At 73.0% G+C, this 45737-nt stretch carries 35 protein-coding genes and 5 pseudogenes; 24 read left to right on the plus strand and 16 right to left on the minus strand.

The window, feature by feature from the left end; translation table 11 throughout:
- Positions 1 to 139: 139 nt before the first annotated feature.
- Positions 140 to 535: pseudogene (locus tag PUR61_RS19220) on the plus strand (ChbG/HpnK family deacetylase); the annotation flags it as partial.
- A 233-nt stretch (positions 536 to 768) separates the two neighbouring features.
- On the opposite strand, the gene PUR61_RS19225 reads toward PUR61_RS19220, so the two are convergent.
- Positions 769 to 1872, minus strand: coding sequence for an NADH:flavin oxidoreductase/NADH oxidase (locus tag PUR61_RS19225; RefSeq protein ID WP_329880185.1), 1104 nt, complete (start codon positions 1870 to 1872; stop codon positions 769 to 771).
- A gap of 394 nt (positions 1873 to 2266) precedes the next feature.
- Between PUR61_RS19225 and PUR61_RS19230 the strand changes: the two genes are divergently transcribed.
- The 4 genes from PUR61_RS19230 to PUR61_RS19245 all read left to right on the plus strand — a co-directional run bounded on the left by PUR61_RS19230 (position 2267) and on the right by PUR61_RS19245 (position 7345).
- Positions 2267 to 2773, plus strand: a complete 507-nt coding sequence (locus PUR61_RS19230; RefSeq protein WP_329880186.1) for a DinB family protein — start codon at positions 2267 to 2269, stop codon at positions 2771 to 2773.
- A gap of 84 nt (positions 2774 to 2857) precedes the next feature.
- Positions 2858 to 3235 carry a nuclear transport factor 2 family protein gene (locus PUR61_RS19235; protein WP_329880188.1) on the plus strand — a complete coding sequence of 126 codons (378 nt, stop codon included), beginning with the start codon at positions 2858 to 2860 and terminating at the stop codon, positions 3233 to 3235.
- Positions 3236 to 3655: 420 nt separating this feature from the next.
- The gene (locus tag PUR61_RS19240) at positions 3656 to 6436 is read left to right on the plus strand and encodes an ATP-binding protein (protein WP_329880190.1); all 2781 of its coding nucleotides are present in this window, start codon (positions 3656 to 3658) and stop codon (positions 6434 to 6436) included.
- A gap of 201 nt (positions 6437 to 6637) precedes the next feature.
- On the plus strand, positions 6638 to 7345 hold the full coding sequence (locus PUR61_RS19245) for a sigma-70 family RNA polymerase sigma factor (RefSeq protein ID WP_380361348.1): 708 nt from the start codon (positions 6638 to 6640) through the stop codon (positions 7343 to 7345).
- Here PUR61_RS19245 and PUR61_RS19250 read toward each other — a convergent pair.
- The gene (locus PUR61_RS19250; protein ID WP_329880192.1) at positions 7270 to 8457 is read right to left on the minus strand and encodes a glycoside hydrolase family 88 protein; all 1188 of its coding nucleotides are present in this window, start codon (positions 8455 to 8457) and stop codon (positions 7270 to 7272) included. The genes PUR61_RS19245 and PUR61_RS19250 overlap by 76 nt on opposite strands.
- A 293-nt stretch (positions 8458 to 8750) precedes the next feature.
- Between PUR61_RS19250 and PUR61_RS19255 the strand changes: the two genes are divergently transcribed.
- A complete protein-coding gene (locus tag PUR61_RS19255) occupies positions 8751 to 9707 on the plus strand; it encodes a ribosome-inactivating family protein (RefSeq protein WP_329880193.1) in 957 nt (318 codons plus the stop codon).
- A 200-nt stretch (positions 9708 to 9907) separates the two neighbouring features.
- On the opposite strand, the gene PUR61_RS19260 is transcribed toward PUR61_RS19255, so the two are convergent.
- Together PUR61_RS19260 and PUR61_RS19265 are read right to left on the minus strand one after the other, a co-directional pair.
- Positions 9908 to 10861 carry a hypothetical protein gene (locus tag PUR61_RS19260; protein ID WP_329880194.1) on the minus strand — a complete coding sequence of 318 codons (954 nt, stop codon included), beginning with the start codon at positions 10859 to 10861 and terminating at the stop codon, positions 9908 to 9910.
- 121 nt (positions 10862 to 10982) lie between these two features.
- Positions 10983 to 11558, minus strand: coding sequence for a TetR/AcrR family transcriptional regulator (locus PUR61_RS19265; RefSeq protein WP_329880195.1), 576 nt, complete (start codon positions 11556 to 11558; stop codon positions 10983 to 10985).
- A 70-nt stretch (positions 11559 to 11628) separates the two neighbouring features.
- Here PUR61_RS19265 and PUR61_RS19270 point away from each other — a divergent pair, with 70 nt between their 5' ends.
- Positions 11629 to 12522: an NADP-dependent oxidoreductase gene (locus PUR61_RS19270; protein WP_329880197.1), complete on the plus strand. Its 894-nt coding sequence runs from the start codon at positions 11629 to 11631 to the stop codon at positions 12520 to 12522.
- A 253-nt stretch (positions 12523 to 12775) separates the two neighbouring features.
- On the opposite strand, the gene PUR61_RS19275 is transcribed toward PUR61_RS19270, so the two are convergent.
- Complete coding sequence (locus tag PUR61_RS19275; RefSeq protein ID WP_329880199.1) at positions 12776 to 14044, minus strand: FAD-dependent monooxygenase; 1269 nt, start codon at positions 14042 to 14044, stop codon at positions 12776 to 12778.
- A 207-nt stretch (positions 14045 to 14251) separates the two neighbouring features.
- Between PUR61_RS19275 and PUR61_RS19280 the strand changes: the two genes are divergently transcribed.
- Positions 14252 to 15178 carry a LysR family transcriptional regulator gene (locus tag PUR61_RS19280; protein ID WP_329880201.1) on the plus strand — a complete coding sequence of 309 codons (927 nt, stop codon included), beginning with the start codon at positions 14252 to 14254 and terminating at the stop codon, positions 15176 to 15178.
- A gap of 129 nt (positions 15179 to 15307) precedes the next feature.
- On the opposite strand, the gene PUR61_RS19285 is transcribed toward PUR61_RS19280, so the two are convergent.
- Positions 15308 to 15913 (minus strand): flavodoxin family protein, encoded by a 606-nt coding sequence (locus PUR61_RS19285; protein ID WP_329880203.1) that lies wholly within the window; start codon positions 15911 to 15913, stop codon positions 15308 to 15310.
- Between the two features lie 13 nt (positions 15914 to 15926).
- Between PUR61_RS19285 and PUR61_RS19290 the strand changes: the two are divergent.
- Positions 15927 to 16210, plus strand: a pseudogene (locus tag PUR61_RS19290) (winged helix-turn-helix transcriptional regulator); the annotation flags it as partial.
- Between the two features lie 39 nt (positions 16211 to 16249).
- Here the strand turns inward: PUR61_RS19290 and PUR61_RS19295 are convergent.
- A complete protein-coding gene (locus PUR61_RS19295) occupies positions 16250 to 17353 on the minus strand; it encodes a carboxylate-amine ligase (protein ID WP_329880205.1) in 1104 nt (367 codons plus the stop codon).
- 9 nt (positions 17354 to 17362) lie between these two features.
- Positions 17363 to 18376, minus strand: a complete 1014-nt coding sequence (locus PUR61_RS19300; protein WP_329880207.1) for a DUF5937 family protein — start codon at positions 18374 to 18376, stop codon at positions 17363 to 17365.
- A gap of 78 nt (positions 18377 to 18454) precedes the next feature.
- On the opposite strand from PUR61_RS19300, the gene PUR61_RS19305 reads away from it, so the two are divergent.
- The 3 genes from PUR61_RS19305 to PUR61_RS19315 all read left to right on the plus strand — a co-directional run bounded on the left by PUR61_RS19305 (position 18455) and on the right by PUR61_RS19315 (position 20646).
- Complete coding sequence (locus PUR61_RS19305) at positions 18455 to 19309, plus strand: alpha/beta fold hydrolase (RefSeq protein WP_329880208.1); 855 nt, start codon at positions 18455 to 18457, stop codon at positions 19307 to 19309.
- Between the two features lie 308 nt (positions 19310 to 19617).
- Positions 19618 to 19977 carry an STAS domain-containing protein gene (locus PUR61_RS19310; protein WP_329880210.1) on the plus strand — a complete coding sequence of 120 codons (360 nt, stop codon included), beginning with the start codon at positions 19618 to 19620 and terminating at the stop codon, positions 19975 to 19977.
- A gap of 195 nt (positions 19978 to 20172) precedes the next feature.
- Positions 20173 to 20646, plus strand: coding sequence for a hemerythrin domain-containing protein (locus tag PUR61_RS19315; protein ID WP_329880212.1), 474 nt, complete (start codon positions 20173 to 20175; stop codon positions 20644 to 20646).
- A gap of 97 nt (positions 20647 to 20743) precedes the next feature.
- On the opposite strand, the gene PUR61_RS19320 is transcribed toward PUR61_RS19315, so the two are convergent.
- Positions 20744 to 20980 (minus strand): DUF6296 family protein, encoded by a 237-nt coding sequence (locus tag PUR61_RS19320; RefSeq protein WP_329880214.1) that lies wholly within the window; start codon positions 20978 to 20980, stop codon positions 20744 to 20746.
- Positions 20981 to 21460: 480 nt separating this feature from the next.
- Here PUR61_RS19320 and PUR61_RS19325 point away from each other — a divergent pair, with 480 nt between their 5' ends.
- A complete protein-coding gene (locus tag PUR61_RS19325) occupies positions 21461 to 22963 on the plus strand; it encodes an FAD-dependent monooxygenase (RefSeq protein ID WP_329880215.1) in 1503 nt (500 codons plus the stop codon).
- 262 nt (positions 22964 to 23225) lie between these two features.
- Positions 23226 to 23474: pseudogene (locus tag PUR61_RS45455) on the plus strand (amidohydrolase family protein); the annotation flags it as partial.
- A 189-nt stretch (positions 23475 to 23663) separates the two neighbouring features.
- Here the strand turns inward: PUR61_RS45455 and PUR61_RS19330 are convergent.
- The 3 genes from PUR61_RS19330 to PUR61_RS19340 form a co-directional block, all read right to left on the minus strand.
- Positions 23664 to 24365: a TetR/AcrR family transcriptional regulator gene (locus tag PUR61_RS19330; RefSeq protein WP_329880217.1), complete on the minus strand. Its 702-nt coding sequence runs from the start codon at positions 24363 to 24365 to the stop codon at positions 23664 to 23666.
- Positions 24366 to 24594: 229 nt separating this feature from the next.
- Positions 24595 to 25152 (minus strand): type 1 glutamine amidotransferase domain-containing protein, encoded by a 558-nt coding sequence (locus PUR61_RS19335; RefSeq protein WP_329880218.1) that lies wholly within the window; start codon positions 25150 to 25152, stop codon positions 24595 to 24597.
- Between the two features lie 43 nt (positions 25153 to 25195).
- A complete protein-coding gene (locus PUR61_RS19340) occupies positions 25196 to 25417 on the minus strand; it encodes a DUF6479 family protein (protein ID WP_329880219.1) in 222 nt (73 codons plus the stop codon).
- 312 nt (positions 25418 to 25729) lie between these two features.
- On the opposite strand from PUR61_RS19340, the gene PUR61_RS19345 reads away from it, so the two are divergent.
- Positions 25730 to 25990, plus strand: a complete 261-nt coding sequence (locus tag PUR61_RS19345) for a DUF4235 domain-containing protein (RefSeq protein ID WP_329880220.1) — start codon at positions 25730 to 25732, stop codon at positions 25988 to 25990.
- A 284-nt stretch (positions 25991 to 26274) separates the two neighbouring features.
- Positions 26275 to 26712 (plus strand): hypothetical protein, encoded by a 438-nt coding sequence (locus PUR61_RS19350; protein ID WP_329880221.1) that lies wholly within the window; start codon positions 26275 to 26277, stop codon positions 26710 to 26712.
- 327 nt (positions 26713 to 27039) lie between these two features.
- Here the strand turns inward: PUR61_RS19350 and PUR61_RS19355 are convergent, their stop codons facing one another.
- Positions 27040 to 28281: a hypothetical protein gene (locus PUR61_RS19355; RefSeq protein ID WP_443034522.1), complete on the minus strand. Its 1242-nt coding sequence runs from the start codon at positions 28279 to 28281 to the stop codon at positions 27040 to 27042.
- Positions 28282 to 28717: 436 nt separating this feature from the next.
- Positions 28718 to 29125: pseudogene (locus PUR61_RS19360) on the minus strand (phosphotransferase); the annotation flags it as partial.
- A gap of 78 nt (positions 29126 to 29203) precedes the next feature.
- Here PUR61_RS19360 and PUR61_RS19365 point away from each other — a divergent pair.
- Positions 29204 to 31048 carry an amidohydrolase gene (locus tag PUR61_RS19365; RefSeq protein WP_443035198.1) on the plus strand — a complete coding sequence of 615 codons (1845 nt, stop codon included), beginning with the start codon at positions 29204 to 29206 and terminating at the stop codon, positions 31046 to 31048.
- Positions 31049 to 31134: 86 nt separating this feature from the next.
- Here PUR61_RS19365 and PUR61_RS19375 read toward each other — a convergent pair whose 3' ends face one another.
- Entirely contained in the window at positions 31135 to 33174 is a 2040-nt protein-coding gene (locus PUR61_RS19375; protein WP_329880227.1) for a phosphocholine-specific phospholipase C, read from the minus strand.
- A gap of 622 nt (positions 33175 to 33796) precedes the next feature.
- Here PUR61_RS19375 and PUR61_RS19380 point away from each other — a divergent pair.
- Positions 33797 to 36697, plus strand: a complete 2901-nt coding sequence (locus PUR61_RS19380) for a glycosyl hydrolase family 95 catalytic domain-containing protein (RefSeq protein WP_329880228.1) — start codon at positions 33797 to 33799, stop codon at positions 36695 to 36697.
- Positions 36698 to 37299: 602 nt separating this feature from the next.
- Here the strand turns inward: PUR61_RS19380 and PUR61_RS19385 are convergent.
- Positions 37300 to 38280, minus strand: coding sequence for a LacI family DNA-binding transcriptional regulator (locus tag PUR61_RS19385; RefSeq protein ID WP_443035199.1), 981 nt, complete (start codon positions 38278 to 38280; stop codon positions 37300 to 37302).
- Positions 38281 to 38808: 528 nt separating this feature from the next.
- On the opposite strand from PUR61_RS19385, the gene PUR61_RS19390 reads away from it, so the two are divergent.
- The 6 genes and pseudogenes from PUR61_RS19390 to PUR61_RS19415 all read left to right on the plus strand — a co-directional run.
- Positions 38809 to 40149: an ABC transporter substrate-binding protein gene (locus PUR61_RS19390; RefSeq protein WP_329880232.1), complete on the plus strand. Its 1341-nt coding sequence runs from the start codon at positions 38809 to 38811 to the stop codon at positions 40147 to 40149.
- Positions 40146 to 41144, plus strand: coding sequence for a carbohydrate ABC transporter permease (locus tag PUR61_RS19395; RefSeq protein ID WP_329880233.1), 999 nt, complete (start codon positions 40146 to 40148; stop codon positions 41142 to 41144). The genes PUR61_RS19390 and PUR61_RS19395 overlap by 4 nt, the downstream gene beginning before the upstream one ends.
- Before the next feature lie 4 nt (positions 41145 to 41148).
- Positions 41149 to 42045, plus strand: a complete 897-nt coding sequence (locus PUR61_RS19400) for a carbohydrate ABC transporter permease (RefSeq protein ID WP_329880235.1) — start codon at positions 41149 to 41151, stop codon at positions 42043 to 42045.
- A gap of 98 nt (positions 42046 to 42143) precedes the next feature.
- On the plus strand, positions 42144 to 44684 hold the full coding sequence (locus PUR61_RS19405; protein WP_329880237.1) for an RICIN domain-containing protein: 2541 nt from the start codon (positions 42144 to 42146) through the stop codon (positions 44682 to 44684).
- Positions 44685 to 44963: 279 nt separating this feature from the next.
- A complete protein-coding gene (locus PUR61_RS19410; RefSeq protein WP_329880239.1) occupies positions 44964 to 45383 on the plus strand; it encodes a hypothetical protein in 420 nt (139 codons plus the stop codon).
- Between the two features lie 149 nt (positions 45384 to 45532).
- Positions 45533 to 45649 (plus strand): annotated as a pseudogene (locus tag PUR61_RS19415) (RICIN domain-containing protein); the annotation flags it as partial.
- Positions 45650 to 45737 lie beyond the last annotated feature (88 nt).

Raw genomic sequence — 45737 nt, forward strand, 5'->3', positions numbered from 1 at the left:
ATCAGACTGCCCAGATGCCGCCGGGAGACACCGGTAAACAGCCGATGCGCCAGAACCGCCCGATTGACCATGATCCGCACGCCGCGATCATGCCACCCGCAGCACAAAGGCCCCACTCGCTATCACGCACCAACTCGTAAGCGACATCCTCGACCTGACCGCCGTGCCGGCGGCGGAGTACTCCCTCGCAGTCCGGGTCTGGCCCGAACCCGGGCGCCGGGTGACGCGGGGACGCGGGCTGCCGGTCGCCGACAACGACTTCCTGGACGGCTTCTCCCTCGGCATCGCAGGAAAAGCGGCTCGATACGCTCAGGTGCTGCGTGACCTGCCGGCCGGGCTCAACGAGTGGGCGGTACATCCCAGCCTGGGAGACAGGGAGTCGCAGGCCGTCGACTGCGGCTGGCTCGTGCGGCGGACGGACTACGAGTTCCTGACATCCCCGCAGGCCCGTGAGGTCCTTCAGCAGGAGGGCCTAGCCGTGATCGACTGTCGAACGATTCAGCGAGCCTGGTCCCAGGGCGTGAGCCTTCGATGACCGAAGCGGCCTGTCGTCTCTGCGGACGACAGGCCGTCCGCTGCCCGCGAGGTCGGCCCGCGACGGCCGGTTGTTCGGCCTGCGCGCTGGTGGTTGGCCGGAGACCGTTCCGTCGTGGTGCTGACTGACGGAGACGGAGCAAGGCTGACACCCGCGTTTTGCGGGGAGGACGGCAAGCACGCCGCCAGGGTAGGGCTGCGCGACGGCTGACCCCGTGCGCGGGTGCCACCCGCTCAGGCGCGGTGGTACTGGGCGGGGGTGGGTACCTCGCCGTCGAGTTCGGCGGCTGCGCGGCGGGCCCAGTAGGGGTTGCGCAGCAGCTCGCGGCCGAGCAGGACGGCGTCGGCACGGCCTTCGGCGACGACGGCCTGGGCCTGGGCGGGGTCGGTGATCAGGCCGACGGCCGCCACGGGGAGGCCGGTCTCGTTGCGCACGGCCTCGGCGAAGGGCACCTGGAAGCCGGGTGCGGCTTCGATCCTGGCGTCGGGGACGATGCCGCCGGTGGAGACGTCCAGCAGGTCGACGCCGTGTGCCTGGAGCTCCTTGGCGAGGCGGACGGTGTCCTCGGAGGTCCAGCCCTCGCGGCCGTCCTCCGGGTCCTCGGTGAGCCAGTCCGTCGCGGAGACGCGGAAGAAGACAGGCAGTTCCTCGGGCCACACCGCGCGCACCGCGTCGACGACCTCCAGCGCGAAGCGGGTACGGCCCTCGAAGGAGCCGCCGTAGCCGTCGGCGCGGCGGTTGGTGTGGGGGGAGAGGAACTCGTGGATCAGGTAGCCGTGAGCGCCGTGGATCTCGGCGACCTGGAAGCCGGCGTCGAGCGCGCGCCGTGCGGCGTCGGCGAACTGCTGCACGATCCGGCCGATCTGCTCCTCGGTGAGTTCCTCCGGCGTGGTGTGCGTGGGGGAGAAGGGCACGCTGCTGGGGCCGACCGGCGCCCAGCCGTGGGCCTCGTCCGCGGCGAGGGCGCGCCCGCGGTCGACCCAGGTCCGCTCGGTGGACGCCTTTCGACCGGCGTGGGCGAGCTGGATCGCGGGGACGGTGCCCTGCGACTTCAGGAAGGCGGTGATCCGCCGGAAGGCCGCGGCCTGCTCGTCGTTCCAGATCCCGAGGTCGTACGGGCTGATGCGGCCCTCGGGGCTGACCGCGGTGGCTTCCGTGATGATCAGCCCGGTGCCGCCGACGGCGCGCGCCGCGAGGTGGGTGAAGTGCCAGTCCGTCGGAACACCGGCCGCGTCCCCGTCCGGCGTGGCGCTGTACTGGCACATCGCCGGCATCCAGATCCGGTTGGGGATGGTCAGCGCCCGCAGGGTGTACGGGGTGAAGAGGGTGGTGCTCATGTCGGACTCCCGGTGGGTCGGCGGCGCCAGGGGACGGGGGCGCTCTCGCAACTGGTTGCAGCTGCAATTTATGTCACCGAAGATAGTTGCACGCGCGGGCATCTTGCAAGGGCCTGCCGCGCGACCTCGCCGCACACCCGGGCGCCGCCGCCGAGACGGGCAGACCGCCGACCAGGATCCGTCGCCGGACGACTCGATGCCGGAGCGGGCTGCGATCTGGAACCTACGGCCGAGGGTGCGCCCGGTGCTGGTCGGTGGCGGCGTTCCGTTCCTTCCCGGCACGGGTGACGGGTGGATCTCGAACTCGTCGAGACCCGCACCTTCGGTGGCAACAGGTCGGGCCCGTCGAAAAAATATGTCGACATCGGTCGCGTGATCGGGGACGCTTCGCGCGATGACCAGAATCGACGACACACCGCCCGCGTGGGACGAGCGCACCCAGCTCGCCACGTTTCTCGACTACACACGTGACACCGCCCGCGCCAAGTGCGACGGCGTCTCCGCGGAGAACGCCCGCAAGGCGCTCCTGCCGGGCTCACCGCTGATGACCATGAGCGGATTGGTCAACCACCTCCGCTGGGTCGAGTACTACTGGTTCCAGGTGGTCTTCCTCGGCGAGGAGGACCGGGGCCCCTGGACCGAGGAGGACCCCGACCGCGAGATGCGTGTCGCCGTTGACTTCCCGCTCACGCAGTTGCTCGACGAATACGCCGAACAGAGCGCCCGCTACCGCGAACTGGTCGCCGGGAACAGCCTGGACACCCGTGCCGAGGGAGTCGTCCGCGACGGTCTCCATGTCGACCTCCGCTGGATCCTCCTTCACCTCACCGAGGAGACGGCCCGCCACAACGGCCACCTGGACATCCTGCGCGAGATGCTCGACGGCCAGACCGGCGGCTAGTGCTGTGGCCGGGACGGTTCACCGCGGTCGGGAGACGGCTCGCGGGACGAGCGCGGTCCGCGAGGGGACTGGTATTACTGGTGTATGCAGGAAGAAACCGCGCGGTCCGCGATCGACACGTTCATCTCCGCGTTCAACGCCTCGGACGACAGCTACGTGATTGCGCTGCTCTCCCAGGCCCTGACCTCGGACGTGGTCTTCTGGGGACCGTTGGGCCGCAGTGAGGGGATCGAGGCGGTCGAGCGGTTCGTGCTGGACATCCGGCGCCACCCCGCGGGGACCGGCACGATGGTGCGCTGTTCGGCGGTGGACATGCCGGACGAGTGGGCCCGGTACAAGTGGATCTTCACGACGCCGGACGGAGGTCCCCGCCTGGCGGGAACGGACGTCGTCCATCTGCGGCGGAGCCTCATCGACCAGGTCATCGTCTTCGCGGGGGAGATCGAGCCGTCCGCCCCCTGAGCCATCTTCCTCCGGCGCCGCCCTTCTCCTGAACCGGCCCCGTTCGGGGCTCCGGGGCTGCCCGGCCGAGATCGTCCTCACAGCACCTCGGTCGTCCGGGCCTGGCCACGAGCGGACCGATGATGCGCTGTGGCTGTGCAGGTTCGGGGTTGGTCGGGCTGCGGTGTTGTGGGGGTGTCTGCCCCGACGAACGCCCGAACGCCCGAACGCTTCAAGGCTCGCGGCACCCGAGAGCGTGTGTCCCGTCCCCCCTCCGGTCGTTCGCGCGTGAGGGCGGATCCGGCTCCACCGCCCCGGTACGGACCCCGCGCCGCGCGGCGCCGAGGAGTCCACTGTTTGTTCGTCCCCGGCGAACTGATGCATGATGAGGACGACCCGAGCCGATCAGGGTCCGAACCTTGAACTGCGTGGTGGTGGTGGATGGCGGGCGGCACCCCTCGGCGGGGGCTGCGCGGGCTGGTCGGCCGGCGGGGCGAATGCGGAGCGCTGGACCAGGTGATCGCCGGCGCCCACGGGGGCCGGGGCCAGGTGCTGGTGCTGCGGGGCGAGCCGGGAGTCGGCAAGTCCGCCCTGGTGGAGTACCTGGCGGGCCGTGCGACAGGGTGTCAGGTCCTGCGGGCCGTCGGCGTCGAGTCCGAGATGGAGCTCGCGTTCGCAGGGCTGCACCAGCTGTGCGTGCCCCTGACGGGGAACCTCGACCGCATTCCCGGCCCCCAGCGCGACGCCCTGTCCGTAGCGTTCGGCCTGAGTGTGGGGAGCGCGCCGGACCGCTTCCTGGTCGGCCTGGCGGTGCTCAGCCTGCTGGCCGAGGCGGCGGAGGAGCAGCCGCTCGTCTGCCTCGTCGACGACGCCCAGTGGCTCGACCAGGTCTCCGCCCAGACGCTGGCGTTCGTCGCGCGACGGCTGCTGGCGGAGCGGGTGGCGCTGGTGTTCGCGGTGCGCGGGTCGGCGCCCGCCGCAGGTGGTGACCCCTTCCGGGGGCTGCGCGAGGTCGAGGTCCGGGGGCTGCGTGACGACGACGCGCGGGTGCTGCTGGACTCGGTGGTGCCCGGACGGCTGGACGAACGGGTCAGGGACCGCATCGTCGCCGAGACCCGCGGCAACCCGCTGGCTCTGCTGGAACTGACCCGGGGGCTGACCGCGGCGGAGCTGGCCGGCGGGTTCGGGCGTCCGGACGTCCGCCCGCTGGCGAGCCAGATCGAGCAGGCGTACCTGCGGCGCATCGGATCGCTGCCGGCCGCGGCGCAGCGGTTGTTGCTGGCGGCGGCGGCGGAGCCGGTGGGTGACGTGCCGCTGCTGAGGCGGGTCGCCGAGCGGCTCGACATCGACGCGCACGCGGCGGGAGCGGTCGAGGCGGCGGGACTGGTCGAGTTCGGGACGAGGGTGCGTTTCCGCCACCCGCTGGTGCGCTCGGCGGCCTACCGCGCCGCCGACCCCACCGTGCGCCGGGACGTGCACCGCGCGCTGGCCGAGGCGACCGATCCCGATGCCGATTCGGATCGTCGGGCCTGGCACCGCGCTCACGCGGCGCTCGAACCCGACGGGGCGTTGGCGGACGAGCTGGAGCGGTCGGCGGGCCGGGCCCAGGCCCGTGGCGGGATCGCGGCGGCAGCGGCGTTCCTGAGACGTGCGACCGAGCTGACACCCGACGCGGGCCGTCGTGGAACGCGGGCGGCCGCGGCCGCGCAGGCCGCCTTCGACGCGGGCTCCCCGGACGCGGCGCTCGACCTTCTCGCCGCGGCGCGGCTGAGCCCGCTGGACGAGGCGCAGCAGGCCCGACTGGCGCGTTTGCGGGCCCAGTTGGCCTTCGCCCGCCGACGTGGCGGGGAGGCGCTTCCCCTGCTGCTGGATGCGGCCGGCCGGCTGGGGCGGGTCGACGACGCGCACGCGCGGGAGGCGTACCTCGATGCCGTCGGGTCGGCGGTCTTCGCCGGGCGGCTGCGGGAGCGCGTCGGCGTGCGGGAGGTTGCCGCGGCCGCCCGGACGGCGCCGCCGGGGGCGCAGCCGCCGCGGCCGACGGACCTGCTCCTCGACGGCCTGGTGACCTGGTTCGCCGACGGCTGCGCCGCAGGGGGGCCGCTGCTGAGGTCCGCGCTGGGGGCGTTCCGGCAGGCCGCCGGAGACGAGGGGGCGGAGGTCATGCGCTGGCTCTGGCTGCTGTGGCTGGTCGCCGGTGAGATGTGGGACGACGAGACGTGGCACCGGCTGACCGAGCACGCGGTCAGGTCGGCGCGCGAGACGGGGGCTCTGAACTTCCTTCCGCTGGCGCTCGGTTACCGGGCCGCGCTGTCCGTGCACACCGGTGACTTCGACCTCGCCGCGGAGCTCGTCGACGAGGCCGACACTCTCGCGGAGGTGACCGGTCACTCGCCGATGGCCTATCCGTCGCTCCTGCTCGCGGCCTGGCGCGGTGAGGGGGAGCACGTCGCGGAGGTGATCCGGTGCGCCGCCGTGGACGCCGTCTCGTGGGGCGAGGGGCGGGCGATCGGTGTCGAGCACTACCTCCTCTCGGTGCTGTACAACGGTCTCGGCCGGTACCAGGACGCCCTGTCCCATGCCGAACAGGCTTTGGAGCACGAGGACTTGGCGGTCATCGGGTTCGCCCTCGCGGAGCACGTCGAGGCGGCGGTCCGCGCCGGTGCCCCCGAAGCGGCCGGGGCGTCGCTGCGCCGGTTGGCGGAGCGGGCCGACGCCGGCGGTACGGACTGGGCGCTGGGTGTCCTGGCCCTGTCCAGAGCGCTGGCGAGCGAGGGTCCGGCCGCCGACCGGCTCTACCGCGAGGCCGTCGAGCGCCTCGGACGCGGCCGGATCGCCGTCCACCTCGCCCGCGCCCACCTGGTGTACGGCGAGTGGCTCCGACGCGAGAACCGGCGGGTCGAGGCGCGCGTGCACCTGCGCACCGCTCACGAGATGCTGGGGCGCTTCGGAGCGGGTGCCTTCGCCGAGCGGGCCCGACGTGAACTCCTCGCCACGGGCGAGACGGTGCGACTCCGTCCGGCCGACGCGGGCGACCTGCGCGAGGCCCTCACGGCCCAGGAGGGGCAGATCGCCCGCCTGGCCGCCGACGGCCTGACGAACTCCGAGATCGGCGCCGAACTGTTCATCAGCCCCCGCACCGTGGAATGGCACCTGGGCAAGGTGTTCACCAAGCTCGACGTCAAGTCGCGCAACAGGCTCCGCGCCGCGCTGGCCGGCCCCTGACGGTCCGGGCACCGACCGCCCCCGGGGGAGACCCGGGGGTGGACCGGGGATTTCCCGGGCGCCGGGCGGTGGGCCGGGGCGGCAGCGTGTGTGCACGGCGGCATCGACGGGATGCCGGTGTGAAACGGAGCCGTGGTGACCGTGTCCGACGACCTGTCCGCGACGTGTGCACATCCCCAACAGCGCGCCGGGGAGGATACGTTGGACGAGGCCGCAGCCGTCTTCGAGGGGCTGCGCCCGTACCTCTTCGGCATCGCGTACCGGATGCTGGCCAGCGCGGTCGAGGCGGAGGACGTGGTCCAGGACGTGTGGCTGCGCTGGCAGCGGACCGACCGCTCGGCGGTGGTCAGCCCCGTGGCCTTCCTGTCGCGCGCCACCGCCCGGATGGCCATCAACGTGGTCCAGTCCGCCCGCTCGCGCCGGCAGATCTCCCTCGGCCCCTGGCTGCCCGAGCCGGTCGACACCGCCGCCGACCCCGAGGCCGACCCGGAGGCCGGTGTGCAGCGGGCCGAGGAGCTGGAACTCGCGCTGCTCCTGGTCCTGGAGAGGCTCACGTCCAGGGAGCGGGCGGTGTACATCCTGCGCGAGGCCTTCGAGTACTCCTACGCGGACATCGCCGACATGCTGCGTCTCAGCGTCGTCAACGTCCGCCAGATCGTGAGCCGGGCCCGGCGTGCCCTGGCGGAGGGGCAGCGGGAGACGGCGGACGCGCGGGAGCTCCGGGCGCTGCTGGAGGCCTTCGTCGCGGCGGCCCGGACCGGCGACGTCGGCTCCCTGGAGTCGCTCCTGGTCCCGGCGCCGCCGGGTGGTGGCCCGCGGGTGGTCCTGCGCGCTCACGGGGCCAGTCGCGCGACCTGCGAGCCGGCCATCAGGAAGGCGCCGACCGCGAAGTCGGCGGTGGTCTCGTAGGTGATCGGCCGGCTCGATTCCGGGCGGTCCCCAATGCCCTGGACCCAGCCCAGCCGTCCGTCCGGGTGCACGGCGTCGCGCACGAGCGCGTTCCAGCCCCTGGCGAGGACGGGCAGGTAGGTGCTCCGGTCGATCAGGCCGGTGCGGATGGCGTAGGCCAGGCCGTAGCAGAACAGGGCCGTTCCGCTGGACTCCTTGCCGGGCAGGTGTCGCGGGTCGCCCAGGGAGGGGTTCCAGAAGCCGTCCGGGCGCTGCGAGGCCAACAGGGCGCGGCTGATGCCCTGCATGTTCCACCGGTACTCCGGAGCCCGTTTGTCGGTGGAGGGGAGGACGGAGAGCACCTTGGCGTGGGCGGCGTAGGCCCACCCGTTGCCCCGGGACCAGAACACGGGCCTGCCGTCCGGCGACAGCCGGCCGGAGCCGCCGGGGGACCAGGTGCCGTCGCGGTACCAGAGCTCGTGCGTGTAGTCGTACAGCCCACCGCCCTGGACCCGTTTGGTGTGGTGGTACAGCGCGTACATCTTCGCCCAGTACGCGGTGTCGCCGCGCAGCGCTCCGAGCCGGGCCATCGAGGGCATCGCCATGTACAGGGCGTCCGCCCACCACCAGTCGTCCGTCTTCTCGGGCCGGTCGGTGTGGACCATCCGGTTCAGGGACGACTCGATGGCCGCGATCCGCTCCTCTCCGCCGAGTGCCTCGTGGAGGTCCAGGTACACCTGGCCGGCGTTGTGGTGGTCGGCGTGCCGCGTGGTCACACCGCCGGCGAGGCCGTAGTCGTGCTTCTCCGCCCAGGACTCGGCGTACGCGAGATAGCGTCGCTCGCCCGTCAGCCGGTAGGCGGCCAGGTCGCCGCTGAAGTAGGTGGCACGGGCCCAGAGGTTGTCACCGGGATCGGTGTGGGCGTTGATCCAGTGGTCGTTCACCCGGCGCACCGACTCCAGGACCGCGGCCCGGCCGGGCAGCACGTCGGCGGCGACCGCGTCCGCCAGGCTGGCCGCGGTGGCCGCGGTGGCCGCGGTGACGGTGGTGGCCGCGGTGACGGTGATGGCCGTGATGGCCGTGGTGGTGAGGGGGAGAGCGGAAGGGATCCGCAGGAAGGTCCGGCGTCGCACGGTGTTACCTCCGGCTGAGGGCTCTGCGGGCGGGGGAGCGGAGTCGGGCGCGGGCGAGGGGCCGCGCGGGCCGGGGCCCGTCGGTGGCCCTCGGTGGCCGTCGGCGACCTGGGCCGCCACGGTGCGGACGTGTGAACGGAGTTCCCCGGACCGCCCGTCGACGACGACCGCGCTCGCCACAGATGACCGTGCGGGACCGCCCGGTGTGACAGCCGGCGGCACCCGCGCCCGCCGCGACGGCCGACGCCCACCGGCGCGCGTCACAAACACGCCACCTGAGCTGTCAGTTGAGCGTGAAGCCGAAACCCACCACCAGACGGACCGTACGGCCGGCGGCCGTCGTCCTCACCGCCGCCCTCGCGCTCACCGCACTCGGCACCCGGCCGGCCGCCCCGGCCGTGCCCCCCGACAAGGTGACCTGGGTCATCCACAAGCTGGACGACGACCCCGCCCACCCGGGCGGAGCGTTCGGCAGGGACCTGTACTACTCCGCTGTCACCCAGATCCGCAACTGGATGGCAGGCCCGACGGTCCGCGGCGATGTGCGCCTGAGCCAGGCGGACAGCGACGGCATCATCGGCATCGACGTCCGCAACCACGCGAGTGCCCGGCTCGTCACGCTGTTCCTGAACCCCCACAGCGGATACCTCACGGGCTTCCACACCCGCAACCAGAACGTGTACTACTTCAGCGACGCCAACCCGGACATGGTCTCGGAGATGAAGGGGTACGCGAGGTCGATCGGGGCGAGTACCCACCGGATGCACCTGTCCGGATCGTTCGACGCGTGGTACGACGCAGCCACCGGCGGCGGCCTGCCCGCCCCCACGAGCATCGGCACCCGATCGTTCCGCGACATGGCCACGTCGCTGGGCAACTCGCCCGGGCCGGAGTACATCGACCGCTTCCTCCCCCAGACCGCCCAGTACCTGCTCGCCCTGAGCCCGGCCTACGCCCAGGCTCCCCACCTCACGCTCTTCCGCGACCGCGTGGGCGACGCCCTCGCCAACAGCACCTCCTCGGCGGTCGTCCTCGACAACCGCACCAGAGAGCTCCGCTCCAACTGGGAGAAGATCAACAACGACGCCCTGCTCAACATCCCCTTCCTGGCGGACGACCGGACGGCAGGCGGCGCGGTCCTGCCCTACCCCGTCCACCTGGGACCCGTGAACGGCACGCTGCGCACCGTCTCCGACGTGGTCTCCACGCTCCGGATCCTCACGAACAACCAGGGACGCGAGATGCGGTAGGGGCCGCGTCGGGCGAAGGGCCCGGCCCGGGGAGGAGTTGCTCCCCCGGGCCGGGCCCTTCGTGCGGGCGGCGGGCCCGCACGGCCCGAGGCGGCCTGCCGCCCGCGGTCTCGGCAGGGCCGGCAGGAGCAACAGGGCCCGGCCGGACGTCGTAGCGACGTCCGGCCGGGCCCCGAGCCGGCTCGGCGGGCTCCGGCGGTCTAGCGGGAGGGCCCGAGGTACGGGGTCATCCGGATCTCCCGGTGGATGTCCCCCATGGTGCGGAGAGTCCCGTTGATCGGGCCGATCTCGAAGTTCTCCGGGAGCCGGGTCGCGGCCTCGGCGGCCCGGTGGTTCCTCCACCACTCCGCGTGCCGGGCGGCCCAGTTGGTCCAACGCGCCCAGGCGCGACGGACCTCCATCGACCCCTCGTCGTAGACCGAGGTCCTCGTCTCGTAGGTGGTCCGCCCCATCGCGCGGGCGACGTCGTCACGGAAGCTGGTCCAGCGCACGCCCAGTTCGTAGGCGGCGGCCAGGGTGCGCATGGCTTCCGCGATCTGGGGGAGGTGATCGTGGTGGGCACCGACGGTCATCCTCCAGAGGTACCAGCTGGCACTGCCGAAGTCCGCGGTGTTGAAGTTCCTCTGGAGCCCGACGCCCGACGCGTTGATCCGCTGCTCCCAGTCGCCCCAGCTGCCGTTCATCTGGAGCGGGAGGGCGCGGCCGTTCTGCGACAGGGCCAGCTGGTGGATCTCCGAGATGACGCTGGGGGCGGCGTCCCGGAAGTAGAAGTAGGCGTTGTGGGCGGTCACGAACCCTGCGATGTAGAGCGACTGCGGGTTGATCAGGAGCGTGCCCCGCAGCTGGCTCAGTTCGCCCTCGATTTCGAGGACGATGAGCCCGCCCGCATGGTCCTGGATCTCGCGGATGTCGCCGTCGAACGGGTGACCCGCGGCTTGACGGATGGCGGTGACGACGTTCGTGTACTCGGTTTCACCCGAGATGTCCGACGCGGCGTCTTGGATGATCTTGGTGTGCAGGTACCTCCACTGGCCGGGCCGGACATCCGCAGCTGCGGGTTGTGCCCAGACCCCAGTGGCGGCGACGGCGAGAGCGGCGACCAGGAACACCTTCAGACGGTGCGCGATCCTGCTCCGGCGGGTTCTTGCCAGCACGGCTTTCCGACCTCCAGCGGCTTCGGTGAGGTGAGAACGCGGCATGCGCCGCGTTCCACCCGACTGACCGCACAGGGCCGCGCGGTGTGACACGCGGCCCTTGGCCGCGGTGGCACCCGGCTCAGGGCGCGGTGGCCTCCCAGGCCGCCTCGATCATCCGGAAGACCTCGTCCACCGTGGCCCCGGGATCGTCCGCCCGGCAGCCCAGCGCGTAGGCGTCGATGGCGAACCGCGCGGTCGCCCGGCAGGCCGTCTCGCTCCGGGACAGGTGGGGATCGGCGGCCAGCGCCGCCGCCAGCGCCTGCGCGTGACGCAGGCTCATCGACTCCTCGTACTCCTGAAGGGCGGGTGATCCCTCGATCATGCGTCGGAGGGGGGCGCTGCCCTTCGCCGTGCAGTGCCGCACCTGGGCCCGGACCTCGCGGTGCAGCGCCGGGATGAGCGGCTCGTGCGGAGGCCGGTCGGTCACCGCCCGCGTGAGGCGCTGCTCGAAGTCCCGGTCGCGCTCGAACACCAGCGCCTCCTTCGAGGCGAAGTGGGCGAAGACGGTGGTGACGGCCACGTCGGCCTCGGCCGCCACGTCGCGGATGCCCACGGCGTCGTACCCGCGCTCCAGGAAGAGGTGCAGCGCGGTGTCAGCGATCTTCTGACGGGTCGCGGCCTTCTTGCGTTCGCGGCGTCCGGGCGGCTCGATCATGTCCTGACACTACCAGGTAGGAATCCCTCACCGTTGTGAAACACTAACGGTTAGGGCTATCTTCGGTCGTATGAGGAAAATCAGCTTCGCCGAGTTCGGCGGTCCCGAGGTCCTGCACCTGGTGGAGGCCGAGGAGCCCCACGCGAGCCCCGGTCGGATACGCATCGCCGTACGGGCGGCGGGTGTCAACCCCGTCGACTGGAGGATCCGGGAGGGCCAGGTCCTGGGAGCCCATCCGGTCGAGCTGCCCGCCGGGGTCGGCCTGGACGCCGCCGGGGTGGTGGACGAGGTCGGCGAGGGCGTCGAAGGGATCGGGATCGGCGACCGGGTGTTCGGCGAGGGCGCCGACACGTACGCCGAATTCGCCGTGCTGTCGGCCTGGGCCCGGATGCCCGAGGGGCTGACCTTCGAGGAGGCGGCCGGCTACCCGTCGGTGGTGGAGACCGCGCTGCGCGTCATCCGCGAGGTCGGCGTGCGGCCCGGGCAGACGCTGCTGGTCAGCGGCGCGTCCGGCGGCGTCGGGTCGGCGGTGCTGCAGATCGCCCGCGCGCGCGGCATCGCGGTGATCGGCACGGCCGGGGCTGCGAACCAGGACTACCTGCGCGGCCTGGGCGCCCTCGCCACGACCTACCACGACGGCTGGGTCGAACGGGTGCGGCACCTGGGCCGGGTTGACGCGGCCCTCGACCTGGCCGGCTCGGGCGTGATCCGCGAACTCGTCGAGCTGACCGGGGACCCGCGCAAGGTCGTCTCCATCGCCGACCTCGGTGCGCCGCAGCTGGGCGTCCGGTTCTCCGGCGTGGCCGGGAGCGTGCCGGACGCGCTCGCCGAGGCCGTCGACCTCATCTCCCGGGGCAGGCTCCACATCCCGGTCGAGAAGTCGTACCCGCTCACCGAGGCGGCGGCGGCGCATACCGACAGCCGCGCCGGCCACACCCGCGGGCGCCGGGTCCTGGTCGTCTGAGCCGCCACCCGCCACCCGCCGCCGGCGTCCCGCTCCGGGCGTCCCGCGTCGGCTGCCGGCCGGGAGAGTGCGAGGCCCGCGCCACCCGTACGAGCAGGCTCAGCCGAGCAGTTGGTACTTCGTGGACGGGACGCCGGGGTTGTAGCTGCAGTCCGTGGTGGTCGTCTTCAGGCTGTACGTGAAGCCGGCCGTGGTGTCCGGCCCCGCCCGATTGGGGTCCGCCCGGGTCCGCCGGAACGAGGATCCAGACCCGTCACCGCCCCTTGGCGAGCCGCTCCTGACCGGAGACGGCAGGGACCGTCCAGGACGGGTGGGTGTTGACCTGGGTCACGGTGGCCCCGGCCAGCGTCTTGTAGCGGGTCGCGATCCTCTCGGCCTCCCCGACGGGCAGCGCCCCGCCGTGCTCCTCGGCTAGCGCGATGGTCTCCTCCGGCCCCAGGTCCCGGTTGGCCAGCACGATCGCGTTGACGGCCGGCCGGCGCATCCGGTCGTAGCGGCGGAGCGCGGCCTCGGCGTCGTCGTCACGGGCCAGGCACCAGGCCAGCACGCGGCCGTCGACGACGGACTGCGAGCCGCCGTTCATGCCCATGGGGAACATCGGGTGTGCGGCGTCACCGAGGAGGGTGACCCGTCCGAAGCTCCAGCGCGGCAGAGGGGCGCGGTCGGTCATCGGGTACTCGACGATCGCCGTGGACCGTTCGGCGAGTTTCGTGAGGTCGATCCACGGCAGGTTCCACGACGACAGTCCGGCGCGGGCCTCCGCCTCGGCGACACGACGGCCGGGGCCACCCGGAGGCGGGGCGGATGGCCCGTGCCGGACCTCCAGGACCCAGTTCACCAGGGCATCGGCGCCCGCGGTCGCGGGGTCCTCGATCGGGTAGGCGACGAACTTCGCACCGGGGGTGCCCCCGGCCACCACGATCGAACGGCCGTCGAGGATGTGCGGGTGCGGTGCGACCCCGCGCCACATGTGGACGCCGTTCCCGCTCGGGGCGCTCTCGTCCGGGTACAACCGGCCGCGGACCACGGAGTCGATGCCGTCCGCGCCGACCAGCACGTCGGCCTCGTCGACCACGGGCCGACCGCTCGACCGGTCCAGGAAGTGGGCTCGGACGCCGCCCGCATCCTGCTCGAACCGCTGGAACAGCAGGCCGGTGCGGACCGAGTCCGGCCCCAGCCGCTCACGTACCGCCGCCAGCAGCAGCAACTGCAGACGGCCGCGGTGCACCGAGTACTGCGGCCAGCGGTACCCGGCCGCGCGCCCCAGCGGCTCCTCCCAGACCGTCTCGCCCGTCCGGTCCCGGTAGCTCAACCGGTGCGGGGGCAGCGCGACGGAGGCCAGCTCGCCGTCCAGGCCGAGTTCGCAGAGTTCCCGGACGGCGTGCGGCAACAGGTTGATCCCGACGCCGACCGCCTCGACCTTCCGTGCCGCTTCGTACACCCGTGGCGCGAAGCCGGCGGCGTGCAGGCTCAGGGCGCAGGTCAGTCCGGCGATGCCGCCGCCGACGACGGTCACTCTCATCTGCCTGTCCTCGCCCTTCGCCGGGGCCCCGGTCCGGCCGACGCCCTGTCACCAGCTTCGGTGCCCCGGCCGCGCGCGTCCAATACACGGCGGTGATGGCAGCCGTCACGATCGCTGATCGGACCGGGGTCGTCGTCCCGGGCTCGCGATCGGTCGGGGTCGGGCGCAATCCGGTCGCTCAGGTGCGCAGTTGATAGCGTGTCAGTCATGGAGCTCCGTACGCTTGAGTACTTCGTGGCGGTGGCGGAGGAGCGGTCGTTCACGAAGGCGGCGGCCCGCTGTCACGTCGTGCAGCCCGCGATCAGCCAGCAGATCCAGGCCCTGGAGAAGGAGCTGGGAGAGCCCCTGTTCGAACGGCTGCCCCGGCAGGTGGTCCTCACCTCCGGCGGGACCGCCCTGCTGCCGCACGCCCGGGCCTGTCTGGCGTCGGCCGCGTCGGCGGTCCTGGAGTTCGCCGACCGGTCCGGTCTGCTCGGCGGCTCGTTCGCGCTCGGGACAGTCGGCGGCCTGGAAGGGACCGTCATCCCCCGGTTGCTGGGGGAGTACCACCGCCGGTATCCGCGGGTCGCGGTGAGTCTCGTCGGGGCGTCGAGCCCGTCGCTGCTGGCGAAGGTCCGCGACGGGGCGATCGACGCGGCCGTGGTCGCAGGACCTCCGGACGGCGGACCCGCCGCCGTCGCCTCGCGCGTGCTGCTGGAGGACCGGATCGTCGCGGTCCTCCCCGCCGGAAGCCGGCCCGCGAGCGGTCCGATGACCTTCGACGAGGTGGTCCGGAGCCCGGTCATCAGCTACGGCTCCGACAGCGGAGTGCACGTGTTCATCCGTGAGGCCTTCGCCGTGGAGGGGCTGCGGCTGGACATCGCCTACGCGACGAACGACGTCGCCCTCCAACTCGCGCTGGTGGCCGAGCGGATCGGGATCGCTCTGACGTCCCGCGCGAGTCCGGTCCTCGCCGCCGACCGTCGTTTCGACGTCGTGCCGCTGGAGCCCGCCATCCGCCTGCGGAAGGTGTTCGTGTGGCGGGCGGGCACCCGGCCGTGTGCGCCCTTGCGGGCCTTCCTCGACCTGTGGACGGAACTGTCCGACCGACCGGAGCGTGGCGGGGGTGTGTCAGGGGCCACCACCGGCGGATGACGTCCGGTGGGGAGGGTGGGCACAGGCGAACGGAGAACCGTGGAACGACGACGACCGCGGTATGACGGTGGCCGGCACCGAGTACTCGGTGCCGGCCACCGTCATGCCCGGGTGGGACGGGCCCCGGGCTCACTCGGCAGGGGCCGGCCAGGGGCGCCCGGTGAGGGCGGAGGCCACGTGGTGGAGGTTGGCGGCCATGGTGCGACCGGTGGAGTGGGCCCAGTCGTGGCCCTTGTCGTCGTCCAGGTAGTCGGGGCCGGGACCGGGGCCCAGGTGCCAGTAGGTCCAGGCCTGGGCGGGAATCGTGTAACCGATGTCGACCAGGCCGCCGGAGATCTCGCTGATGACGTGGTGGGCGCCGTCCTCGTTCCCGGTGACGACGACGCCGGCCACCTTGCCGTAGGCGACCGGCACTCCGCGGTCGTCCGTCTCGGAGATCATCGCGTCCATCCGCTCCAGGACGCGCTGCGCCACGGAGGACGGGCGGCCGACCCAGGTCGGGGAGGCGACGATCAGGATGTCGGCGGACGTGAGCTTGTCGTGCACGGGCGGCCACTGGTCTCCGTGGCCCATGTCCGTCCCCACTCCGGGCCGGATGTCCAGGTCGACGGCGCGGACGGTTTCCACCTCCGCACCGAGGCTGGTGAGTTCGTTCGCGACGACGTCGGCCAGGGCCTCGGTGTTCGACGGCTCGGGGGACGGTTTGAGGGTGCAGTTGATGACGAGAGCTCGCATGATCCCCCGCCGCTTGCGGCACGGCGAGTTGGTCGAGCTGATCGGCGGCGTCTCGCGCAAGGTGCTGACGCAGACGCTGCGGCGGCTCCAGGACCACGGGCTCGTCGAGCGGCGTACCTACGCCGAAGCGCCACCCCGCGTGAATACGGCCTGACCGAGCTCGGGCGCACCCTGGAGGAGCCCATCGCCCTGCTGACCGAATGGGCGAGATCCAATGGTGGAGCGATCGTCGCCTTTCACGAGGCGGCTGAGACGGCTGAGGTGAAAGACACCTCGGACCGTGAGCGACGCCCCTGAACCGGGTCACGGGCCGTGATCCCGCCGCTACCGTTCGGTTCAGGCCCCGGTGGTCTGGTCGGCGATCATCGCGAGGAGCTGCCGTCGGCCGTGCTCGCGCAGGACGCGGCGCTGGCGCACGGCGCCGTTGCCCTCGCGCAGCAGGCGCTCCAGCACCGGGACGATGTGGCGGTGTTCGCCGTCGGCCTCCAGAGCGGCGTCCACGTGCTCCAGGAGCGTCGCCGCCGCGGCGGCCGGGGCGACCAGGCGGCCGGCGAGGGGGTCGAACACGGTGCCGGTGCAGCCGTGGCGGGCGCCGTGCCAGACGGCCGCCGCCAGCTGCTCCGGCAGGACGGCCGGGCCCGGCCGTCCCGCGCGCTCGTCGGCGAGTGCACGGGTTGCCAGGGCACGGACCACGCCGGCCAGCATGACCGCCTCGTCGGGCCGGAGCTGGACGTCCATGGCGCGTGTCTCGACCGTCGGGTACCGCTCGGAGAGCCGGACGTGCCAGTAGAGCTGTCCGATGTCGGGGATCAGCCCGTCGCGGACGAGCGCCGTGGTGCGGCGGTCGTAGTCGCGGTCGCCGTCGAAGTGCGGGGGCGGCCCGCTGACGGGCCAGCGTCCGAAGACCGGGGTACGCCAGGAGGCGAAACCGGTGTCCGTGCTGTGCCACAGGGGCGAGTTGGCGGCGAACGCGATCAGCAGCGGCAGCCAGGGGCGCAGCCGGTTCAGCACGGTGACGCCGGCGGCCCGGTCGGGGACGCCGATGTGGACGTGCATACCGGCGATCAGCTGCTCGTCGGTCAGGCGCCCGGTGTCGCCGCGCATGGCGCGGTAGCGGGCCGTGGGTGTGACGGGGACGGGCATTCCGTCGGTGCCGGCGAACGGGGCGGCGGCGCAGGCGGCGAGCACGCAACCGTCCGCGCGGGCGGCCTGGCCCAGTGCGTGGCGCATCCGGAGGAGGTGGCCGCCGCCCTCGTCGAGGTCGTGGCAGACCGGGGTGGCCACCTCCAGCTGGGCCTGGAGCAGCTCGTGCTGCACCTCGCCGCTGTCCAGGGCGGGCTGCAGTCCGGCCGCGTCCCGGACCTGGACGGCCCGGGCGCGGGGCAGTCCGGTCACCGCGTCGAGGAGGAGGTACTCCTCCTCCATGCCGAACGTGAGCATGCCGCGCGTCTACCCGTTCGGGGCGTCGGCAGTCGTTCCCGCGGCGCCCGGTCCCGGTCGGCCCGAGGGTTCGGCCGTGAGCGCCGTGCCCGTCCGGGTGCGCAGGTGTACGGCCGTGCGGCCGGTGCGGCGGGTCGTCACCAGACCGGCGGCGCGGAGGGTGCCGAGGTGCTGGGAGACGGCGCCGGCGGTGACACCGAGGCGGGCGGCGAGGTCGGGGGTGCTCAGCGGTTCGCCGAGCTCGGAGAGCAGCGTGGCGCGGGTGCGGCCGAGGACGGCGGCGAGGCCGGCGGACGTCGGGCGGGGCTGCTCCCAGAGCAGTCCGACGCCGGAGGCCGGGTAGCGGATGGAGGCGGCGGTGCGGGGGGAGTGGTCGACGATCACGTCCGGCCAGCCGAAGACGGACGGCATCAGCACCAACCCGTGGCCGCCCGCCTCGACGGTCCACGCCGCACCCGAGCGGCGGCGCCCGTGCACCACCAACTCGCCCTCCCGCCAGACCACGTCGCCGTGCAACTGCGCGAAGAGCCCCTCCACCCCGCCGTCCACCAGCGCCACCGCCCGCCGGCCCAGGTCCGCCTCCAGCACCGCCCGCATCCGCCCCCAGTGCGGGGCCACCAGCCGGGCGTGGCAGCGCGTCAGCGCGTCGGCGGCCCGTTCCAGCAGCACGGCCGGTTCCGGCAGTCGCCCGGCCCGGGCGCCCAGCGCGGCGGCGCACTCCGCCACGACGTACGCCGGGTCCGTCGTCCGCAAGCCCGCCACCTCGGCGTCGAACGCCGGCAGGCGCTCCTCGGGCACGGGGAACAGGAACGACGGCAGGCAGCCCCCGAGCAGCGTCCGCAGCAACGGCAACTCCGGCTCCTCCGCCAGCACCGGCTGCGCCTCGCGCACCCACGGCCGGTGCACCTCGTGCCCGCCGACACCGAGCGCCGCCCGCACTCCGAGCACCGTCTCGGCCAGCGGCGACACCGCCAGCCGCACCCGCGCCACCTCGGCCGCCGAGAGCCGGATCTCCACCGCCACGTCCGCCCCACTCCGCTGATCGTTTAGCCCTGGCTGAACGATAGCCGGGCCCGGCCGCCGTCCCCCAGGCTGTCCGACATGGAGTTCTTCACCTCGTACGACGGAACCACGCTCGCCTTCCGCACGCTCGGGGACGGCCCGCCGCTGCTCTGCCTCCCCGGCGGCCCCGGCCGCGCGGCCGAGTACCTCGGCGACCTCGGCGGACTGTCCGCCCACCGCACGCTGATCCTGCCGGACACCCGGGGCACCGGCGCCTCCGCGATTCCCGCCGACCCGGCCACCTACCGCGTCGACCGCCTGGTCGCCGACGTCGAGGCACTGCGCCGCCACCTCGGCCTGGACCGCGTCGACCTGCTCGGCCATTCCGCCGGCGGCAGCCTGGCCATGCTCTACGCCGCAGCCCACCCCGACCGGCTGAACAGCCTGACCCTGGTCACCCCCTCGTTCGCCGCCGTCGGACTGCCCTCCGACATCGGTGTGGACGAGGTGATCGCCGCCCGCGCGGCCGAGCCCTGGCACGCCGAGGCCGTGGCGGCGCACCGGCACATGACGACCGCGAACAGCTTCGCCGAGGCCGCGCCGTACCGGCTCGCCTTCGAGCCGCTGATGTACGGCCGCTGGGACGACGCCGCGCGCGCCCATGCCGCCGCCGACCCCGCCCAGCGCGCGCTCCCCGTCAGCGAGCACTACTACCAGGGCTACACGCCCGACACCGGGGAACTCCGCCGGCGCCTGGGCGCCCTGCACCGCCCGACGCTTCTCCTCGCGGGCGAGGTGGACGTGTGGCCCACCGCCGGAGCCGCCGCCGACGCCGCGTCACTCTTCACCGAGGTGACGCTCGCCGTCCAGCCGGGTGCCGGCCACTACCCGTGGCTGGACGACCCGCAGGCGTTCACGGCCGTGCTGGAGGGCTTCCTGTCCGCGGTGGGTTAGCCGCCCCGGCCCCGCCCCCGCCCCGGGCCCGGACGCAGACGTCGGCGGTGACGTCGCCGGCCATCGGCGGGCGCCGATGGCCGGCGCGGGCGAGGTCAAGGGCGCGGCGCGGCCGGCGTCGTCCGGGGCGGATCGGGCCGGTACCGCGCAGAGACCCGGCCGGAACGTGCCGAGTTGTCGCGCGCGGACCTGCTCGGCCTCGTACCAGGCCGGTGAATACTTTGCTGCGCCGGTGTGTTTGCCCGCGGCGGCGCCCGACGGTGGTCGTGCAGACCGCACGGGGAATCCTAGGGAGCCGCCCGATCGACATGTCCGAGCACGAACCCGTCTTCACCGTCACCACCCGGGACGGCCTCGCCGGCCCGGTCCTGGAATGCTCCGGCGAGCTGGACCAGGACCAGACCGCCCGGCTCCACAGGGCCCTGCGGCGAGCCCTCGCCGCCCGTACGGCCCCGCCGATGCTGCTGGTCGACCTGAACGCCGTGACCTTCATGGACTCCGCGGGCCTCACCACCCTGCTGCGCGTACGCATCGAAGTGGCCAGCCAGGGGACCGAGGTCCACCTCGCCCGCCCCTCGCGTCAGGTCGCCCCGCTGCTGGAGATCACCGGCGCCGGGCAGATCTTCCCCGTCGATCACCAGGTGCCTCCGGCCCGCCCCGCTTGTTGAACCCTCCGAACGCCGCCGAGTCGCGCACGGGTCCGGCCCTGTCGCCGGCCGGTCTCCCGGGGGCACGGCGTTCTGTGCCGGTCACGGCCGTTCGGATGCAGGGCCGGGTGACGCGCAGAGGTGGGCGGGGATGGCTTCGAGGCTCAGGGGTATGTGTGCGGGGCCCTTTGTCGCACATCTGCAGGAGGTCGGAGCGTGGACGCGATCGTGTTGCTCAAGGACGATCACAAGGCCGTGGAGAAGCTGTTCAAGGCGTTCGAGAAGGCCGGTGACGGCGCCTACGCGGAGAAGCGCCGGATCGCCGATCAGGTCATCGAGGAGCTGACGGTTCACGCGGTCATCGAGGAGAAGGTGTTCTACCCGGCCGCCCGCGAGGCCGCCCCGGAGACGAAGGACCACGTGCTGGAGAGCGTGGAGGAGCACCACGTGGTGGTGTGGATGCTCTCCGAACTGGCCGGTCTGGACCCGAAGGACGAGCGGTTCGACGCGAAGATGACCGTGCTGATCGAGAACGTGCGCCACCACGTCGAGGAGGAGGAGAAGGAGTGGTTCCCCGAGGTCAGGAAGGCCATGGGCCGGAACCGACTGGTGGAGCTCGGCGAGCAGTTGGAAGAGGCGAAGAAGACCGCTACCCGGGACCCGTTGAAGGTGCCCTCCGCCGCGGCGTAGCCCGCGCTCCGTGGCGGTCCCGAGGGCGGTGACCGGACCGGGGCGGGAGTCCGGCGGACTCCCGCCCCGGTCGCGCGGCCGGGGGCGGCAGGCGCCCTCAGGCGAGGCCGACGAGTGACGTGATCCGCAGACCGGGCGAGCACCGGAGCACGCGGTGGTCGCCGCCACAGGTGATCTCGACCTCCAGGCCGCCGTCGCCGTCGATATAGACACGGTGCCCCGCCGGTCCGGTCCTGGCGCTGGCCGTCACGACGGCGCAGCGGACCGCGCCGGCCGGGTCCCGCAGGCTCGCCAGGTAGGCGGCGGTGACGGTGACGCCTGCCACGGTGGTCATGCGACCGGGTGGTCGAGCCGGAGGAACCGGCCCAGGGCTCGTGGCGTTCCGCTGTCGGTGTCGGACATGACGACCACCTCTCAGTGTCGAAGCTCCGTGCGTCGCACGCACCCCACCACCCTGCCTCCTGCCGGCGCGAGACGCGCGACAACCCGTGCGGGGCTCGGCTGCTCGGAGGACGTCGTGCGCGAGCCTGCTGCCGACCGGAACACGGCCACCGCCCTCCCGCTCCCGCGTCCGCAGAGCGGGTAGCCGCCGGAGCGGGCGCTCCGCACGCCGGTCTTGCCCCGTCCTCCATAAATGGCACGTTGTATCCGAAAGGTGTTTCGGTAGCGCCGTAGCCGATAGCCGATACCCGGCGACCGGACTCCCGGACGCCCGTCCGGTGTGGACGCGCGGTCCGGTCCTACGGACCCCGACACGACCCCGGCACCGGACCCCGCCGCCCTGCCCGGCAAGATCAACGTGAGGCCGACCACCATGACAGCACCCCACGACACCGATGTCCTCGTCGCCGGAGCCGGACCCACCGGCTCCACCCTGGCGGCCGACCTGCTGCGGCGCGGTGTTCGCGTCCGCGTCATCGACAAAGCGACACGCGCCTTCCAGGGCTCCCGCGCCAAGGGGATCCAGCCCCGCACCCAGGAAGTGTTAGAAGACCTCGGCGTCCTCCACGAAGCACACGCCGAAGGCGGCCCCTACCCGCTCGCGGGACTCCACCTCGGGCCGTTCACCGCGCCGTGGCGGATGCAGCAGCGGAACAGACCGACCCCGGACGTGCCGTACCCGAACATCCTCCTGCTGCCGCAGCACCGCACCGACGCCATCCTGCACCGGCTGCTCGAACGCCACGGGCTGCGCATCGAGTACGGGGCCGCCCTGGAGACCTTCGAGCAGGACGCCGACGGCGTGACGGCGACGCTCTCCACCGGCGAGCGGGTGCGCACCGGGTACCTCGTCGGCGCCGACGGCGGCGCGAGCGCCGTCCGGGCGGCGACCGGTCTCGGCTTCGTCGGGGAGACCGACGACTCCGACAAGACCCTCATCATCGACGGCACGATCGACGGGCTCTCCCGCGACCGGTGGCACATGTGGCCCGGCGCGTCCGCCGGAGCGTGCCCGCTGCCGCACTCCGACCAGTTCCAGGTGATGATCCGCCTGAAGCCGGGCGAGGCGCCGGATCTCGACCACGCCGCCCTGACCGGCCGGTTCCACGCCCTCACCGGCCTCAAGCTCCGCGACATCACCTGGACCTCGGTGTTCCGGCCCAACGTCCGGCTCGTCGAGCGCTACCGCGCGGGCCGGGTCCTCCTGGCGGGCGACGCCGCCCACGTGCACACGCCCGCCGGCGCCCAGGGCCTCAACACGGGGGTGCAGGACGCCTACAACCTGGGCTGGAAGCTCGGGCAGGTGATCGCCGGCTCGCCGGACCACCTGCTCGACAGCTACGAGGCCGAACGGCTCCCGATCGCCGCAGGCGTCCTCGGCAGGTCCAGCGAGCTCTACCGGAGCCTCGGCCGGCACCGGGTCGCGGGCCTGAAGCGCGGAGACGAGGAACGGCAGCTCCGACTCACCTACGCCGGCGGCCCGCTCGCCGCCGGCGACGCCCCGGCCACCAGGACCCTGCGCGCGGGCGACCGGGCGCCCGACGCGCCGTGCGCCGCGCCCGGCACCAGCCGCCTGTTCGACGTCTTCCGGGGACCGCACTTCACGCTGCTGGCCTTCGGCCCCGGCGCCACAGCGGCCCTGCCCGGCCTGACCTGGCCGGCCGAGGGGGCCGAACTCCACCGCTACGCCGTCCGCGACGGGCGCGGGATCGACCGTGGCCACCTCACCGACGCCAGCGGCCGGCTGTCCGGCATCTACGGCGTCGACGGCGACGCGCTGATCCTCGTCCGGCCGGACGGTTACGTCGCCGCCGTCATCACGTCCGACTGGTCGGCCTCCTTCGCCACCGCGACCGCGGCCTACACCCCGCGATGACCCGGCAGGCCGTCCGGCGCCGCACGACGCGGTCCGGGCGCCCGCGGTCGGTCCGCGCGCCGCCGAAGACGCGCCGCGGACGACACCCCCCATGATCTCGATGTACCCGGCGCGGACCTGCTGGACGGCGCGCCCACGGTCGACAAACGGATGGTCGTCTTCTCCGACGGCGACCACGGCGTCTACAACCACCGGCCCGACCGCGACACGCTCATCGCCGACCGGGGCCCGCTGTCGGCTACATCGCCGGGCGGTACCGGGCATGCGCCTGATGATCGACCACCTCGCCGTCCACCCGTTCGAGCGGCTGCCCGCCGCGGCGGCCCACCTCGACACCCTCCTCGCCCTCGCGCGCCACCCCGGCAGCGGGGTGAAGGCAACGGGCGTACCGGGCATGGCGACGGATCCCTACCCCTTCACCAGCGCCCACGGCGTACTGCGGCAGGTCTTCGACGCGTTCGGTGCCGAGCGGTTGTTCTGGGGTACCGACATCACGCGTCCGTGGTGCTCGCGGCGGGAGGCGGCGACGATGATCACCGAGGAACCGCCCTGGCTGCGGGGCCGCGACCTCGAACTCTCATGGGCCGCGCCGTGGCCGACCGGATCGGCTGCAGCCGACCGGCGGAACGGCCGTCAACGAGGCCGTCAACGAGGCCGTCAACCCGGGCGTAGGCGACGTGCGTCAGCGCCGCGAAGGGGGTCAGGGCCCCGAGGCCTCGCCCGGCTCAGACTCCGGCTCCGGCTCCGGCTCCGGCACTGGCTTCGGCTCCTGCGACGAGTCGAGCCTGGCCCGTTCCAGCCCGGCGAGGAGCAGGTCCAGACCGAACCGGAACTCCTCGTGGAGCGGGACCGAGGTCAGCTCCCCGGCCGCAGCCTTCGTGGCCGGATAGCTCTCCGGGTCGAGCGAGTCGTAGTACTCCCGCAGGTGCGACCGGTCGTCGGCGCCGGGAGCCCCGGGGCCGTGTTGCTGGATGGCGAAGCCGATCACGTAGTGGCCGATGGCCGTGAAGGCACGGGCTGCCAGACCGACCGGGAACCCGTGGCCCAGGAACAACGTGAGGAGGCCCTCCCTGGCACGGAGACCGTTGGGACCGACGGGAACCCGGGCCGCCAGCAGGGGCAACGCGTCGGGGTGCCGGCACAGAGTGCCGTACAGGGCCTCGGCCGAGACGGTGGCGGCTTCCTGCCAGGGCAGGCCGGCGAGGTCTCCGGGCGGGACGCGGACCTCGCCCAGGATCCTGTCGGCGACGAGGGCGAGGAGTTCGTCCTTGCCGCTGAAATGCCGGTAGAGCGTCGCCGTACCGGATCCCAGCGAGTCGGCGACCATACGCAGCGTCAGGGCCTGGATCCCGACCTCGTCGATCAGCTTCAGGGCCGCGTCGACGAACTGCCCGACCTCCATCGGGGGGCGACCGCGCCGGTATTCCGGGGCCGGCGCCCGGCCCGCCCACCAGGCAGGACTTCCCGGGAGCGGCTTGACCTTCGACGCCATGAAGCAGTGGCCCTCTCGGCGGAGCTTTGCTGAAGAGTTTCGGACTTATCGTATCCGTTTTCGACATCGGGGCGGCGAAGGAACCCGTACGGGCGCGGACGGCCCGTCCGGGCCCGTACGGATCGGCTGCGGGCTCGCCTCAGTGCTGTGCGTTCTCCAACGCGGCGTCGATGCCGCGCAGGAACGCGTCGAGGTCGTCCGGGTTGCGGGAGGTCACCAGCCGCCAGCCGCCGGCGTCGTCCTCGACGAGCGGCTGGTCGGTCCAGGTCGCGCCGGCGTTGCCGAGGTCGGTGCGCAGCGAGGGGTACGACGTGAGGGTCTTGCCGTCGGCCACCCCGGCCTCGGCGAGCAGCCAGGGGCCGTGGCAGATCGCGGCGATCGGACGGCCGGAGCCGGCGAAGGCGCGGACCAGGTCGACGGCCTCCTTCTCCAGCCGGAGCGTGTCGGCGTTGATCGTGCCGCCGGGGACGACCAGCAGGTCGTAGTCGTCGGCGTTCGCCTCGGCGAGGGTGTGGGTCGGTTGCACGGTCTCGCCGGGGTCCTTGTCCCCGACCAGGGTGCGGATGCCGTCCCGGGAGACGGCGGCGATGTCGGTCCGGACGCCGATGTCGCGCAGGTGCCGTACGGGGACGAGGAGTTCGTCCTGCTCGACGCCGTAGTCGGTCACGATCGCGAGTGCTCTGGCGGTGCGGGTCATGGTCTCCTCCAGTTCAGGGGCCGGAAGTCAGTGTCGTGCGGCCTCACGCCTGTCCGCCCCGGGGCCGGCGCCGGCCGGAGTGCCGGCCCGGCCCCCGGGAGGCCTGGTTGGTGTAGGGCGGCGGCCTGCGTCGCTTCTGCCGGCGGACGCCCAGCAGGACGGCGCCGACCAGGGCGCCGCCGATGGCCGGCACAACCAGGACCAGCAGGATTCCGGACACGGCCGAGCCCGCTGCGGACGCTTGGTGGGCATCGTCGTCACGCACTGCGGGTGCCCGTGATCCTTCCGGGTACACGCGGCCGGGGTGTGGCGGCGGGGTGGTGGTGAGCCGCCGGGGTGGCGACCTCGGCCGGAGGCGAGCGAACCCGGCACCGGAGGGTTGGGAGGTACAAGGCGGGAAAGACGCCTGCGCATGGCACTCCTCCTCGGGTACGGGGACGGGGACGGCAGCGCGGGGGACGGGAGGGAGCCGTACGCCCGGCCCGGCCCCGTTCCACCCACGCCCGGCCAGGCGGGCGAAAGCGCCGGGCGGGCGCGGTCACGTGCAGCCCGGTCCGGCACGATCGAGGAGAGTGTGATGATCAAGATTCTCTACAAGCCGTTCGGCCTGCTCGCCGGCGCTCTCGGCGGAGTGCTGGCCGGGGCCCTCTTCCGGCGGCTCTGGAAGCTGGTCGGAGGCGAGGACGACGCCCCCAGCCCGACGGACGAGGACCGGAGCTGGCGCGGGGTGCTGACCGCGGCCGCGCTGCAGGGCGCGGTCTTCGCGCTCGTGAAGGCGGCGGTCGACCGCGGGGGAGCCGTGGGCGTCCGCCGGCTGACCGGAACCTGGCCCGACTGAGAGGCGGCCCGCGCGCGCATAGCGAGGCCCGAGCGGCGCAGGTGCCCGGCCCCGAGGGGGCGGCGGTCCGCACCGGGCCGATTGGTCGGCCCGCGGCGCGTTTGCCGGGCTCACATCCGGTCAGACGGACGGCAGACCCGCGGAACGACGGAGGGAATCGGCATGAAGACCGGTGTGAACGGGGGCCGCACGACGGGCTTCCGACCGACGGGGCGGCCCGTCCCCGAGCAGGCGACGGCGACCGCCGGGACCGATACCGACGCGATCAAGGAGTGTGCGCACCGATGACCCGCGAGCACAGCAACGAGAAGACGGTCCTCCCCACTGCGGCGGACCTCTCGACCCGGATGGCCGACACCCGCGAGCGGCTCACCGACGTCGTCGACGTCGTGGTGGCGAAGGCGGACGTGGGTGCCCGGGCACGGGACGCCGCCGCACACGCCAGGGAGAGCATCGGCCACACGGCCGACCAGGCCCTGCACGCCGTGGTGGAGCAGATCGGCGAGGTCGCCGACAGTCTGCGCGCCGGGGGCGCGCAGATGAAGGAGCACACCGCCGGTCTCACCGACTCGGCCGGCGAGGTGTTCGAACGGCTCTCGGAGCCCTCGACCCGCGGACGGGCCCTGAAGGACTTCCGGTACAGCGGTCCGGTGCTCGCCGCGGTGGGGGGTGCCCTGCTCGCCACGGCTGTGATCGTCACCGTGCGCCGCCGCCGTAGGTGAGGTGACCCACCGCCGGTCGGACGTCCGTCGGCATGCGGGGCCGACACCGGACACCCGGTGTCGGCCCCGCATCATGTCGTCACGGCGGTCCGCCCGGACCGGAGCTCCCCGGTCCGGGGCCGGGCGGCACCTGGGGGGCGGCGCTCAACGCCACGCCCCACTTGTCCGCCGCGAGCCGGAACCGGAAGCGGAAGGGAACGACCGCAGGGAAGGGCGCCGGGATCGCCGGGACCGGCAACGTGACGACCGGGCGTGCGACGCTCTGGAAGCCCCGACGTCACGCGGTAGTTGTCGGGACACGCCTCTCGTCGTCCCAGCCGTCGGCCGTCAGCCGTCGGCCGGTTCCGGGAGGACGGCGACGGAGAGCGGAAGGTGGCCGACCGGGAGGCGGGTGGTCCGGCCGGTGGCGGTGTCGACGAGGGTGAGGCCGTTCCAGCCGCCCTCGCGGGTGAAGCCGCCGGCGACGTACGCGGTGCGACCGTCCGGCGAGAGGGTGACGGTCTCGTGCGGGCCGTCGAGGGGGAGGACGCGTTCCGTGCCGTCCGGGGAGCGGATGGTGAGGGAGGGGCCGGCGTCCGTGGCGGGGTCGATCGGCCCGGTGCCGACGACGTAGAGGGTGCCGTCGGGGGCGATGGTGGCGCCGTGCTGGTGGGTGTTGGCGGTCATCGGCTCGACGGTGGTGCGGCCGGTGGACGGGTCGACGACGGCGAGGCGCTCGCCTTCGAAGGGAAGCAGCAACGCGCCGTCGGTCGGGCGGACGGCGGCGTAGTGGGGCTTGAGCCAGGAGCCGAGGCCGCCCTCGGTGCCGTACGGGGCGACCTCGATGCGGCGGGTGTCCCAGGTGGCGGTGTCGACCGTCGTCACGTCGAAGGAGTCGTGGCCGGTGACGTAGACCTGGCGGCCGTCGGCGGAGACGTCCACGTCGAAGGGGCGGCGGCCGACCGGGACGACCTGGACGACGGCGCGGGTGGCCGTGTCGACGACCTCCAGGGTGCCGTTCCCCCCGGGCACGTTGACACCGACGTAGAGCCGGCTGCCGTCCGGGGAGAGGACGAGGCCCATGCCGCCGCCCCGGTACTCGCCGGTCGCCACGGGGCCGGTCCGGGTCCTGTACGGGACCAGCGCGGTTCGCGTGCGGGTCCGGGTGTCGACGGCGGCGACGCCCTCGGCGGTGGCTACCCAGGCGGTGCCGTCGGGTGCGACGGCGAGGGTGTAGGGGCTGGTACCCACCTGGACGGAGCCCAGATCCGCTGTGCGGCCGGTGCGGGACGCGTCGACGAACGTGACGGTGTCCGCACCGAAGTCGGTGACCAGGAGGACGGGGGCCGGCCGGTCCGGCGAGCCGGAGGGCGCGGTGGGGGTGGGCGCCACTGCGGTCGCCTGCGGGTTCGGGTTCAGGGTCGGGTCGGCGGCCGGCGGTGCGGGCGGGGCGTGTCCGCAGGCGGCGAGCAGCACGAGGGCCGACGCCGCGCCCGCGGCGGCCCGGGCCAGGGCGGCCCGAACGGCCACCTCCGATCCTCGACGGAATCGCCGGTCCGATCGGCCGGTGACAGGGGGGCGGTCGGTCATCGAGGGTTCCTCCACGAAGGGGCCGGCGGTCGGCGCCGGCGGGCCGCGGTGCCTTCCAGCCTGCGCCCTCGGGCCCCGGCGGGGGATCGGCGGCCCGGCCCGTCCGACGGCGCCGTTCGGTGGACGGCGGGGTCAACCGATCGGTTGACCCAGGTCGGTACCCGCCGCCACCAGGGAGGCGGGCCGCGGATGTGCCCGCGCACCACGGCTTCGGGCGGAGCCGACGGCGCCGGTCGGTGGACGGCGGGGTCAACCTGGATTCCCTGACAGCCCCGGCAAACCTGCGGGGCTGTCAGTGGTGGCTGTCCGTCCGGCGGTCAGGAACGTCCGAGGGATCGGTAGGTCCATCCGGAGGCCCTCCAGCGAGAGGGATCGAGGATGCCGCGGCCGGGCGAAGCGCGTCGGTGGCATCGGCCGCCGGGTCGTGCTCACCGGGCCGGCGGACCGTTGCGAGGAGTCGTCGCAGTGCAGCGTGGGCCGGTGGGGCCCAGGTGGCCTTGCCGCCTGGGCGGCCGTGGACGCCGGCCTCTCCGATGAGGAGGCAGGCGAGGGCGCGCCACACCGCCCAGCCGCGGGCGCGACGCAAGGTCGCGGCGCCCGGGGTCGGCCGGTACCCCGCGAAGAACCTGTCGATGGCGCCGTCCGGCAGCAGGATCCACGCCGCGGCGAGGTCGAAGGCCGGATCACCCGCGAAGAGGTCGCCGAAATCGATCACTCCGCAGAACGTGCCGTCTGCGGTGAGAACGTTGGCCGGGTGCAGGTCGCCATGGAGCCACAGTGCGGGGCCCGCCCAGGCGGACGCGGCCACGGCGTCTTCCCAGAGCGCGCGGAGGCCGTCCGGGTCGGTCGGATCGGCGTTCGCACCGGCAGCAGGGAGCGGCTCACCGCCCAGCGCGACCGCACCGAGGAAGGGTTGACCTCCATGACCGGAACCACCGCCACCGTCTTCCGCAACGTCCGTCCGTACGGCGCCGATCGCGCCGTCGACCTGTTCGCCGCCGACGGTCTGCTGGTCGACCGCCTGCCGGCCGGCGCGGACCTGCTCGTCGTGGAGGGCGAGGGGCGGATCGCCCTGCCCACGCTGGTGGACGCCCACATTCACCCGGACAAGACGGCCTGGGGCGAGCCCTGGTACAGCCGGCGCCCGGCCGACTCGCTCCCCGAGTACGTCGGTGGCGACGTCGACCTCTACCGCCGTCAGCACACCCCGCTCGCCGCGCGCGCCCAGCGGCTGCTGGCCCACGCCGTGGCCTGCGGCACGCGCGCGGTCCGGGCCCACGTGGACGTCGCCCCCGCCTACGGGCTGGACGGGGTGACCGGGCTGGCCGAGGCGCGGGAGCGGTTGGCTTCGGCGCTGGACGTCCAGCTGGTGGCCTTCCCGCAGCACGGCGTCCGCCGCACCCCCGGCACGGCGGAGCTGCTGGCCGAGGCGGCGGCGAGCGGACTGATCGACGCGGTCGGCGGAATCGACCCCGCCGGCTTCGACGGAGGGCCGGACGGCGAGGGTCCCGCCCAGCTCGACCTGGTCTTCGACCTGGCCGAACGCCACGGCCTGCACGTGGACGTGCACCTGCACGACCGTGGCGAGCGGGGCCTCGGCCCGCTGCGTGACATCCTCGCGCGCACCCGGGCCGCGGGTCTGGCCGGCCGGGTCGTGGTCAGCCACGCCTTCTGCGTCCCGGAGCTCGCCGGCGAGTGGCTCGCCGAACTCGCCGACGAACTGGCGGAGGCCGGCGTCGGCCTCACCACCGTCGCCCCCTCGGCCCACCAGGTACTGCCGTTCCGCGAGCTGCAGTCGCGCGGCGTGCGCGTCGGCCTGGGGTCCGACGGCGTGCGGGACTCCTGGAGCCCGTACGGCAACGCCGACATGCTGCACCGCGCCCACCTGCTCGGCTGGACCACCGGTGCCCGCACCGACGAGGAGCTGAGCGACTGCTTCGCCCTGGCCGCCGACGGCGGCGCCGACCTGCTCGACCTCCCGCGCGCCACGCTCCGGCCGGGTTCCCCGGCCGACTTCATGCTGCTCCCCGGCGAATGCCTTCCGCAGATCGTGGTCGACCTGCCCCGCGTGACGTCGTCGTCCACGCCGGCCGCGTGGTCGCCCGCGACGGCCGCTTCCACGGCTGACACCCGCCAGGGGTGGGCGACCTCGCCCAGCCCGGCTGCGGGCTGCTTGACGTCGGGTGCGGGGCGTCCGGCCCGCGGGTCGGATCGACGTCGGCCGGGCTGGGCCCGGAACCGGTCCGCGCTGCGGTGGGCCGGAAGTCCGCCATCGCTTCGTCGGGAGCCCGGCAACCGGCGATCCACGCCGCGGGAGCGTGACGTGGATCACGGCGCGGTGTCACGGTGCGGCGTCACGACGCGCCGTGCGGACCGCCCTCCCGCGACCGTAGGCGGGCCGGACCGACGGCAGGTGCATCAGCACCTGGGCGGCCGGCGGAAGGAGGGCGATCGTCAGGTCGACGACGGGCCGCGGTCCGTGGGCGTCGATCGTCAGCACCACCGTCACGGCGATCAGCGGGAGCGAGAGGGCGGCGAGGACGTCCAGCACACCGCGCGCACGACGGCCTCCGTGAACGGCGCGGCGGACCGTCACGCCCGACGCGGCCAGCACCCCGATCGCCGGAAGCAGGAGGACGACGTCGCCGGGCTCCGGCCCTGCGGGAATCCGGAGGGAGAACTCGGACAGCAGCATCAGACCCGCGACGAGCAGGAAGAGGGACCAGAGGACCGATGCGTAGCGCAGGGGAAGGGGCATGTGACCTGAATCCGGTGGAGGTGACGGCAGGTGGAGGATCCGGGCGGGAGGACGACGCGCGGGCCGGGTGCCGGCCCGCGCGCCGAACCCCCGGCCTACCGCGGGCCGCCCCCGGGGGTGCCGCCGGCGGCCGGATCGGTGATGCTCTCGGCTCCGTTCTCCACGTGCCCGGCGAACCGGCGCAGGAAGCCGTCGGCGGTGTCGGCGGTGGCGGTGAGGTCGTACCACCAGCTGCTGTCGGTGATCGTCCAGGAGTTCCGCACGGTCGCGGAGGCGGGCAGGTGGAACGTCCAGGGACCGTCCGTACGGTAGGCGCCGGCCGTCACCGTGACGGTGCACGGGGCGGCGCCGCTGTTGGTCATGGTGAGCGTGAGGCGGCCGTTCGGGACGTCGGCCTCCGCGGTGACTTCCGGGTTGGCGTGCCCGGCGGTGGTGGCGGAGAGACGGTTGCCGCGGAAGCGTCGGTGCAGGCCGTTCGGACCGTAGAGGGAGAGGTCGTAGGAGCCGGCCGGCGTGCCCTTGACGAAGTGGTCGGTCAGGCTCTTGCCCGCCTCCACCGTGTGTCGCCAGGGCCCGTCCGTCCGGAAGGCGTTGGCGTAGAGGTGGACGCACTGCCCGGCGGTGCCGCTGTTCACCATGTCGATCCAGAAGGCCTCCGGGGTGACTCGCCCTGAGGCCTCGAAGGCGTACGGCAGGGCCCGGGCCCTGCGGTGCCCGGCCTCCTGCACCGGGAGGGTCTGCACGGGGGGCACCCTCGGCGCGGGGAGGCGGCGGCACTGTGCGGCGGCTTGCGCGGGGTTGCCGCCGGTGTCCGGGAGGTCCGGCCAGTCACTCCGCGGGGTGGTGAAGTCGAAGGCGGACCGGAGGTCCCCGGTGACCGCCCTGCGCCAGGGGCTGATGTTCGGCTCGGCCACACCGAACACCTCGGAGCAGAAGCGGATGACGGAGGTGTGGTCGAAGACCTCGGAACAGACGTACCCCCCGCGGGTCCACGGGGAGACGACGATCAGCGGTACGCGGAAGCCCAGCCCGATCGGCTTCCCGCCGCTGATCTCCCCGGCGGTGGTGACCGTGGACAGCCCGTCGGCCTCGGAGGTCGGCGGCATGGGCGGTGGCACGTGGTCGAAGAAGCCGCCGTTCTCGTCGTAGTTGAGGATGAACACGGTCTTGGCCCGGACGGCCGGGTTGGCGGCGAGTGCGGCGAGTAACCGCGCCGTGAGGTTCTCGCCGTCGGCGGGACGGTGGTTCGCGTGCTCGGACAGGGGCTCCGGGGCGACGATCCAGCTGACCTGCGGCAGCGTGTCCCGCGCGACGTCGTCGCCGAAGGCCGACACGAGGTCCGCGACGGTGGCGATCCCCTTGTCGTGGAGGGGCCGACCGGGGCCGGACTGCTTGAAGGCCGCGAACCAGGCGAGCGCGTTGTCGTCGAAGTTGTCGGTCTCCTGGTAGACCTTCCAGCTGACGCCGGCCGACTCCAGGCGTTCGGCATAGGTGGTCCAGCCGAACCCCGACTCCGGACACGTGTTGTCCATGACCGCAGCCTCACCCACCGAGAGGCCGTTGCTGCCGGTGAAGGCGTGCAGCCGGTTGGGGTTGGTCTGGGTCAGGGTGGACTGGAAGTAGTGGTCGCAGATGGTGAAGTTGTCGGCGAGCCGGTAGTAGAAGTCCAGGTCCGGGCGGGTGAAGTAGCCCATCCCGAGACCCGGGTCCCTGGCCGTGTTCCACCGGTCGTACCGTCCGCCGTTCCAGACGGCGAGGTCGACCGGCCAGCTCATGGCCGGTGCGTCCGCGCACGTGGCGGAGGTGGTCGTGGTGTCCATCCGGAAGGGCAGGATGGATCCGGTGCCACCGGACGCGGGCTGGTGCCACACCGGCTCGCCGGTCGGGAGCTTCACCGCGTTGCGGTCGCCGAAGCCGCGGACCCCGCTGAGGGAACCGAAGTAGTGATCGAAGGCCCGGTTCTCCTGCATGAAGATCACCACGTGCTTGACGTCGGCGATCGTGCCGGTGCCCGACGGTGCCGGGGCGGCCGTCGCCCTGCGCGGCGCGGCCGGCAGGGCTGCCGCGCCGGCCACGGCGGCGGCGCTGCCGAGGAGGGCGCGCCGACTGACACCGGGTCTGGATTCGTCGTTCATGAGGGGGGAATTCCTTTGTGGCTGAAAGGGGTGTGGGGGATGCGGCGCAAGGTGACGTCGGGGTGGGTCACTTCGCCGTGATCGAGGTGAACGGTCTCAGCACCGTCGAGGCGAAGGCGGCACGGTGGCTGCCGATGCGTGCGCGGGAGCGGGGTGGGGCTGCGCCATGGGATTCCTCTGGGGGGGGAGGGGGTTGCGATCCGGGCGGGATCGCGAACGTGTTGCGAGGCTCGCCGCGCGTTTCCCCGGCTCCGGCCCGTCCGACAGGCACGGGGGAGGGATCAAACAGGGGGTGACATAATTAAACGCGTTCAAACAGGCGAGGGCTCTCATGACATCGGAAGACCGGGGGAGGTGTCAAGCGTCCGCCGGGGGCTCCGGATCGGAGGCCGCAGGCGCGGTCGACCGGCCGTTGAGAACAATTGGCTTGTGGGGCAGAGGCCTTGACGCGGGCCGACTCGTCCTTGAAACTCGGCTGCAACCCGATGTTTACGCCAACATCTCACCGGGCGTGACTTCGTGCAGCACCGGACCACGGCGCCGAGCCGCCCGTGCGCACCGCAGGCGTTCCGCGCCTCCCCCTGCTGCTTCCTCCCCCCCACCCGGCCGATGGAGCCCTACCATGAGCCTGCCCGATCCCCCTCTGCGCCGCCGGCACTTCCTCGCCGGGGCCGCCGCCACCGCGGGCGCCGTCGTTCTGCCAGGAGGGTTCCGGTCGCCCCGGGCCGCGGCCGCCGTGCCGCCCCAGGTCACCCTCCCTCAGCGCGGGATCCACGACACCACGCCCGCCGCGGACTGGACCGACGGCTTCCTCACCGGCAACGGCGAGTACGGCGCGGTGCTCCACGGGACCCCCGCCCTGGAAAAGGTCGTCGTCAACCACCACCGCTTCGTCCTGCCCAACGGCACCCGCGCGGTCCAGCCCCCCGACCTCGCCGGACGGCTCCCCGCGGTGCAGGACAAGGCCCTGGCCGGCGACTACGCCGGCGCGGCCGGTGCCTTCGCCGGCGACTGGGCCCTGCGCTGGACCCAGACCTACCACCCCGGCTACGAACTCCACCTGAGCACACCGGAGATGAGCGGCGCCGCCGACTACGCACGGCTGACCGACTTCCGCACCGGCGAGGTCACCCACGCCTGGGCCGACGCGGCCGGCACCTGGAGGCGCCGTGCCTTCGTCTCCCGCGCGGACCGGGTCGTCGTCCACGAGCTGCTGCCCGCGACCGGCCGCACCGTCGCCACCGTGCTCGGCGTCCACACCGCCCTCGAAGGGGCGCCGAGCAGCGTCACCTTCCGTACCAGGGCGACGGTCGTCGGCCGGGACGGCTACCTCGGCCTCCGCGGCACCTACCCCGCCGGACAGGGAGCGTTCGGCTACGAGGGCGTCACCCGCGTCGTCGTCACCGGCGTCCGCGCGTCGGTCACCGTCGACGGCTCCACCCTGGTCGTCGCCGGGGCCGCCAAGGTCCTGCTCCTCACCAAGCTCGACCGGTACGAGACGCCGGGCGCCTGGGACGCCGAGCCGCTGCAGAAGGCGCTCGCCGCGCTGACGGCCGACTACGGCGCCCTGCTCGGCCGGCACCGGCCGCTGCACCGGGCGATGTTCGACGGTTCGAGTCTCGACCTCGGTGTTCCGGCCGCCGACCGCCGGCTGTCCACCGGCGAACTGATCGCCCGCCAGAACGGCAGCCGGTCGAGCCTCGACCTGGCACTCCTGGAGCGCATGTACGACTCCGGGCGCTACCTGTTCGTCAGCTCCAGCGGGATCCTCCCGCCGCGGCTCACCGGCATCTGGTCCGGCAGCTGGACCGGTGCCTGGGCCGACGACATCACCACGGACGCCAACGTCAACCTCCAGGTCGCCGGCGGCAACATCCTCAGCCACGGCGACGCGATGCAGGGCTACTTCGCCCTCGTCCTCGGCCAGCTCGCCGACTGGCGCGACAACGCCGCCAGGATCTACGGGGCCCGCGGGTTCCTCGCCCCCAGCCGCACCGACGGCGAGCACGGCCACATGCTCCACTTCAACGACGGCGACTTCCCCGGCCAGTGCTGGACCGGTGGCGCCGACTGGCTGCTCCACCCGCTGCTGGAGTACTACCAGGTCACCGGTGACACCGCGTTCCTCCGCGACAAGCTGGGCCCGGCCCTGATGGAACTCGCCCTGTTCTACGAGGACTTCCTGACCCGCACCGACGCGGGCGGGAAGAAGGTCTTCGTGCCGTCCTACTCGATGGAGAACGCGCCCGCCAGTACCGGGCAGATGCTGGCAATCAACGCCACCGGCGACATCGCGGCCGGACGCCACGCCCTCCGGGCGGCGGTCGACGCCGCGAACGCCCTCGGCGTCGAACAGGGGCCGGGCCGCGGCGTCGCGCGCTGGACCGCCCTACTGGCCCAACTGCCCGACTACACGGTCAACGGCGACGGCGCGCTCGCGGAATGGTCCTGGACCGGCCTGACCGACCGTTACAACCACCGGCACGTCCACCACCTGTACGGGGCCTGGCCCCTGCACGAGATCAACCCCGAGGAGGGTCCCGACCTGGTCCGCGCCGCCGGCCGGGCCCTGGACCTGCGCGGCGACGAGAACCTCTCCGCGCACGGGAGCCTCCACCGGGCGCTGGCCCGCGCCCGGCTCAAGGACGGTGCCGGCGTCCACGAGAACCTCCGGAAGATCCTCGGCAACGACATGGTCTTCCGCTCCCTGATGACCTCCCACAACCCCGGACTCACCACGTACAACGCCGACGCCGCCAACGCCCTGCCGGCCGTCCTCGCGGAAGCCCTGCTCCACACCCGCCCGGGCGTCCTGGAACTCCTGCCCGCCCTGCCCGCCCAACTCGCCAGGGGCACCGTCAAGGGCGTCCGCGGCCGCAACCGGGTCCTCGTCGAGAGCCTCGTCTGGGACACGACGGCCCGCACCGCCACCGTCACCGTGACCTCGGACCTCACCCAGGAGATCACCCTGATCTGCCGCCGGGGCATCACCTCGATCACCACCCGGGCCCCGGTCGCCGCCTCCCCGCTCGGCGCCCACGCCAGGAGGGTCACCCTGACCGCCGGCACCCGCACCCGGATCACCCTCGGTTTGCTCGCCGGCACCTACCGCCTGGTCAACCGGGCCAGTGGGAAGGTTCTCGACGTCCGCGACCATTCCACCGCCGACGGCGGAGGCGTCGTCCAGTGGCCCTGGAACGGCGGGGCCAACCAGCGGTGGGACCTCGAACCCGAGGCGGACGGCTCCTTCCGCCTGGTCAACGTCCACAGCGGCAAGGTCCTGGACAACCCCGGCGCCTCCACCGTCCCCGGCCAGGCCCTGGACCAGTGGACCAGTACCCGGAGCCCCAACCAGTGGTGGCGGATCGTCCCCGCCACGACCACCGGCCACGTCCACCTGGTCAACGTCTCCAGCGGCCTCTGTGTCGACGTGGAGACCGGCTCCACCGCCGACGGCGGCCGGATCGTCCAGCAGCCCGTCCGCGGCACGGCAGGCCAGGACTGGAAGCTGGAGACCGCCTGACCCGGCCCCACGAGCCCGACCCGCCTGGACCCGACCCCGGCCGTCGCCCCGCTCCGCGGACGTACCCCCCGGCGTCCGCGGAGCACCCGCCGGAGTACGCGGGTGCACGTCGCGACCCTGGCGGAGCGGTGCTGTCGTCACCTGGCCGTGGTGTTTGGCCGGGGAGGCTGCCGAGGACGGGCCGGCGACCGCCGAGGCGGCCCGCCACCTCGCCCGCTGTTCCCGGTGCGGCACGGCCTTGGCGGACCTGGCGGCCGTGCACCGCTGGGACGCCGACCACCTGCGGAGGGGCTGCTGATCCAGGTCGACCCCGCCGGCCGTCGAGGCGTAACCGCACCACCCGCGCCGGGGACGTCCGCCGTCCCGGTGCCGCTCGGCACCGGGACAGCGGACGTACGCCGCCGGGGCGTGGGAACGATGGCCGGCGCGCGGCCGGCGGTGGTGGTCCTCGCCCTGCCACCGGCGCCACCGGGGGAGAACTCGGCCCCGGATCCACCCACCGTGGGCACACCCACGGCCTCAGGCCCGACGCCGGCGGCAGGACGGCCGCTCCGGCCCTCGCCGCCGTCCGAGCGTGTAGGCCGCCGGGGCCGTCCCGGGTGCTACGGGCCGTCCGGGGCGGCGGGCGGACGCCCGGTGCTGGCCCGGATCACCAGTTCGGTGGGGAGCCAGGGCCGCTGCTGCCGGGTCGCCGTCGTGCCGCTGCGGAGCTGCTCGACCAGGACGCTGATGCATCGACGCCCGATGTCACCGAAGTTCACCCGGACGGTGGACAGCGGGGGGATGGTGTAGGCGGCCTCGGGGATGTCGTCGAAGCCGATCACGCTCACCTGCTCGGGTACCCGGCGGCCGGCCTCGTACAGGGCGCGCAGCAGGCCGACCGCCATCTGGTCGTTCGCCGCGTGCACCGCGGTGACCTCCGGGTCGGCGGCCAGCACGCGGCCCAGTTCGTAGCCGGACGCCGCGCTCCAGTCGCCGACCAGGGGGTCGGGGACCGGAGCGCCCGCCGCGACCAGGGCGGCCAGCCACCCTTCGCGGCGCTGTTCGGCGGCGATCCAGCCGCTCGGACCGGCGAGGTGGTGGACGGTCCGGTGCCCGAGGTGCAGGAGCTGCTCGGTCGCGCGCCGTGACCCCTCGACCTGGTCCGCCGCGATGACGGGGACGAGCGGATCGAGCGAGTCGTCGACGGCGACGACCGGCACCTTGCGGGGGAGGTCGAGCAGGGCCTTCGCGATGTCGCGGTGCGGGGCGATGGTGATCAGCCCGTCGACCGAGCGTTCCAGCAGTCGGGTCGCGGCGTCCCGTACCGGCATGTGTCCCAGTGAGCGCATCGGTGCGACGCTCACCGTGTATCCGACCTCCTGCGCGGCGAAGGCGATGCCCTGGACCACGTTCGCGGGGCCGAAGTCGGCCACGTCGTAGGCGATCACCCCGATGTTGCGGGTCTGGCCGGTGGTGAGCGTCCGGGCGGCCTGGTTCGGCAGGTAGCCCAGCTCCGCCACGGCGGCGAGCACGCGGTTCCTGGTCTCCGGGCGTACCGCCGGGCTGTCGTTGAGCACGCGCGAGACCGTCTGTTTCGACACGCCCGCTACCCGGGCGACATCGCGCATGACGGCGCCACCTGGCTGATCGATGTCGGCCGGTCCGCTCTGCCCCATGCTGTCTACTCCTCGTCCGCGCCTGCCGGAGCGAGCCTGCCGACATGAACCAGGATGTTACCGGTACCACTCGGCGCGTCAAGCCCGCCCCGGTAGACCGTGGATCGACCCGGGGCCGGCCGTCGTCCGGCGGGTCCGTCGGTCGGTTGCCCGGAGCTGCCCCGATCGGTCGGGGGAGGGAAGCCGTTCAGGTCTGCACCGCTCTCCGAACGGCTGTGTTCGGTTCCGGAGGTGTTTCCACCGTGTGGCTTCCACATGTTCTGCCCAAAGCGTTGACAGTGAAAATGTTCCCGGTAACACTCAGCCCACCACCGCATTCGGCCGCCGGTTCCACCCCCGCCGCGGCCCGGTCTCCCCCCCTTGCGCATCCTCCCGGCACGACAGTGGCGCGGCCCCGTTCACCGGGGCTGCCGCCGCGCGACGTGAGCGGGCAGTCCAGAGAGGAACAGCTCCATGTTCACCAACCGTCCGCATCCGAAGAACCCTCGTCCCCGTGCGCTCGCCGTGGCGCTGAGCGCCGTGACGGCGGTCTCGGCCCTTGCCGCGTGCACCGGTGCCGGCAGCAGCGGCGGTGCCGGGAATGCCGATGCCACCCTCACCGTCTGGACGGACGACACGCGTCAGCCGGCCGTGGAGGCCTACGTCAAGGCCCACCCGCAGGCGCGGGTCAAGGTGGTGCTCACCAGCTACAAGCCCGGCGAGGTCGCGCAGAAGATCGCCCTCGCCGACCGGGCCGGCAAGGGGTGGCCGGACGTCGTGTTCCTGGGCTCCCCCTCGGACGTCTCGGCGCTGGCGGCCGCCCCGCTGCGCTTCGCCCAGCCGCTGGACGAACTGGTGCCGGAGCAGACCCGCAAGCAGTTCGCCAAGGGGACGCTGGAGGGCTGCACCTACGACGGGAAGGTGTTCTGCCTCGCCAACGACACCGCGCCGGTGGTGCTCTGGACCAACGAGACGCTGATGAAGCAGTTCGGCTACAGCGTGCCGACGACCTGGGCCGAGTACCAGGAACTCGGGGTCAGGCTCGGCAAGGAGCACCCGGGATACCTGATCGGCGGGATCAACGACGTCTCGGGCTACGGCGCGTTCTTCGGGGGATCGGGGTGTCCCGACCGGGAGACCACCGGCCCCACCGACATCAGGATCGACCTCACGGACCGGCGGTGCACCCGGGTCGCGGAACTCCTCCAGCCCCTGGTCGAGAACGGGACCGTCACCGCCACCAGCCCCTGGGACCCGACGTTCACCGAGGAGGTCGGCAAGAAGAACGCGATCCTCATGTACCCGGCGGCCGGCTGGTTCGGCGAGTACGGCTTCAAGGGCTCGTACAAGATTCCCGACGGCCAGCTGGCCGCGCACCCCGTGCCGACCTGGGCGGGTGACAGCGTGGCCACCACGGGCGCCATGGGCGGCGGACTCTGGGTGGTGTCCCGGCACAGCCCGAACGTCAAGGGCGCCGCCGAGATCGCCACCTGGCTGACCACCAGCGACGCCGCGGACGGCATCGTGGCCGCGTCCGCCCTGCCCGCCCACACGCCCACGGCGCAGAAGTGGTGTGCGGCCCGGGCCGCCGACCGGTTCTACGCCGCGGACCCCTGCCCGACGATGCTCGACGCGGCCGGAAGGATCGCCGAGAACTACGACTACATCCGCTTCGAGGGGCAGTTCGCCGACTCCTACGCGCAGACCTTCGTCGCGACGGCGAGCAAGAAGGGCGACCTGGCGGGCGCGCTGCCGGTGTGGCAGAAGCAGCTGGTGCAGGCCGCCGAGAACGCCGGCTACAAGGTCTCCCGTTGAGCCGGACCACACCGACCGCAAGGACCACGCCGGCCGAGCGGACCACGCCGGGCGTGCGGACCACGCCGAGCGTGCCGACCGCAAGGACCAAGCCGCCCGTGCGGCCCGGCCGCCGGGGCCGCCGGGGCCGCTGGACGGGCCCGCTGTTCGTCGGCCCGTACCTGCTGTTCCTGATCGCCTTCGGCCTCCTCCCGGTGGGATACGGCCTGTGGACCACCTTCGTGGTCTCCGACCCCTACGGCGGGGAGCGCACCGGGACCGACAACTGGACCAGGGTCGCGTCCGACTACCGGCTCGGGCCGGCCGTCGAACACATCGCGCTCTACCTCGCCATCTGGCTCCCGCTGCTGCTGCTGACGGTCGTCTCGCTCAGCCTCCTGCTGCACGCGCGCAAGGGGCGGTTCGCCGGGGTGATGCGCCTGGCGTACTACCTGCCCGGCGCCGTGACGGGGTCGGCCGCGGCGATGATGTGGATCTTCATGATCAGCCCGCAGTACAGCCCCGCGGCGCCGCTGCTCCGGGCCCTGGGATTCGACTCCAGCGCGGAACTCCTCGGCGGGCCCTGGCTCCCGGTGGTCCTCTCGGCGGTCGCGGTCGAGGCGGGCGCCGGCGGCTGGATCGTGATCCTCTACGGGGCTCTCCAGTCCATCCCGGACGAGGTGATCGAGGCGGCCAGGATGGACGGCGCCAACGGCTGGCAGCAGGCCGTCCACATCAAGCTGCCGATCGTCCGCAAGTACCTCGCGTTCATCCTCATCACCAGCTTCGCCGGGGGGACGCAACTCTTCGTCGAGCCGCAGATGCTGTCGCTGGTCTCGAAGGGAGTCATCAGCGCCACGTGGTCGCCCAACCAGCTCGCCTACGTCTACGCCAGCGGTGAGCTCTCCTTCGGCCGGGCCTCCGTGCTGTCCGTCCTGCTCCTGGCCGTCGGCCTGGGCGCGGCACTGATCGTCATCTACCGCACCAAGTTCTACGAGACCGACGCCCGGAGGTAGTCCCATGATCCCGATACCCCCGCGGCGGCACCGGGCGCGCGCACGGGCCGGTGCCTGGACGCGTGACGCGCTCCTGCTCACGGCCGCCGCCGTCTTCCTCGCACCGGTCGTCTGGCTCGTCCTGGTCCCGACCAGGACCGAGGAGTCGATCCGCGACGGATTCCCCTTCTCCATCGGTTCGCCGGCCAACATCGGGCGGGCCTGGGAGAACCTGTACGCCTTCAACGACGGCATCGTCCTGCGGTGGATCGGCAACTCGCTGCTCTACTCGTCGTCCGGCGTGGCCCTGAGCCTGGTGCTCTGCATCACGGCCGGCTACGGGATGGCGAAGTTCCTGTTCATCGGCCGGAAGACACTGCTGATCTCGACGCTGATCGCCATGATCGTGCCGACCTCCGCCACCGTCCTCCCGCTGTACGTCGAACTCGCCGCGGTCGACCTCACCGGGACGGCCCTCTCCGTGATCCTGCCCCTGGCCTTCTACCCGTGGGGCGTCTACCTGGCCTACACCTTCTTCTCCAGCAGCCTGCCGGACTCCCTCCTGGAGGCGGCCCGGGTGGACGGCGCCTCCGAGGTGAGGATCTTCTTCTCCGTCGCGCTGCCGCTCGCCCGGCCGCTGGTCGCGCTGATCGGCTTCTTCGGCTTCGTCTCGGCCTGGACGAACTTCATGCTGCCCTACCTCATGCTCGGCGACACCGACGACTACCCCCTCCCCCTGGGGCTGAGCGTCCTGCCGATGGAGAACATCGTCTCGGGCAACCCCAACTTCTCCAACATCGACATCGGACTGCCGGAGGCGGCGCTGGCCGGCGTCCTCTCCGTGCTGCCGATCCTGCTGATGTTCCTGCTCGCCCAGCGCCACCTCACCTCGGCGCAGCTCGCCGGGTCCGAGAAGGGCTGAGGCGCCCCCACCCCCCACACGCTCCAACTCCCCACCCACCCCCCACACGCTCCACCTCCCCACCCACCCCCACCTCCTGAGTCGTGAGGAGTTCGACGATGAACTACCTGTCCACCAGACCGCGCCGTACCCGAGGGCGCCCCGCAGGTCCGCCCGCCCGGGCGGTCTCCGCCCTGATCACGCTGCTGATCGCGACGGCCGGCCTCGCGCCGGTCCCCGCCGCCGCGGCGGCACCCACCGTCCGCCACGTGGCGACGACGGGCGACGACAACGCGCCCGGTACGGCGGCAGCGCCGCTCCGCACCATCCAGCGGTGCGCCGACCTCGCGGTCGCCGGCGACACCTGCCTGATCGGAGCCGGGACCTACCGGGAGACGGTCACCCCGAAGGCGTCCGGCAGCGCGGGTGCGCCCATCACCTTCACGGCGGCCCCCGGCGCCCGGGTGACCGTGGACGGGACGGACCCGGTCGGCGGCTGGGTCCGCGACACCGGACAGATCTACAAGGCGCCGGTGAAGCTCGCCGGCACCCCCGCCGCGCCCTACGGCTCCACCAAGTACCCGGCCAACGCGGACCTCTGGGCCAACCAGGTCTTCACGGGAGGGTCCCTGGTGCCCGAGGCGGCGTACCCGGCGGCCACCAGCGACCCGTGGCAGCAGTCCTTCATCACGGGGGGCTGGAAGTCCACCCGTTCCGGATCCCCCGACCACTGTCCCACGCCCCCCTGCACCGCCATGCTGACGGGCACGCTGACGTACGACCAGTTCCCCGCGCTGGGCGACATGACCGGGGCGACGGTCTACCTGGCGGGAGGGTGGGTGGCGAACTCGGCGTCCGTCACCGGCGGCACGCTGGACGGCGGTAACAAGGTGCTCCAGCTGCGGTTCCCCGCGAGCGACTTGCACGTCGAGCCGGGCGGTGGGAACTCGTCGAAGTTCCGCCTCGTCGGCAAGAAGTCCCTGCTGCGGGGCCCGAACGCCTGGTACTACGACCCGGCCGGGCAGCAGCTCTACCTCTGGGCGCCCAACGGCGCCGCACCCGAGGGCGTGACGGCCAAGCGCCGCAACTACGGGTTCGACCTCAACGGGCGCAGCCACATCACCGTCCGCGACATCGGGCTGCACGCCACCACGGTGACGACCGACGACAGGAGCAGCCAGAACGTCCTCGACGGCATCACCGCCCAGTACACCTCCACCTGGCAGACCACCCAGTTCGACAGCAGCCTGCCCTACGCCGGCATCTACGACGCCAACCACCACTCCGACAGCGGCATCCTGCTGCACGGCACCGGGAACGTGATCCGCAACAGCGTGCTGCGCCTCTCGATGGGCAACGGCATCTCGATCCGGGGCAGCGGCCACGTCGTGACCAACAACCTGATCCGCGACGTCGCCTACGGGGGCACCTACACCGCGGCGGTGGCGCTGGAGGTCGGCAGCAAGGACGTGACGATCACGCACAACACCATGCGCAGCACGGGGCGTGACGTGATCAACATGAACACCAACGCCTATCCCAACGACGGCTACCGCAACATCCGCATCGCCTACAACGAGATGACCGACTACGCGAAGATCAACTACGACCTGGGGGCCGTGTACACCTGCTGCAACACGGCCTACACCGGCACCAGGATCGACCACAACTGGATCCACGACCCGGCCCAGATCGGAAACGGGTTCCACTTCGACAACGGCAGCTACGACCTGAACGTCGACCACAACGTCATCTGGAACCTGCGCGGTGGAACGGGCGTCTCCTTCGGCGGCTTCGAAGACTCGGGCAAGGACCTGCCCTACCTGACGGGTGCCTTCACCGCCAACACCATCGTGTCCGCCAACAAGTCCACGATCTTCCACTACTACGCCAAGCCGTCCCGCGTGGCCAACAACGTCCTGCGGAACAACATCCTCGACGGCAAGCACGATGACGGGAAGCCGTACGACCACATCGACGGCGGTACTCCGAACCAGAGCAACAACCTGATCACCACCCGGAGCAAGGACGGCGGTCTGCCCGACCCGAAGTACCGCGGCGCCAACACCGGTGACTTCACCCTCACGCCTTCCTCGCCGGCGGTCGACGCGGGTGTGCCGGTGGCCGGTGTCACCGACGGCCACACCGGGGCGGCCCCGGACCAGGGCGCGTACGAGACGGGGCAGGCGGCCTGGGTGCCCGGGTGCACCCTCGACGGGTGCGGCGCGGCGGTCGGCAAGCCCGCGGTACTGGTCAGTGCCAAGAGCGGCAAGGCCGTGGGGCTCCAGGGGGCCGGGGCCGCCCGGTCCGCCGTCCAGCAGACGCTGGGGGTGGCCGCCGGCCAGCAGTTCACCGTGACACCGGTCGGAGGCGGTGAGGTCAAGCTGGTCGACCGCGAGGCCGGCCAGTGCCTGACCCCGGCCGGCGGATCCAGCGCCGACGGGACCCCCGTCCGGTCCGCGCCGTGCGGCGGCGACACGGCCCAGATCTGGACGGTGGCCGACACCGTCCTCGGCTTCCGGCGCCTGGTCTCCAGGGCCGGCGGCAAGTGCCTGGACGTCGAGGGCGGTTCGACCGCCGACGCCGCCCGGCTGATCCTGTGGCCGTGCGGACCGCAGGCCAACCAGCAGTGGACGGTGGCCAACGTCTCCACCGGGTGACGTACGTCCCGGTCGCGGTGGTGCCCGGCCCGCGGGCCGGGCACCACCTTGGGTTCCAGGAGTCGTTGCCACACCCCGGTTCAGGGGATCGCATTGGACGTCGAGATCCGTAAGGACCGGATGGTTCAGGGGCCGGTGAAGCTGAGCCGGGAGCGAGCGGCATGCTCCCGGCTCCTGGAGCAGGGCTACAGCCTCGGGGTAAGGGAGCACCCACCTCCGGCAGCACCAGCAGAGGTTACACAGCGCCGGTATCGGCCAGAGACAGAGGAGGTGGCACCGGTGACGGAGCGAATCGAGCTCACAGCGGTAGTCGAGGCGACACCGTTGTCCCAGCAAGGCGCATCTGAGGAACACGAACCGGAGCCCGGCGGCCGGTCCGACCTCCCGGCCGCGCCCACCGAGCCGCCCCCGGCGGCACCGGCGGCACCGGCCGAGGCGAAGGCCGGGCCGGTCCCCCGGGGACAGGTCGCCGGCAAGGAAAAGGTGCAGCCGTACATCACTACGGCGGTGGCGGAGGCCGCCCGCAACGCAGTGGTGGCAACGACCCCGTACGAGGGGGGATACCAGTCCCTGAGCGATCTGATCGAAGACGCCATCGTGGAGAAGGTGGCGAAGCTGCAGAGGACGTTCAACGAGGGAAATCCGTTCCCCGAGCGGCCCAGAAAGCGGATTCGTACGGGCCGACCTCTGGGCCGGTAGGTAGCACCATGGCCAGAGGGGCGCCCCTGCCACCGCCCGTCTCGAAGAACTCCTGCGGCCCGGCCGCCCTGACCGAGACCGCCTCCGGCCGTTGAACCCGGCAGAGCGCCCCGGACCGGGGCGCGTACGGGACGGGGCAGGCGGCCGGCGGCAAGTGCCTGGACGTCGAGGGCGGTTCGACCGCCGACGGCGCCCGGCTGATCCTGTGGCCGTGCGGACCGCAGGCCAACCAGCGGTGGACGGTGGCCAGCGTCTCCACCGGGTGACGGACGTCCCGGTCGCAGTGGTGCCCCCGCCGCGGGCCGCGCCCCCCGCCGTAACCCCGCCGGCCGGGGGGCGGCCCCCCCCCAGACC

It is taken from the genome of Streptomyces sp. BE20 (genome assembly GCF_036322525.1).
Taxonomy (GTDB): domain Bacteria; phylum Actinomycetota; class Actinomycetes; order Streptomycetales; family Streptomycetaceae; genus Kitasatospora.

Coding starts and splice junctions, on each gene's coding strand:
- PUR61_RS19285 (WP_329880203.1), bottom strand. CDS start 15,913: ATGCGAGCTCTCGTCATCAACTGCACCCTCAAACCGTCCCCCGAGCCG.
- PUR61_RS19275 (WP_329880199.1), bottom strand. CDS start 14,044: ATGAGAGTGACCGTCGTCGGCGGCGGCATCGCCGGACTGACCTGCGCC.
- PUR61_RS19375 (WP_329880227.1), bottom strand. CDS start 33,174: ATGAACGACGAATCCAGACCCGGTGTCAGTCGGCGCGCCCTCCTCGGC.
- PUR61_RS19335 (WP_329880218.1), bottom strand. CDS start 25,152: ATGACCCGCACCGCCAGAGCACTCGCGATCGTGACCGACTACGGCGTC.
- PUR61_RS19235 (WP_329880188.1), top strand. CDS start 2,858: ATGCAGGAAGAAACCGCGCGGTCCGCGATCGACACGTTCATCTCCGCG.
- PUR61_RS19225 (WP_329880185.1), bottom strand. CDS start 1,872: ATGAGCACCACCCTCTTCACCCCGTACACCCTGCGGGCGCTGACCATC.
- PUR61_RS19270 (WP_329880197.1), top strand. CDS start 11,629: ATGAGGAAAATCAGCTTCGCCGAGTTCGGCGGTCCCGAGGTCCTGCAC.
- PUR61_RS19355 (WP_443034522.1), bottom strand. CDS start 28,281: ATGACCGACCGCCCCCCTGTCACCGGCCGATCGGACCGGCGATTCCGT.
- PUR61_RS19365 (WP_443035198.1), top strand. CDS start 29,204: ATGACCGGAACCACCGCCACCGTCTTCCGCAACGTCCGTCCGTACGGC.
- PUR61_RS19350 (WP_329880221.1), top strand. CDS start 26,275: ATGACCCGCGAGCACAGCAACGAGAAGACGGTCCTCCCCACTGCGGCG.
- PUR61_RS19405 (WP_329880237.1), top strand. CDS start 42,144: ATGAACTACCTGTCCACCAGACCGCGCCGTACCCGAGGGCGCCCCGCA.
- PUR61_RS19320 (WP_329880214.1), bottom strand. CDS start 20,980: ATGACCACCGTGGCAGGCGTCACCGTCACCGCCGCCTACCTGGCGAGC.
- PUR61_RS19265 (WP_329880195.1), bottom strand. CDS start 11,558: ATGATCGAGCCGCCCGGACGCCGCGAACGCAAGAAGGCCGCGACCCGT.
- PUR61_RS19280 (WP_329880201.1), top strand. CDS start 14,252: ATGGAGCTCCGTACGCTTGAGTACTTCGTGGCGGTGGCGGAGGAGCGG.
- PUR61_RS19400 (WP_329880235.1), top strand. CDS start 41,149: ATGATCCCGATACCCCCGCGGCGGCACCGGGCGCGCGCACGGGCCGGT.
- PUR61_RS19330 (WP_329880217.1), bottom strand. CDS start 24,365: ATGGAGGTCGGGCAGTTCGTCGACGCGGCCCTGAAGCTGATCGACGAG.
- PUR61_RS19230 (WP_329880186.1), top strand. CDS start 2,267: ATGACCAGAATCGACGACACACCGCCCGCGTGGGACGAGCGCACCCAG.
- PUR61_RS19390 (WP_329880232.1), top strand. CDS start 38,809: ATGTTCACCAACCGTCCGCATCCGAAGAACCCTCGTCCCCGTGCGCTC.
- PUR61_RS19325 (WP_329880215.1), top strand. CDS start 21,461: ATGACAGCACCCCACGACACCGATGTCCTCGTCGCCGGAGCCGGACCC.
- PUR61_RS19295 (WP_329880205.1), bottom strand. CDS start 17,353: ATGCTCACGTTCGGCATGGAGGAGGAGTACCTCCTCCTCGACGCGGTG.
- PUR61_RS19345 (WP_329880220.1), top strand. CDS start 25,730: ATGATCAAGATTCTCTACAAGCCGTTCGGCCTGCTCGCCGGCGCTCTC.
- PUR61_RS19240 (WP_329880190.1), top strand. CDS start 3,656: ATGGCGGGCGGCACCCCTCGGCGGGGGCTGCGCGGGCTGGTCGGCCGG.
- PUR61_RS19380 (WP_329880228.1), top strand. CDS start 33,797: ATGAGCCTGCCCGATCCCCCTCTGCGCCGCCGGCACTTCCTCGCCGGG.
- PUR61_RS19310 (WP_329880210.1), top strand. CDS start 19,618: ATGTCCGAGCACGAACCCGTCTTCACCGTCACCACCCGGGACGGCCTC.
- PUR61_RS19305 (WP_329880208.1), top strand. CDS start 18,455: ATGGAGTTCTTCACCTCGTACGACGGAACCACGCTCGCCTTCCGCACG.